The sequence below is a fragment of the Lentilactobacillus sp. Marseille-Q4993 genome (genome assembly GCF_951230165.1).
GTDB lineage: Bacteria > Bacillota > Bacilli > Lactobacillales > Lactobacillaceae > Lentilactobacillus.
Map to the genome: position 1 here is coordinate 1 of NZ_CATNVB010000016.1, position 52355 is coordinate 52355.

General features: G+C 40.3%; 43 protein-coding genes and 1 tRNA gene. 30 read left to right on the forward strand and 14 right to left on the reverse strand.

The annotated features are described in order from the left end of the window. Positions 1–286 precede the first annotated feature (286 nt). The 3 genes from QOW94_RS06535 to dnaB all read left to right on the forward strand — a co-directional run bounded on the left by QOW94_RS06535 (position 287) and on the right by dnaB (position 4370). Positions 287–2299 carry a DHH family phosphoesterase gene (locus QOW94_RS06535; RefSeq protein WP_283679488.1) on the forward strand — a complete coding sequence of 671 codons (2013 nt, stop codon included), beginning with the start codon at positions 287–289 and terminating at the stop codon, positions 2297–2299. A 39-nt stretch (positions 2300–2338) separates the two neighbouring features. Next, positions 2339–2794, forward strand: a complete 456-nt coding sequence (rplI, locus tag QOW94_RS06540; RefSeq protein ID WP_283679490.1) for a 50S ribosomal protein L9 — start codon at positions 2339–2341, stop codon at positions 2792–2794. A gap of 187 nt (positions 2795–2981) precedes the next feature. Continuing rightward, a complete protein-coding gene (gene dnaB / locus QOW94_RS06545) occupies positions 2982–4370 on the forward strand; it encodes a replicative DNA helicase (RefSeq protein WP_283679492.1) in 1389 nt (462 codons plus the stop codon). A 248-nt stretch (positions 4371–4618) separates the two neighbouring features. Here the strand turns inward: dnaB and QOW94_RS06550 are convergent. After that, a tRNA-Lys gene (locus tag QOW94_RS06550) sits at positions 4619–4691 on the reverse strand. Positions 4692–4885: 194 nt separating this feature from the next. Here QOW94_RS06550 and yycF point away from each other — a divergent pair. The 7 genes from yycF (at position 4886) to rlmH (ending at position 12762) form a co-directional block, all read left to right on the forward strand. After that, on the forward strand, positions 4886–5602 hold the full coding sequence (gene yycF, locus QOW94_RS06555) for a response regulator YycF (protein ID WP_283679494.1): 717 nt from the start codon (positions 4886–4888) through the stop codon (positions 5600–5602). Between the two features lie 30 nt (positions 5603–5632). After that, the gene (walK, locus tag QOW94_RS06560) at positions 5633–7483 is read left to right on the forward strand and encodes a cell wall metabolism sensor histidine kinase WalK (protein WP_283679496.1); all 1851 of its coding nucleotides are present in this window, start codon (positions 5633–5635) and stop codon (positions 7481–7483) included. Next, positions 7473–8777: a YycH family regulatory protein gene (locus tag QOW94_RS06565; RefSeq protein WP_283679498.1), complete on the forward strand. Its 1305-nt coding sequence runs from the start codon at positions 7473–7475 to the stop codon at positions 8775–8777. Before walK ends, QOW94_RS06565 begins: the two co-directional genes overlap by 11 nt. Before the next feature lie 18 nt (positions 8778–8795). Continuing rightward, positions 8796–9602 carry a two-component system regulatory protein YycI gene (locus QOW94_RS06570; protein WP_283679499.1) on the forward strand — a complete coding sequence of 269 codons (807 nt, stop codon included), beginning with the start codon at positions 8796–8798 and terminating at the stop codon, positions 9600–9602. A gap of 22 nt (positions 9603–9624) precedes the next feature. Next, positions 9625–10428 carry an MBL fold metallo-hydrolase gene (locus QOW94_RS06575; protein ID WP_283679501.1) on the forward strand — a complete coding sequence of 268 codons (804 nt, stop codon included), beginning with the start codon at positions 9625–9627 and terminating at the stop codon, positions 10426–10428. Positions 10429–10510: 82 nt separating this feature from the next. Continuing rightward, on the forward strand, positions 10511–11749 hold the full coding sequence (locus tag QOW94_RS06580; RefSeq protein WP_283679504.1) for a S1C family serine protease: 1239 nt from the start codon (positions 10511–10513) through the stop codon (positions 11747–11749). A gap of 533 nt (positions 11750–12282) precedes the next feature. Beyond that, entirely contained in the window at positions 12283–12762 is a 480-nt protein-coding gene (gene rlmH, locus QOW94_RS06585; RefSeq protein ID WP_283679505.1) for a 23S rRNA (pseudouridine(1915)-N(3))-methyltransferase RlmH, read from the forward strand. 292 nt (positions 12763–13054) lie between these two features. On the opposite strand, the gene QOW94_RS06590 is transcribed toward rlmH, so the two are convergent. Then, complete coding sequence (locus tag QOW94_RS06590; protein ID WP_283679552.1) at positions 13055–13411, reverse strand: DUF6176 family protein; 357 nt, start codon at positions 13409–13411, stop codon at positions 13055–13057. A gap of 155 nt (positions 13412–13566) precedes the next feature. Then, positions 13567–14736, reverse strand: a complete 1170-nt coding sequence (locus QOW94_RS06595; protein WP_283679507.1) for a DUF2075 domain-containing protein — start codon at positions 14734–14736, stop codon at positions 13567–13569. Positions 14737–14892: 156 nt separating this feature from the next. Here QOW94_RS06595 and hemH point away from each other — a divergent pair, with 156 nt between their 5' ends. Genes hemH through QOW94_RS06610 form a run of 3 tightly spaced genes read left to right on the forward strand, consistent with a single transcriptional unit; the run spans position 14893 to position 17770 of the window. Continuing rightward, positions 14893–15819 (forward strand): ferrochelatase, encoded by a 927-nt coding sequence (gene hemH, locus QOW94_RS06600; protein WP_283679509.1) that lies wholly within the window; start codon positions 14893–14895, stop codon positions 15817–15819. Between the two features lie 21 nt (positions 15820–15840). Further along, the gene (locus tag QOW94_RS06605; protein WP_283679511.1) at positions 15841–17175 is read left to right on the forward strand and encodes an Nramp family divalent metal transporter; all 1335 of its coding nucleotides are present in this window, start codon (positions 15841–15843) and stop codon (positions 17173–17175) included. A 10-nt stretch (positions 17176–17185) separates the two neighbouring features. After that, positions 17186–17770: a uracil-DNA glycosylase family protein gene (locus QOW94_RS06610; protein ID WP_283679512.1), complete on the forward strand. Its 585-nt coding sequence runs from the start codon at positions 17186–17188 to the stop codon at positions 17768–17770. A gap of 73 nt (positions 17771–17843) precedes the next feature. On the opposite strand, the gene QOW94_RS06615 is transcribed toward QOW94_RS06610, so the two are convergent. Both QOW94_RS06615 and QOW94_RS06620 read right to left on the reverse strand, forming a co-directional pair. Further along, positions 17844–18287, reverse strand: coding sequence for a GNAT family N-acetyltransferase (locus QOW94_RS06615; RefSeq protein ID WP_283679513.1), 444 nt, complete (start codon positions 18285–18287; stop codon positions 17844–17846). Positions 18288–18312: 25 nt separating this feature from the next. Beyond that, positions 18313–19278, reverse strand: a complete 966-nt coding sequence (locus QOW94_RS06620; protein ID WP_283679515.1) for an aldo/keto reductase — start codon at positions 19276–19278, stop codon at positions 18313–18315. A 167-nt stretch (positions 19279–19445) separates the two neighbouring features. On the opposite strand from QOW94_RS06620, the gene QOW94_RS06625 reads away from it, so the two are divergent. Next, a complete protein-coding gene (locus tag QOW94_RS06625) occupies positions 19446–21038 on the forward strand; it encodes a metallophosphoesterase family protein (protein ID WP_283679517.1) in 1593 nt (530 codons plus the stop codon). A 183-nt stretch (positions 21039–21221) separates the two neighbouring features. Here QOW94_RS06625 and QOW94_RS06630 read toward each other — a convergent pair whose 3' ends face one another. The 5 genes from QOW94_RS06630 to QOW94_RS06650 all read right to left on the reverse strand — a co-directional run bounded on the left by QOW94_RS06630 (position 21222) and on the right by QOW94_RS06650 (position 26404). Continuing rightward, the gene (locus QOW94_RS06630; protein WP_283679518.1) at positions 21222–21917 is read right to left on the reverse strand and encodes a uracil-DNA glycosylase family protein; all 696 of its coding nucleotides are present in this window, start codon (positions 21915–21917) and stop codon (positions 21222–21224) included. Between the two features lie 92 nt (positions 21918–22009). After that, positions 22010–22975 (reverse strand): S66 family peptidase, encoded by a 966-nt coding sequence (locus QOW94_RS06635; protein ID WP_283679520.1) that lies wholly within the window; start codon positions 22973–22975, stop codon positions 22010–22012. A gap of 448 nt (positions 22976–23423) precedes the next feature. Continuing rightward, positions 23424–24674 carry an ATP-binding cassette domain-containing protein gene (locus tag QOW94_RS06640; RefSeq protein ID WP_283679522.1) on the reverse strand — a complete coding sequence of 417 codons (1251 nt, stop codon included), beginning with the start codon at positions 24672–24674 and terminating at the stop codon, positions 23424–23426. 66 nt (positions 24675–24740) lie between these two features. Continuing rightward, positions 24741–25154 carry a hypothetical protein gene (locus QOW94_RS06645; protein WP_283679524.1) on the reverse strand — a complete coding sequence of 138 codons (414 nt, stop codon included), beginning with the start codon at positions 25152–25154 and terminating at the stop codon, positions 24741–24743. Positions 25155–25438: 284 nt separating this feature from the next. After that, complete coding sequence (locus QOW94_RS06650; RefSeq protein ID WP_283679525.1) at positions 25439–26404, reverse strand: TDT family transporter; 966 nt, start codon at positions 26402–26404, stop codon at positions 25439–25441. Positions 26405–26518: 114 nt separating this feature from the next. Between QOW94_RS06650 and QOW94_RS06655 the strand changes: the two genes are divergently transcribed. From QOW94_RS06655 to QOW94_RS06680, 6 genes are all read left to right on the forward strand, one after another. Next, positions 26519–27337 carry a LysR family transcriptional regulator gene (locus QOW94_RS06655; protein WP_283679527.1) on the forward strand — a complete coding sequence of 273 codons (819 nt, stop codon included), beginning with the start codon at positions 26519–26521 and terminating at the stop codon, positions 27335–27337. 153 nt (positions 27338–27490) lie between these two features. Further along, entirely contained in the window at positions 27491–28075 is a 585-nt protein-coding gene (locus QOW94_RS06660) for a TetR/AcrR family transcriptional regulator (protein WP_283679529.1), read from the forward strand. A gap of 4 nt (positions 28076–28079) precedes the next feature. Then, on the forward strand, positions 28080–30767 hold the full coding sequence (locus QOW94_RS06665; protein ID WP_283679532.1) for an MMPL family transporter: 2688 nt from the start codon (positions 28080–28082) through the stop codon (positions 30765–30767). Positions 30768–30909: 142 nt separating this feature from the next. Beyond that, entirely contained in the window at positions 30910–31671 is a 762-nt protein-coding gene (locus QOW94_RS06670; protein WP_283679533.1) for a flavodoxin family protein, read from the forward strand. A gap of 169 nt (positions 31672–31840) precedes the next feature. After that, a complete protein-coding gene (locus tag QOW94_RS06675; protein ID WP_283679534.1) occupies positions 31841–33754 on the forward strand; it encodes a sugar MFS transporter in 1914 nt (637 codons plus the stop codon). Positions 33755–33894: 140 nt separating this feature from the next. Further along, the gene (locus QOW94_RS06680) at positions 33895–35160 is read left to right on the forward strand and encodes a threonine/serine exporter family protein (RefSeq protein WP_283679535.1); all 1266 of its coding nucleotides are present in this window, start codon (positions 33895–33897) and stop codon (positions 35158–35160) included. A gap of 59 nt (positions 35161–35219) precedes the next feature. Here the strand turns inward: QOW94_RS06680 and QOW94_RS06685 are convergent, their stop codons facing one another. From QOW94_RS06685 to QOW94_RS06695, 3 genes are all read right to left on the reverse strand, one after another. Beyond that, complete coding sequence (locus QOW94_RS06685; RefSeq protein ID WP_283679553.1) at positions 35220–36350, reverse strand: NADH-dependent flavin oxidoreductase; 1131 nt, start codon at positions 36348–36350, stop codon at positions 35220–35222. Positions 36351–36520: 170 nt separating this feature from the next. After that, positions 36521–37483, reverse strand: a complete 963-nt coding sequence (locus tag QOW94_RS06690; protein WP_283679537.1) for a beta-galactosidase small subunit — start codon at positions 37481–37483, stop codon at positions 36521–36523. Then, positions 37464–39356 carry a glycoside hydrolase family 2 TIM barrel-domain containing protein gene (locus tag QOW94_RS06695; protein WP_283679540.1) on the reverse strand — a complete coding sequence of 631 codons (1893 nt, stop codon included), beginning with the start codon at positions 39354–39356 and terminating at the stop codon, positions 37464–37466. Before QOW94_RS06695 ends, QOW94_RS06690 begins: the two co-directional genes overlap by 20 nt. Before the next feature lie 145 nt (positions 39357–39501). Between QOW94_RS06695 and QOW94_RS06700 the strand changes: the two genes are divergently transcribed. The 8 genes from QOW94_RS06700 to QOW94_RS06735 all read left to right on the forward strand — a co-directional run bounded on the left by QOW94_RS06700 (position 39502) and on the right by QOW94_RS06735 (position 47897). Then, entirely contained in the window at positions 39502–39942 is a 441-nt protein-coding gene (locus tag QOW94_RS06700) for an Rrf2 family transcriptional regulator (protein ID WP_283679541.1), read from the forward strand. Positions 39943–40185: 243 nt separating this feature from the next. Next, positions 40186–41295: a lactate oxidase gene (locus tag QOW94_RS06705; RefSeq protein WP_283679542.1), complete on the forward strand. Its 1110-nt coding sequence runs from the start codon at positions 40186–40188 to the stop codon at positions 41293–41295. A gap of 536 nt (positions 41296–41831) precedes the next feature. Continuing rightward, on the forward strand, positions 41832–43205 hold the full coding sequence (locus QOW94_RS06710) for a sugar porter family MFS transporter (protein ID WP_283679543.1): 1374 nt from the start codon (positions 41832–41834) through the stop codon (positions 43203–43205). A 111-nt stretch (positions 43206–43316) separates the two neighbouring features. Beyond that, entirely contained in the window at positions 43317–44168 is an 852-nt protein-coding gene (locus QOW94_RS06715; RefSeq protein ID WP_283679554.1) for an aldo/keto reductase, read from the forward strand. A gap of 66 nt (positions 44169–44234) precedes the next feature. After that, positions 44235–44684, forward strand: a complete 450-nt coding sequence (locus QOW94_RS06720) for a DUF3290 domain-containing protein (protein ID WP_283679544.1) — start codon at positions 44235–44237, stop codon at positions 44682–44684. Further along, a complete protein-coding gene (locus tag QOW94_RS06725; RefSeq protein ID WP_283679545.1) occupies positions 44685–45332 on the forward strand; it encodes a DUF421 domain-containing protein in 648 nt (215 codons plus the stop codon). It begins immediately after the preceding gene. A 201-nt stretch (positions 45333–45533) separates the two neighbouring features. Then, on the forward strand, positions 45534–46910 hold the full coding sequence (locus QOW94_RS06730; RefSeq protein WP_283679546.1) for a DHA2 family efflux MFS transporter permease subunit: 1377 nt from the start codon (positions 45534–45536) through the stop codon (positions 46908–46910). A 15-nt stretch (positions 46911–46925) separates the two neighbouring features. Next, positions 46926–47897, forward strand: a complete 972-nt coding sequence (locus tag QOW94_RS06735) for an alpha/beta hydrolase (protein ID WP_283679547.1) — start codon at positions 46926–46928, stop codon at positions 47895–47897. A 93-nt stretch (positions 47898–47990) separates the two neighbouring features. Here QOW94_RS06735 and nrdJ read toward each other — a convergent pair whose 3' ends face one another. Next, entirely contained in the window at positions 47991–50240 is a 2250-nt protein-coding gene (nrdJ, locus tag QOW94_RS06740) for a ribonucleoside-triphosphate reductase, adenosylcobalamin-dependent (protein WP_283679548.1), read from the reverse strand. A gap of 230 nt (positions 50241–50470) precedes the next feature. Between nrdJ and QOW94_RS06745 the strand changes: the two genes are divergently transcribed. Further along, entirely contained in the window at positions 50471–51016 is a 546-nt protein-coding gene (locus QOW94_RS06745) for a LemA family protein (RefSeq protein WP_283679549.1), read from the forward strand. A gap of 27 nt (positions 51017–51043) precedes the next feature. After that, positions 51044–52075 carry a M48 family metallopeptidase gene (locus QOW94_RS06750; protein ID WP_283679550.1) on the forward strand — a complete coding sequence of 344 codons (1032 nt, stop codon included), beginning with the start codon at positions 51044–51046 and terminating at the stop codon, positions 52073–52075. The last annotated feature ends 280 nt before the right edge of the window (positions 52076–52355 follow it).

Genomic DNA, 52355 nt, shown 5'->3' on the forward strand with positions numbered 1-52355 from the left:
TCTTCCTTAACTTTAGTTATTTGTATATTTTTGTCTTTGATATCCAGTAAATCTAAGATAGAATTGTCTTGGGACATCACATACACCTCGCTTGTTTTTTGTTTAGACGCTTAAATCTTAGCATATGTGACAGTGATGTCCTATTTGTTTTGGATAAAAAAACTGGCATTGATGATGTTCATCAATACCAGAAAGTATAGTTCCCTTTTTGTTTAGAGCAAAAAATAACGCTCTGAGTTAGTTATGGTAAAATAGTGGTACTAAAGCTATCTAAAGAGGAACAAAAATGGATAAATCAAAACCACAGACAACTGGACAGTTGCCACCGTTTTTACACAACCGGCGGCTTAGGCGAATAATGACGTTTATTGCCATTATCGTCGTTTTTGGAGTGGTAGTGTCATTTTTATTGAACCCAATCGTTGCGGTCGTTATGGTCACAATCAGTGTGGTTGGTTTGATATACACTATTTTTATGATGAACGAAATCAGTTCTGATACGAACCGGTATATTGAGGATCTGTCATACCGAATCCATCGGGGGGAACAAGAAGCATTACTCGAAATGCCAATTGGAGTGATGGTTCTCAACGATAGTCGGATGATTGAGTGGGCCAACCCATTCTTATTGCAATACTTTGAAGGGGAAAATATCCTGGATAAGAAACTTGAGGATGTGGACGGCGATTTGAGTCAGCTGTTGATGAAATACCAGGATGATAAAGAGTTTCACACGATTACTTGGCGGAATCGTAAATTTACCATGTTGGTTCAATCAGAATACAACACCGTTTATCTACTGGATATCACCCGATATGCGCAGTTAGAGGAACGATATCTTGACGAACAAATCTCAGTTGGGCAGATTTTCTTGGATAACTATGATGAGGTTACCCAATCGATGACCGATCAGGAAATTTCAAACTTAAGTAATTACATTACCAACGAATTAGCATCTTGGTCACAACGTTACGGGATGTACCTTAAGCAAATTGATGATGACCACTTCTTCTTAATGGCATATGCCAAGTCACTTGCGGCGGTAGAAAACGACAAGTTTAATATTCTTGATACTGTGCGGGAAAGTACTTCGAAGCAAAACTTCCCACTGACCTTGAGTATTGGAATTTCCTATGGTGAAGAAGATTTGAACAGTCTTGCAGATCAGGCTCAAAGTAACTTGGACCTAGCCCTTGGTCGTGGTGGTGACCAAGTTGTTGTTAAGAGTTTGGAAGGGACTGCTCGGTTCTACGGTGGGAAGACCAACCCAATGGAGAAACGGACTAGGGTGCGGGCTAGAATGATTTCTCAGGCCCTTAATGAATTGATGAAGGAATCGGACCAAGTATTCGTTCAAGGTCACGAACGGCCTGATATGGACTCGTTAGGAGCCTGTTTAGGGATTCGCCGAATTGCCCAGATGAACAATAAGCAGTGTTGGATCGTCCTCGATAAGGGGAATGTCCATTCTGACATTCAACGACTACTTGAAGAAATCAAGAACTACCCAGAAATAAATGATGCAATCATTTCACCAGAGGAAGCTCTAAGCAAGGCAACCGATAGTAGTCTGATGATTATGGTCGATCATTCAAAACCATCGATTAGTATGGCTGAGAATGTGTATGATCGACTATCTAAACGGGTAGTGATTATTGATCACCATAGACGAGGCGAGGAGTTCCCAGAAAACCCAATGCTGGTTTACATCGAACCTTATGCATCATCAACCTGTGAGTTAATCACTGAAATGTTTGAGTACCAGTCACATGATGAGGAACCAATCAATAAGATTGAAGCGACGGCAATGCTGACGGGGATTTTTGTTGATACCCAAAGTTTCTCAATGAGAACTGGTACCAGAACATTTGATGCTGCTAGTTACCTCCGGTCGACCGGGGCAGACTCGAATGATATGCAGCAGTTGATGAAGGAGAACGTTGATAATTACCTTGAGCGAAATCACTTGATTTCAATGGTTGAATTCTTCAATAGTGATATGGCCATGATTGTTGGTGAAGAGGATCGTGTTTATGATTCGGTTACGGCAGCTCAGGCTTGCGATTCGTTGTTGACGATGAATGGCGTTGATGCCTCGTTTATTATTACCAAACGGACTGATGGTTTGGTCGGGGTTTCAGCTCGAAGTACCGGTAAAATTAACGTGCAAATCATCATGGAACGGATGGGTGGCGGTGGTCACCTTTCGAGTGGTGCTACTCAGATTGGCGATAAAACCGTTGCCGAAGTTCGCGAATTACTGCTTGAAACAATTAATAATATCGATGATAATGAATAACAGGGTTCAAAATTTTGAGGATAGTAGGAGTGATCATTTATGAAAATTATTTTTCTAGAGGATGTCCGTGGTAAGGGAAAACGTGGCGAAGTTAAGGAAGTACCCGACGGCTATGCTCAAAATTTCTTAATTAAGAATGGTAAGGCGAAGGCCGCAACAGCTTCCGCAATGAGCCAATTGAAAGGTCAACAAAAGGCCGAACAAAAAAAGGCTGAAGAAGAACTTGAGGAATCTAAGCAATTAAAGACTAAGTTGGAAAGTGACGATACTGTCGTTGAGATTTCTGCTAAGGCAGGAACTGACGGCCGGTTATTCGGGTCAGTTCCAAGTAAGCAAATTGCTCAAGCTCTCAATAAGCAATATGGCCTCAAAATCGATAAGCGGAAGATCGAGTTGCCTGAACCAATTAGAGTTGCAGGTTACACGAACGTGCCTGTTAAGCTCCATTCAGAAGTAACGGCTAAGATTAGGGTTCACGTAACGGAAACTAACTAAATAGTTTGCTGGTAGTTGGAGTGTCAGGGATGATTTTGAAAGTATCCTTGATGCTCTTTTGGTTTGGGTGAGATTTTATTAGTTACTACTAGCAGTAACTCACACGTTTTCACAATTAAAGTAGCATTTTTTTCTAATCTTTATGTGCTACTATATAGTTAACATTTTAGAATTTCGGGGAATTTAAATGAACAATGATGTAATGAATGAACTACCACCCCAGAACATCGATGCCGAAAAGGCGGTGCTTGGGGCAATATTTTTAAGTACAGATGCCCTCATTGAGGCAATGGAATTCTTAGAACCCCGCGATTTTTACAAACGGGCTCATCAAATCATCTTTGAAGCCATGGTTAATTTAAATGACCGGGATGAGGCGATTGACGTTGTTACGGTCGCGGATCTTCTTACTAGTCAAAATAACTTTGATGACGTTGGTGGAATGGAATACATTGCTGAATTAGCTGGATCCGTGCCAACAAGTGCTAACGTTGCGTACTACGCCAAAATCGTTAAGGACAAGGCTGTGTTACGGCGATTGATCCAAACGGCGACCAACATTGCTACTGAAAGTTATAGCACTGATGATGACGTTGAGACGGTTTTAGATAACGCTGAACGTGATATCATGAACGTTGCTGAAAATCGAAACCAGTCTGGATTTAAGGCAATTAAAGATGTTCTTAATTCAGCCTTCAGTGAAATTGACCGTTTGTCTCAAGAAGACAGCAACGTTACCGGTTTATCGACGGGGTACCCTGAGTTGGATAAAATTACGACGGGGCTTCATGACGATGAATTGATAATTTTGGCTGCCCGGCCAGCCGTTGGTAAAACCGCGTTTGCCTTGAATCTTGCTCAGAACGTAGGGACCAAGACGGACAAAGCCGTTGCCATTTTTAGTTTGGAAATGAGTGCTGAGTCATTGGTCAACCGGATGCTGTGTGCTGAAGGTAGTATCAACGCAAACCATTTGCGAACTGGAAACCTGACTGAGGATGAGTGGCAAAACCTCGTGGTGGCAATGGGAAGCCTTTCACGGGCTAACATTTATATTGATGATACGCCGGGAATCAAGATGTCTGAAATTCGGGCTAAATGTCGGCGGTTAGCTAAGGAAACTGATAATCTTGGGATGGTTGTTATCGATTATCTCCAACTGATTGAAGGTGGGAACCGAGAAAACCGGCAACAAGAAGTTTCCGATATTTCGCGGCAGTTAAAGAAACTGGCTAAGGAACTCCATATTCCAGTTATTTCGTTGTCACAGCTGTCTCGTGGCGTTGAACAGCGTCAGGACAAGCGACCTGTTTTGTCCGATATTCGGGAATCCGGATCAATCGAGCAGGATGCCGATATCGTTGCCTTCCTTTACCGTGATGACTATTATGAGCGGGAAGACGGCGATGATGACGATAGCGGTGGTAGTGGTGATGATGACCAAAATGATGTTGGTGAAGTTGAAGTAATCATTGAGAAGAACCGGTCGGGTCCTCGTGGAACTGTCAAACTGTTGTTTGTTAAGTCATACAATAAGTTCTCATCAATTTCGTATGCTCCAGACCAAGCAAGTTAATAAAAAGGTCGTCATTCTGGCTAATTAGAGCCAGAATTGGCGACCTTCTTTTTGGTTGGGCTGAAATTGGCCAAGAATTGAGGAATATGACCGTTAAAATCAAAATAGCACTAGTTAGCTACTTAATGGAGAAAAGCTAACTGGTGCTATTTTTTAAGGCCTCAAACATCATTATGAATTATATTGAAGCCAAAAAAATAACAGACACGGCTCAGGCCGGCGTGTCTGTTATTTAGTGATATGTATAATGGGCAGTCAGGGGCTCGAACCCTGGACCCACGGATTAAGAGTCCGTTGCTCTACCAACTGAGCTAACTGCCCATGTCATTTATCCGACTTAAATATAGTATCATGGAATTTTGACTTTGACAACATTATTTGTAAAAAAAGTTCAAAAAAGCGGAAAACCCATGTTTTTATTAACAATGAGGCGGCTGTGTTATAATTTGAATGTGTAACATTCTACATTAAAGTAAAAAATAAAGCATTAGAATTCAACGTTAGGAGAATTGTTAATGGCAAAGAAAATATTAGTAGTTGACGATGAGAAGCCCATCGTTGATATTGAAAAGTTTAACCTAGAAAAGGAAGGGTATGAAGTCTCCGTTGCGTATGACGGCGAAGAAGCCCTTGAACAAGTGAATGATGTTGATCCAGATCTCATCATCCTTGATTTGATGTTGCCAAAAATGGATGGATTGGAAGTAGCTCGTGAAGTTAGAAAGACCAAAGATACGCCAATCATCATGGTTACGGCTAAGGACTCTGAATTAGACAAGGTTCTTGGATTGGAATTAGGAGCGGACGATTACGTTACTAAGCCATTCTCAAACCGAGAGTTAGTTGCGAGAGTTAAGGCTAACTTACGACGCCAAACTGCCAGTGTTAACAACACTGACCAGACTGAGGAAAACCAGGATATTACTATCGGTGATCTGGTTATTCATCCAGATGCTTATTCCGTTTCTAAACGGGGAGAAAACATCGAGTTAACTCACCGAGAGTTTGAATTACTCCATTACTTGGCTCAACATATTGGTCAAGTTATGACGCGAGAGCATTTACTACAAACAGTTTGGGGCTACGATTACTTTGGTGACGTTAGAACTGTCGATGTTACCGTTCGGCGTTTGCGTGAAAAAGTCGAAGATAATCCAAGTCACCCAACCTGGCTTGTCACCCGTCGTGGGGTTGGTTATTACTTAAGAAACCCAGAAAACGACCAAGCATAACGATAATTATTGTAAGGGGTAAAACTGGTTGTGAACGAGCGAATCAAATTTTTTCAATCAATAAAATTTAAAATTGCCCTCGTCTTCGCCCTCGTATTGTTGATCACACTGGAAATCGTGGGGGCTGTTTTTGTGCGTCAATTAGAACGCCAGAATTTGCAGACTTTTAAGGACCAAGTGCAACTTCAAAGCTACGTTCAAAAGTCGTTAACGTCTGAATTAGCTAAATCAAACATAACTTTGGCTAACAGAAGAATCAAAACAATTCTTAACGATTCCGACAACACCAATCCTGCTCAGATTCAAGTAATCGACAAAAAGGGAACGATTCGGGGAACTAACCAGGTTAATAATCAAGCGGTAGTCGGTCAAAAAACAACCGACAACGGTGTTAAAAATGCGCTGTATAACGGAAAATCGATTGAAAAAAACACTTACGATGCGGCAAGCAACAACCGTTACTATGTTTCAATCACCACTCTGATTAGGAGTACAGGTAATAGTAATCAAGTGGTTGGAGTTGTGTATACTAAGGCCAATCTTGATCAGGTTTATCGGCAAACAAACGGGGTTACTGGAATCTACTTATTTGCCTCAACGGTTGCCATTGTATTGGGGTTAATTATCTCAATCGTGATTTCGAGAGCGTTCACCCGCCCGATTGAAGAAATGAAGCAACAGACTATGAGAATTGCTCGTGGTGATTACTCAGGTCAAGTTCACGTTTATGGAAACGATGAGCTTGGTCAACTTGCTAGTGCAGTTAATAACCTGTCAGTTAGGGTTGAGGAATCCCATGAATCGACGGAGTCTGAGCGAAGGCGACTAGATTCAGTGTTAGCGAACATGACCGATGGAGTGCTTGCTACGGATCGCCGGGGGAATGTTATTATCATCAATGATACCGCCGCTAGTTTTCTTGATACAAAGGACGATGTAATGGGAAAATCGATTTTAACCGTTCTTGGGATTCAAGATGATTACACATTGCGTGATTTGTTAGAGCAACCTGATGAGATTATTCTTGATTTTTCAAATGATGAACAAGACTTGATTTTGCACGCCCATTTCTCATTAATTCAGCGAGAATCAGGGTTTATTAGCGGACTTGTCTGTGTGCTTCGAGATATTACTGAACAACAACGAATCGATCAGGATCGGAAACAATTTGTTTCTAATGTTTCCCACGAACTGCGAACCCCACTTACTAGTGTGCGTTCTTACATTGAAGCGTTGTCGGATGGGGCTTGGCAGGATCCTAAGTTAGCTCCTAAGTTTTTGAAGGTAACTCAGGACGAAACTGACCGAATGATCAGAATGATTAATGATTTGCTGACACTATCAAGAATGGAATCGGGAACTCAGAAGATGGAAAGCGAGCTCGTTAATATCAACGAGTTGTTTAACTATATTCTGAATCGGTTCGATATGATCATTAAAAAGGATGACCATCCAGAAAAAACATACTCAATCAAACGCTACTTTACTAAACGAGATTTATGGGTCGAACTTGATACTGATCGGTTTACCCAGGTTCTCGATAATATTATGAATAATGCGATTAAATACTCACCAGATGGTGGGGTTATTACCTGTCGACTTTATGAAACTAGAAATAAGGTTATTTTGAGCATCAGCGATCAAGGATTAGGAATTCCAAGAAAGGACCTACCTCATATATTTGACCGTTTTTATCGGGTCGATAAGGCTCGTTCCCGAAAACAGGGTGGTACTGGTCTGGGTCTTGCCATTTCTAAGGAAGTGGTTGAGGCGCTTGGTGGCCAATTATGGGCCGAAAGTATTGAGGGACGTGGTTCAACATTCTACATCGCCCTTCCATACGAGCCACTAGCAGAGGAGGATCTTTGGGATGAGGTTTAGTAAATTTATTTTGCCTGTTGTATTGAGCCTTGCGGTGGTTGCTAGTTTGGTGCTATCGGTTATCCTCTGGATCAACCCAGCTAATTATCGAAATGACCAGAATTCAACCAGAAACACTCAGAATTCTGAAATGATTAAACCACGGTCAGCGATTTACTCTCCTACCCAGGCGGTTGAAAATAATCGTGATGGCAGCCAAGATTTATTGGTAAACCGGTCAGTCAACATGATTGGTGAAATCAAGGATAGTATTGAAAATTACAAACCAACGGGTTATAAAACGATTAGTAAAAATTCACAAGACGAGTACTTTAAGATTGCTAAGCGACCAAATTCAGTTATGCTTAATTATTCGAGTTCCGTAAATCTTAAGACGGTTGGCAGACTTTTTAAGCATAAGTTGAATAATTCGGCCAACCCAATCGTTAACCGGGTGATTTTACCCCTAAATGACACATCAAGACTTTACCTTCTTGGTGATAGGGGATTCAAGGTCTATGAGGTCAAACTCGAGAAGCATAATCTTGAAAAGTTAAACAATGTTCTAAATTTGAAACTAAGACGGTTTCCGGTTGCTATCCGGTTAAATAACGATGTTCCAATGATGTACCTTGAGAGTTCAGTAGATATGCAACCGTATAAGTATCTCGTCAATCGTCAAACTGAAGACTACTACGTCAGCCGGTTACTGAATGATCAAGATTCAACTAACGTTTCCGTTAAGAAGAGACGAGGCACCACAACCTATAGTGATCAGAACTCACAGCAGTTGGACTTTAATAGTCGAACGAGGGCTGGCGAATTTATTGATTATCAAATAAAGAACCAACCGCGAACCCTATACTCATCACTGACAAAGTCTTACAAGACAATTAGGGATCTTGGGGTTTCCATGGATAACGTTAAGTTTTACGGATACGATGTAAAAAATCGGGAAATTTCGTTTAGAACCTTTGTTGAAGGATTTCCTATTTTTAAGAATAATGGTTTTGGGGCAGTTTCAATTAGAAACCGTAACGCTGGGGTTCAACGAACTAAGTTCCTGTTGGATACTCCCCAAGTGCCACTGCCAAGTAAGAGTGGTATGACCACTTTACCAAGTACGGATACAGTTATCTCTAGGCTAACCGGGCACGGTTATAATCGCCAAAAGATTGGTAAAATCAGATTAGGTTATACTTGGAATCAAAAGAAACCAAGCTCAATGCTGATAACTTTAACGCCTGACTGGTACGTTTTATATAACGGTAAGTGGTCAAGCTATACGGAGTTAATGCAGCAAAATAATCAATAACAGAAAGGAGGGGTCTAAGTGAACTTCAAACGGATTCAAATTATTTTCTTAGTGACGTTTATTGCGATTGATGTGTTTTTGTTAGGAATGCTCCAACAAAATATGTATATGCAATCTGAGAATGTTGCTCAAGGAGATTCGGATACCACCATTACCAAGGAAATGAAGAATGACGAGATCAAGTTTGATACATTCTCGAACAAAACTGACGATGGTTATTACATTTCTGGAACGCAAACCGATGATTTGCGGCAACGGATGGGCCAACTGTTCAATCAGACCCCTCACTATGAAAACCATTCAATTGAGAGTGAATTTAAGCAACCGATTAGTGTCGAAAAGAAAAACCCTGAAAAGACGATCAATAATTTGATTCAGGACCCAACCTTTGTTGCTTTTGGTAACCAATATACGTATAGCAAGGATCTTTCGACGGATCAGACGATTGTATACGTCCAAAAGGGGCCTGAACGGGGAATTTATTCTGATGAGGCCCAGATTCGGTTTAATTTAAACGCGAACCACCAAATTGTTGGTTATACCCAGACTTACCTCAATGACATTAGAACTTTGAGAGAAAAATCGAGTACGATTTCTGAACGCCGGGCCTTGATTTGGCTTTATCAGTATAATGAAATTCCAAATAATACCACTGTCGCCTGGACTAGATTAGTGTATACTAAGCTAATCACAGCTGACGAGGATCGGGTGTTTATTCCGACTTGGGTAATTGCGATTAGACCGCAAAACTCACCTCAAGTGCAGTTAAAGCGAATCAATGCCTTTACAGGTGGAATTATTAAGGAAACAAATCAGCAGGTTTAAATTACAAATTGGGAGCGTAAGTATGGATAATGACGATATGAAAATTAGTGTTCTTGCCAGTGGTAGCACTGGTAACGTTACATACATTGAGACACCTCAGCACAAAGTTCTTTTGGATGCTGGTCTAAGTGGGAAAAAAATCGCAAACTTGATGGCTTCGATTGGTCGCGACATCAATGATGTTGATTCCCTATTAGTGACCCATGAGCATTCAGATCACAGACAAAGTGTTGGAGTCTTAGCTCGTAAGTACAACATGAATGTGTATGCTAACGAAGGAACTTGGAACGCAATGGATGGGAAGATTGGCAAGGTTCCTGAGGACCAAATCAATATTTTTCCACCCGATACGGTTAAGGATTTTGGTGACCTAGATATCGAAAGTTTTTCAGTTTCCCATGACGCTGCTGAGCCCCAATTTTATGTTTTTCACCATAACAATAAATCGTTTGTCGTATTAACTGATACAGGTTACGTTTCTGATAGGATGGAAGGCGTAATTAAGGACTCCGAAGGCTACTTACTTGAGTGTAATCACGATGTAGAAATGCTTAGAAACGGTGACTACGCTTGGTCATTGAAACAACGAATCATGTCTGACCGAGGCCATTTATCCAATGAGGATGGTGCTAACACCATGCTTGATATCATTGGGCACCGAACAAAGAAGGTATTCTTAGGTCACCGAAGTCAACACAATAATATGAAAACTCTTGCTCATCTAACCGTGTCATCAATTTTAACTGATCATGATTTTGGAGTTGGTTCTGATTTCCAACTTTTTGATACCGATGCCGAGCAAGCTTCACCATTAACAATTATTTAAGGTAATTATAAGCTTTGAATTCTACAATATAATAAAGAAATGTGTAAAATAGAATACAAAAGAGAATGAGGAGGAACCTTCAATGGCAGGGAATGGTGGAATTAAACTAGTGGTGACGGCATTAGTTGCCGGTGCTTTAGGTGGAGCAGCAACCTATGGTGGAGTTTCATTGATGCATAATAATGATTCTGGCACGCCCACGGAAATTTCAAACTCACAGGGAAGTGCCAAGGTCAGCAACGTTAAGGTCAACTTAAGTACCCAATCAGAAAAGGCGTTTAACTCAACTAAGAACGCTGTGGTTTCCGTTATTAATTTGCAGAAAGAAAGTAGTTCGAGTGATAGCCTTTCAGGTTTGCTTGGTGGCTTGTACGGCGGTAATTCTGATTCTAGCAGTTCTAAGAAAAGCAGTGGTGAGCTAGAAGCTGCTAGTGAAGGATCAGGAGTTATTTACAAGAAGAGCGGTGATACCGCCTATATCGTAACTAATAATCACGTGGTTGAGGGTTCTAATTCATTAGAGATTATCCTCAATGATGGTACCAAAGTTGGTGCTGAGATTGTTGGTAAGGACTCAATTACCGATTTAGCTGTATTGAAGGTTAAGTCTGATAAGATTACGCGGGTTGCCACGTTTGGTAACTCAGACAACATCAAAGTCGCCGAGCCGGTATTAGCCATCGGGTCACCACTTGGATCACAGTACGCTACGTCCGTTACCCAGGGAATTATTTCTGCTAAGAAACGGGAAGTACCGCAAACTGATACTAACGGTCAGGAAATTGGTAACGCAACGGTTATTCAAACTGATGCGGCAATCAACCCAGGTAACTCTGGTGGTCCTTTGATCAACATGAACGGTCAGGTTGTCGGGATCAACTCAATGAAGTTAGCCCAGGACCAATCCGGAACAAGTGTTGAAGGAATGGGCTTTGCAATTCCAAGTAACGAAGTGGTTAAAATCATTAACCAGTTGATCAAGAGTGGTAAGGTCGTGCGACCAGCGCTGGGAATTAGCTACGTTGATTTATCTAACGTTTCTGAAAAACAACAGAAGTCAGTATTGAAATTACCTTCCAGTGTATCGACAGGAGTTGTTGTTCTTAAGGTAAGTGCCAATTCGCCAGCAAAACGAGCTGGACTTGCTAAGTATGACGTTATCACCAAGCTTGATGGCAAGAAGATTACTGAACAGACTGCAATTAGAGATATTCTATACAAACACAACATTGGTGATAAGATCTCAGTCACTTACTATCACAACGGTAGTGAGAAAACATCATCGGTAACGTTGAATAAGAAAGCTGCAAACGTAAAATAAAAGTTAAAAGCTGAAGGTTTCCAGACAAATTGTCTGGGAACTTTTTGTTTGCCGAAGGTTTTTATTGATAATTGGAAAATTGTAGTAGCTAAGCAATTAAAATCCGAACGGGAAACGGAAGTTGAATTAGGATGATTCAGTACAAAATAAAACAATGAGGAATTGTGGACAATGTATGTGGATAAGTCTGTGAATAAGATTAAGTTTGTTGTGATTTGCTGATATATCAGCCTTAAAAAAGGAAACGCAAACGGGGATAGTTATCCACAGGAGATTGTGGATAATTATTTTGGGGGATATTTTGCCAATTGTTCGGGCGTATAAATACTGATATAATAGGGTTTGCGATGATAGATTGCGAACGCACGTTTTCCACAAAACTGTGGATAAAAAACTATATATTGACAATTTTAAAAAAAATGCATGAAATCAAAATTAGAGCTATTTAACCTTGCCTGTGGATAACTATGTGCATAAGTTGTTCATATGTCGATAGTTTTACACACTGATTAACAAACTAGGAGGAAAAATCGTTGAATATTAAGTTGGTTGTTGTTGGGAAGCTAAAGGAAAAGTATTTTAAACAGGGGATTGCGGAATACGCAAAGCGGTTATCGCGCTTCTGTAAGTTTTCGATTGTCGAGGTTCCCGATGAAAAGGCTCCAGAATCATTGAGCCAGGCCCAAATGGATGACGTGATGGAAAAGGAGGGAGAACGGATTCTCGAGAAGATCAAGGATAAGGAGTATGTTTTCGCACTGGCAATTTTGGGCAAGGAACGTTCCTCAGAGGAGTTTGCTAAGGAGATTCAGGATCTCACCACCTATGGCCACTCAGATATTACCTTTGTTATTGGCGGCTCATTGGGAATGTCCCAAGATGTTTTGAAGCGGGCTAATACCCAAATTTCGTTTGGGCGGTTCACGTTACCACACCAGTTGATGAGACTGGTGTTGACGGAACAGATATACAGGGCGTTTATGATAAATGAGGGGAGTCCGTATCATAAATAATGAGGTTTATTAAGACATACAACTCGATGGCCACTCAGTGTACATCTAGGTTTTGTTTTTAAAAGTTTACAATTATTGGAGGTGTAATTATCTTTCGGCTAAGAAGTATGGATACAATTTTTCAATATATAGAGATGATGAGATTGGTAAAATGAAACGAGAACTTGTATTAAATATCAATAAGCAATAGGTGTGAATAAAATCGGTTATATTGATTAGCGCAAGTATTAAAATAATAGGTAAAGCTAATTTCCATTTAAAAATAAAACTACATCTCAAACGATGTAGTTTTTTAGTTCATATTATTCATTATTTTATCTGGGATCATAACTACTTTTGGGTCCAAATCAATAGGTTTTGTTGACTCATCAATACATTCATTCCAGTATTCAATGTGCTTTTTATCAATCCTACTGTCTGATGATTCTACGGATTGTCCCCCAGTTCCTTGAACTGAGAACCAGTACAAAAATTCGCCTTCGGCTTTCTGTTCTTTAAATATAACTTCTACATACATTTTTTCATTTTCAAGTGTTAACAGGGTTTCGTGCATATTGTCGTTCAAAAATCTAAGCCATTCCTCAACCTTTGCTTCTTTACCCGCTTTTACTTTGAATCTTGTTAACTCAGTTTTAATCGTAATTAACATCTCCTTAATTCGAAAATTCAATAGTCTTTTACATAAACAAGTATAAATTAAGTTTTTCAGGTTGAAAATACCAGCAGTATAAAATGATACGCAAGTCCGTATCATAGATAATCCCACCAAAAAAGACATCCTCCTTGGATGTCTTTTCGCTTACCTTATTTACCTGTCTTATACAGTTCCATCAATCTCTTTCTCAACGCACCGTCATACGCAGTTAAGTACATTCCGTACTTTCCCCGTTTCATCAGCACGTTCAAGACGTTAGCAATAAATGTCTTATATTCTTCCTTGCTAAACTTGATATCCTTACGTTTCTTGAAGATTTCCTTATGAGAGTACTTTTCTGGAATAATGGTCATTGTATCGGTGATTGGATCGTAACCAAATGATGGTCCGATAATCATCCCCACGTAGTTGAGATCAAACCCTTGTAATGTGTAGATAGTTCCAACCTGGGTGATTGAACCTTCCCATTTTGCCCAGTGGGTTCTTTGAGGATCCCACTCATCCCAAGGCAGACTAAACGTATCCATTTCCACGTTGTGGCGGCCATCAATTCGAGGAAATCCAGATGTAGCAACGACCCGGCTCATGCCGACTTCCTTGTTCCGTTTCTTGATGTCTTCGAATAGCGCTCCGGCGGTATCGTAAACCTTAAATTCAAAGTCACTGTTGTCTGGAAATGGCTTCATTGGTTTTTCAGCGGTCAAATCATCCATCCAAGCAACTTGTTCGTCACTGGCAACCATTCGATACTGGAAGTTCATATCGAATAGCTTGTGGGGGTGGGAACCAATCGTTTTGTAAAGAAGGTCCTTATCCCAGTACATCTTGGATTGGAAAACTTGGTCGAAATCGTAAACCACAACGACTACCTTAGCCAAATTCATTAAGTCGGTTAATTGGTTCTCACCGCGGTAATGGGCGTATGGTTCCGGTTTGGAATAAAGCAAGTGTGCTTCATCCACAAAGATAATATCGTACTTTTTATGGTTCTTTTGAGCGTAGTTGATCAATGAAGTTGGTCTGCGAATCGAACTAACTTTCATGCCTGGAATCGACTCACCAAGGTCACGGTATGCCTTGTATAGCTCAGGGTGGTTGACTACGAGGTATGTTTTGTAGTTTTTGTCAGTCATGTACTGGCGAACTAATTCCATTAACACTACTGATTTACCAGTTCCGGCGGCTCCTTCGATAATTGCAACCGAGTGCTGGTTACCGTTGAGTCCCTGTTGGATATAATCGTTAATGTTGGTAATGGTGGCCTTCTGGTCATCAGACAGGTCATCCACAAAAAATTGTTCCTTTAATATTTCGTTCATCATGTACTCCTATTTTGGTAGTGATTTTTGCAAACTAGTTTTTATGTCAGCTCACAAAAAAGCTATTGTTATTATAGCAGGTTCAAAGTCACTGACTGAAAATAATTTGAAAGTTGGTGTATGATTATTGTATCGACAACGTTTGGGGGAGAGCTGATGAAGAAGGGACTACTACTGGTTAATACAGGATCACCGAAAACGCCCACGACTGCTGATGTGAAAGCCTATTTAAAGGTGTTTTTAAGCGATCAAAACGTAATTGAAATGCCCCGTTGGGTTTGGCAGCCGATTTTAAGAGGTTTTGTGTTGCCACTGAGGTCGTGGCGTTCCGCTACGTACTACCAACGAATCTGGACTAGGGCGGGCTCTCCTTTGGTTGCTTATACCCAAATAATGACCGCAAACGTCCAAGCTGAATTACCAGACTGGGATGTGCGGTTTGCGATGTCCTATAGTGAACCACGAATTGCTGATCAAATGCAGGATATGAAAGATAAAGGCTGCGATGAGATCAATGTTCTACCAATGTACCCTCAGTACACCCAAAGCACGCATAAAGCAATTTACGATCAAGCTGATGCTAGTGGAATTGAGTATCAAAAAATCGATAACTTTTACCGCGAACCTGAATATCAGCGAATTATGGCGGATAAAATAAGCCAATACATAGATAAGCAAGAATATGACGAAGTGCTGTTCAGTTACCACGGGATTCCAACGGCTATGGTCAAACATGGTGATCCGTACCAAAAAGAATGCGAAGAGACTACTGAGGGGATTCTTAGTCAAATTCCAGCAATCAAAGCCATCAGCAAGACCGTCTACCAGTCAAAGTTTGGTCCTGCCCCGTGGTTAAAACCATATCTAAAAAATTATCTGACAGAGATGATTCAGATGGGAAAACGGCGAGTTCTAATCGTTGCCCCGTCATTCATTGTGGATGGTCTAGAAACACTTGAAGAAAATGGGGTTCAGAACTATCAGACGTTCAAAGAAAACGGTGGTGACGTGTTCCACCTTGTTGAACCGTTAAATGGTGACAAACGGTTTGCTAAGTTTCTGGCTGATTTAGTAATGAAGTAATTGCCTTTTGGGGGAAAGAGCATGGGAAATTCTGAAAACAACAAAAGTTTAGATGAAATCAATCAGAGTGTGACTGTACCCACAGGTTATGACGTTTCATTCGTTCAAAAGTTTTTGGCATACAGTGGCCCGGGTGCCTTGGTTGCAGTTGGTTACATGGATCCAGGAAATTGGTTGACCTCTTTGTCTGGTGGCAGCCAGTACCGGTATGATTTGATATCAGTGCTATTGATGTCAATCCTAGTGGCGATGTTCATGCAGACCCTGGCTATTAACTTAGGAGTTGTCACCCAACTTGATTTAGCTCAGGCGATTGCTAGAGTTGTTCCCAAACCCGTTCGTTATGGGTTATGGTTGTTAAACGAAGTTGCGATGATGGCGACTGACTTAACGGGAGTGGTTGGAACATCAATTGCGCTGAAGTTGTTATTTGGGTTACCGATTCTATATGGAATCTTACTAACGATTTTCGATGTGCTGATTGTGTTGCTCTTTCTGCGATTCGGAATTCGCCGAATCGAGTTTGTGGTTTTCACCTCGATAATGGTGGTGGGAGTTATTTTTGGAATTGAGGTCATTAGAGCTGATCCTAACGTGGCATCAATTCTTTCAGGTGCGATTCCAACCGCTGATTTGCTTCAAAACCATCAGAAGCTGATTATTAGTCTAGGTATAATGGGGGCCACCATTATGCCCCATAACATCTATCTTCACTCCTCTTTGGCTCAGAGTCGCCGGTATGACTATCATGATCCGGTGCAAGTTAAAGAAGCGTTGCGCTTTGGTAAGTGGGATTCTAACGTCCATTTGTTTGCGGCTTTTATTATCAATGCTTTGTTGCTGGTGCTGGGTGGGACCTTGTTTTTCAACTCAAGTAATGATTTTTCCACCTTTCAGGATGTTTTTGATGGGTTGAAGAACGCCAATCTTGTTGGTAGTTTAGCAAGTCCCGTAATGAGTTTCCTGTTTGCGTTTGCGCTGCTATTAACGGGATTGATTTCATCGATCACTAGTACGTTATCGGGGCAAATCGTAATGGAAGGGTACCTTCATATTCGGTTGCCATTGTGGCAACGGCGGCTCTTGACCCGATTTGTAACTCTGATTCCAATTTTGATAGTCGGTTACATGGTTGGGTTTGATGAAAAAGTGTTTGAAAATATGATCGTTTATGCTCAAATCTCATTGAGTATTGCCCTACCACTAACGTTATTTCCAATGGTGGCAATTACTAGTAACAAACGAATCATGGGGGACCACGTTAATTCAAAACTGACGATGGTGGTTGGCTACCTGCTAACAACAATAATTACCGTGTTGAATTTACAATTAATTTTATCGGCACTATCAATCTAAGGTGAGTGGAATGGATAAACTAACAGAAATCATCAATCAAATTGAAATGGATGATCAGAACCAAGAGTATACTGAGGCTGGAATCAAGCCCTTGTTTCACGTGGAACAGTCAGCAAAGATTTTGATTATTAGTCAGGCACCTAGTAAAAAAGCCCAGGCATCGATGACGTTCTGGGATGATCCAAGTGGCGATAAGCTTCGCGATTGGATGGGAGTGTCGAGGGATGAATTTTATCATTCAGGCAAACTGGGTGTGGTGCCGTTGGACTTTTATTTCCCTGGTAAGGGTAAACATGGCGACCTGCCACCACGGAAGGGGTTTGCGGAAAAATGGCACAAACAGGTATTGGAACTAATGCCAAACGTTGAGTTGACCCTGCTGATTGGCCAATATGCTCAGAAATACTATCTTGGTAGACAAAGAGAAGAGAATTTAACGGCAACCGTTAGGAATTACCAAAACTACTTACCTGATTTTTTTCCACTAGTTCATCCGTCACCGTTAAACTACGGGTGGCAGAAACGAAATCCGTGGTTTATGGATGAAGTTGTGCCAGAGTTGCGGGAAAGAATTAGAAAAATATACGATAAATAAAAAACCACTTTAAGTGGGACAGAAAGATAATTTATATTCTTTCATTGTCCTACCTAATAGTGGTTTTTCTTATCTAATGAATGTCTTTTTTCAATAATCTCATCGTCCGACCAAATTGATCTGGTTGTTCGTCAAACTGTTGGTAGCCGATTTTTTCGTATAAACCAGTATGGCCAGTAGCGATGTATATCGTGTGAAAACCAGCTTGACTAGCTTGCTTTTCAGCCAATACCACCAGCCTCTGACTAATGTGTCGGCCACGATAGTCTTCGCTCACAAAGACAGTGCTGATGAATGGTTCCACCCCAGTTCCCTTAACAATGTCTTCTTTCAGAAGGGCTGAAAATCCAACCAACTGATTATTATCTAAGATGACAAAGGCTTTCTGGTAACCGGTAAGTTCTCCCGTCATTAGCAGCTTGGCCAGGTATTTGCCCGCTTTCCACGACACTGAACTAATTAGTTCGGTGTATTTTGACAGGTTTGCGGTATTTGAATCAATCGTAATTGTTTCCATGACAGATGCTCCTAATCTGGGTCAGTTAAAGCGACTTACCGCTAGGATCCTTAAATCCCTTAAACGCGTTCTCGATGGTATTGTACTCGTCGGTTGAGAGGGTAATATTAAGAGCTTTTGCGTTGGCCTCGACCTGTTCAGGTTTTTTAGCCCCTGGGATTACCACACTGATAAGTGGGTTTTCAATGTACCAAGCTAAAATTACCTGGGCAACAGTGGCGCTGTGAGCGTCAGCAATTGGTCGAACTTGGTCGATTGCTGAAAGGGCATTGCTGTAACGGGGTTCTTTGAAGTCAGCTATTTGGCTGCGGATGTCATCGTCAGGGAAGGTCTGGTTATTGCTGTATTTACCAGTCAGAAGTCCAGATGCTAGTGGGAAGTAAGGGACAAACGAAATGTTGTTTTCTTTCAAGTATGGCATCATGTCTGAACCGTGATCCTGATGGAGCAAACTGAACTCGTCCTCAACGACGTCAACGTAGCCATCAGCATTCGCTTCCTTGATTTGGTCTAGGCTGAAGTTGGAAATTCCAATTGCTTTGATTTTTCCTTGTTCGCGCAGTCTTTGGAGAGCCCCAACTGCTTCTGCCTTAGGAGTGTCCTTATCTGGGAAGTGAATGTAGTAAATGTCGACATAGTCGGTACCTAAGCGTTTCAAACTATTATCGACCTGTTCAGTTAGGAACTTAGGATCATTTGAGATTACTTCACTGCCAGTTGAAAAGTCGTGAGCACCCTTAGTGGCAATCACAATATCTTCGCGTTTGAAATCCTTGATAGCTTGGCCGACCAATTCTTCTGAATGCCCAAGCCCATAAACGTAGGCAGTATCTAATAGGGTGATACCGCTATTGAGGGCAGTTTGAACGCTCTTCACCCCGGTCGCATCATCTAGGTTAGGAAACAAATTATACCCGCCAACGGCGTTAGTTCCCATTCCAAGGGGGGTTGCGACAACATCAGACTTACCAATCGTTACTTGTTTACTCATTTCATTCATCCTTTCTATTCTTAGCTATCATTAGTATAACGTATCTAGGTGGGGATTGAAGAAAGGTGAACTGGGGCTTTCAAATGTCAAAATTATGTAAATTTAATCCGGAGAGTTTGCAGAAGGCTAGCATTATCGCTAAACTAATATTGAAATGAGGTGGCAGAATGGTTGATGAAAAACGGGAGTTGAGAAGTTCACTCGATCAGTATATGTTTCCCATGAAACAATCGAGCTGGTTGCTGTTAAAACGGGAAGTATCCGTGTATACTCATCCTGATTTTCAGGAACGTTTTTTAACTGGGACTAAAATCAAAAAGTTAGAGAAGACGTATTACGTTGCTAAGGTGAAGGGCACGAACAATGAATACTTTTGGGCCAAACTAACCGATGGGAACTTTATCCCACTTTACCGGCCAAAAGACTTAAAAAAGGTTCGTAAACTTCCCCGACCAGGAAGGTACGAACGAGTTGGTAACGTAATCGATCAAAATACTGAACAACCGTTTGAAAACATCTGGCCGTATTCCGCAATTACCCGCGGGCTTAAGTTTAACGAAAATGGCAAAAAAACCGGCTTTTTCTTGGCTAATGTCACAACTTGGGAACGGCAAGACCCGCTAAAAGTTGAAGATATGAGTAAGCCATTTGTGCCAACTGATGAGCAAAAATTGGCGTTGGATATTCTGGATAAGCAGGTTCGGGATGGAATGGTCGATGGTGACATTGTTATCACCTATCTGACTGATTCCCACATTGATAGCTATCAAACTCCGGGAACGGCTGCGGTTGTCAACAGCATGCGGCTAATGAGCTACTATGCCAAGAATTACGGGGCTGATTTAGTGGTTCATGGCGGTGACCTTAATGATGGGGTCAAACCTAAGGAAATCTCCGAGCAGGATGTTGAAGTGGGGGTCCAAGCTATCAAGGAAAGTGGCAAACCGTTTATCATTCTGCAGGGAAACCACGATGATAACTCTGGCTATACTCGGGATAATGCTGGCTACCTTCTCGATCAGCTGATAACTAATGAAGAAGCCTGGCAGTTACGCCAAAGTGAATATCTCAATCTTCACGAAAACGCAAACCACGCGGTGTATGGAACATACGAAGTTCCCGATTCCGATATTATGGTGGTTGTACTTGATGGGTTTGATCAACCCGATGTGGTTAAGGATGAGGATGGTCAGGTTCACTTTGGTAGTTTCCGTCACGGGTACACTCACTATAGTGAGGAACAGATCAACTGGTTGAGGGATGAGGTGTTAGGCAAACGAGCGGCTGGCAAACAGCTACTATTTATCAATCATATTGCTCCAAACGGGGTCGATAATTGGGTCAACACAATTGATATGGCCGGCAAGCATCGCTCACAGCGAAGCTACTTAAAGACTCTATTTGAAAACAATACTTCTACCAATAAAGCGGGAATCAATGAGAGTAACCAGATTTTTAAATTAATAAGTGAGTTTGAGCGGGAAACTGGCAATGTCATAGGTTACATTGCGGGGCATACCCATACCGATAACTTTGCGTATAAAAACGGAATCTGGTTTGTGACCCAGACGTCGGCAATTGCTGATCGTGGGGATGGTGCTGAGCGGTTCAGAAACCAGCAACACACCCGACGGAGTTTGGCAGGAATCAACAGTAATGCCTGGACGGTACTTAGAATCAGTCCTAAGAACCGAACGGTTAATCAGTATCGACTAGGATGGAAGAATGATGCGGCCTTTTTGAATGATTGGCGGTATTGATTAATGATGATTGCTTTTAACTAGGTAGAAAAAAGAAAACTGTCATGTTGGTTTTTGATTTTAAATATTAAGGCAGGCTTTCTAATTTTAGGAAGTCTGCTTTTTTGAGTACCTTTACTAATAAAGATTGTTCATATAGAGATTTTAAGTGAAGTATAGATATTCTAAAATGAAAAATCCATTTTATTTTGTCAGTGCTGAAATATACTTTTGCTTATACATCTCCACGTTTTTAGAATTGTACTGAGTAATAAATCTTGGATGTTCTAGTGGAATTATTTCTTTGAAAAAGCCACATGAATCGTTGATTTTAGATAAGAATTTATAATTATCACCGCTACCGATACAGTAACAAACTGATGTGTCGATTCCGAGGTTTAGTTGAGCCTCTAAAAAGGTTTTAATATAAGGTGTCAATAGTTCTCTTAGTTGTGAACTTTCATAAAAGTTGCAGTTTACTTCATGATTGTTTGAATTAGTTCTGCTTATCCCTAATGGAAATACAAAGCTTAGATAAAAGTTTTGATAAAATTTTGGCTTTCCGCCATATTCGGTCATTATTGATTTTAGGAAGGATGATGAAGCTTTACTAATGTGAAAGCCAGCTGGTGAAAGTCCAGTTTCCTTTGCGATATCTTCAGCATCTTCAAATGGAATTTCTGTAATTGCAGTTCCTCTCCTAGCGGGTGAGGAACCAATAATTAATCGGCGTTTCCTGTTATCGTCGTAGTATTTCTTATAAAATATGGAGGATACTTGTTTAACTAGTATTTTATTAACCCCTGAATATGGATTAATCAATGTATAGCCTTTGGGGAGGCCAATTTTGAAGTTAGATAATTTTTCTTGAAAAGATAATACTTCATCTGCAAAGGTCATGATGCCCTCCTAACTAAACTTTCACACTAATTGTTTTAAACTAAATTTTTGCATATTAAAAAATACGTTGTTTTTTATTCACTTGTCGTTACCTAATAAGAAATGGTTTTTTTCGTAGAATCAATTGTAACTTTTTTTCCAATTGGAATTGTAAAGATTGGTTGGGTATGACCAAAATTTACATTATAGATCACAGGAATTTTTTTGAGTATTGGAAATAACTCTAAAACATATAAAAGCTTTTCCTCTGTCATTCCTGTGTCTGGTGGGAATCTTCCAATTAATAATCCTTTAGGGTTATTAGCTATCTGGAGTAATGATGCTAGATTTCTTGAGTATTCATACCAGTCGGATCCATCTGAGAACTCAGTTAGTAATATATTGCCATCTAAATTTGGCTGAAAAGGAGTTCCTTGAAGAAGATAAAACGTGTTTAAATTACCGCCAACGGTTACTCCTTCGGCAATCCCAGGGGTGTATACTTTCCAAGCATTACTTTTTAGATTTGGGGATGCATCAGGATCAAACCAATTATAACTTTCCCAGTATTGAGATGAAGTTAAGGTCACGTGCTCATTTTTCAGAACTTTTTGCCAATAGGTGTCTTGATATTTACCAAGTTCGCCATTCATCTTTAAAGTTGCATATGCCGGCCCATAATATGTAATCAAACCAGTTTTTGAGGTGATGGCGTTGGCTAGGGCTGTAAAGTCTGAAAAGCCAACGATTATTTTTGGGTTTTCTTTTATCAAGTTAAAATCCAAGTAAGGTAGTAATTCGTTAGATGTTGCTCCTCCAATTACTGAAACAATAGCCTTTACATTTTTATCAGCGAAGGCGGCGTGAATATCTTCAACTCTAGATTTAATTGAAGATGAATCGCGAATGTCATTTTCAAGCACATGATCTCCAAAACTCACCTTATAGCCCCAAGACTCTAACTTTTTCTTAGATGATATGTTTGCCATCATACCGCCAACTCTTACTAGAGAGTCACTAGGTGCTATTATTCTAATCTCATCCCCAATAGATAATCTTGGTGGGGTAATAAATTTCATTTAGTTCACCTCTTATGTAATAACTATAATAGTAATACGCCCGATACAAATTTGTTGTTTAATTTTAGGTATAGTGAATGTTTCAAAAAAAGGTAGCGTCAATAACCGGAGTGGTCAAAACAATTAGCTATTTGCGTACTTATCCAGTCTCAAACCCCCTGTCCAAAATTTAACCGAACATAGGCGGTTTGTTTCTGTATGACGCTAAACTATCCAGGTAAATAAAGCTATTTAACTAATCTACAGGTTTGCTTAGCTTAAGAAATTGATTACATGTCTCATTTATAAAATGCTCATCATGATCAATAAGAATTAATGATGTTTGCGATTCTTTGATAAGACTAATTAGCTGTTCACGGGCGCTAATATCTAGATAGTTTGTGGGCTCATCCCAGATTAATAAATCATATCTCTTCATTAACGTGTAAGCTAAGGCGGCTTTTTTAGCTTATCCCATACTCCATTCTGCTGGAGGTGAAAGCAGCCGGCTTCTGGAAACACCTAGTTGGTGCATAATATTCCAGACGATGGTGCGCTCGCTTGAAGGACCGTTTGTAAAGAATGGGTCGTTACGAACAAATAATTCAAAATTTTGAGACATGTAGCCAATGTTGTTTGGTAACGTAACTAATTGGTAACCCTCATAGTCGAGTTTGACTTTATGGAGTAAGAAATTAATAAGAGTAGTTTTCCCAATCCCATTTGGTCCATAAATCGCAAGATGATTATTCTCGTGAAAATCAACATTGATTGGTATGAAGAGGGGGGTGTGGTCTCGCTGAATACAGAAGGATCGTAGACTGAAAAATAGGTTGCTCCCTGTGCTAGTTTTGATGTTGGTACTTAAATGGCTAATTTCCTCAACATCATTTACCAAGCCTTCGCGATCTTGCTGGTCCTTTTCAGCTCGTCTCTTGAATGCTTTGACCCTCTTCATTAACTTCTTGGCAGTTTTCCGACTAGAAGCATCGTTACTTTCTCGTTCTTTCTTCTCAGCCCACCTCTGTTGTTGGTTTGCCCTGCTACTAAGCTTTTTAATTGATTTTCTAAGCTGAGCGTTTTTTTCTATAGCTGTGTGGTCACGGATTTCCTTGCTTGTTTTCCAGTCTTCTATTGATCCACTAATAAGATCAACGCTAGTCTGATTTAAAGACATGACGTGATCCACAAATGAATTGAGAAAGGATTCATCATGACTAACACAGATAAATCCAGATTTGCTACGTAAGTACTGACCGACAATTTTACGACCGCTTATATCAAGATGATTCGTGGGTTCGTCAATTAATGGAAACGCGCCACGAGTAATAAACCCCCGTGCAAGTAACACTCTAGTTTGTTCTCCACCACTAAGTGAGTTAAAGGAGCGCTGGTCAAAAGAGCTATCGATTCCTATCCGATCTAATTCGATTCTTGCTTGCCACGCTTCCCCCCCAGTACTTGTCATCAAATCTATTACGGTTTGAGTGGGGTCTGAGGGGAATTTAGGGAAATAGGTAAATTGGACATTTGTTGTAACAGAATTCTGATTATCTAGCTCTCCAAGTAGAAGCTTAAGAAAGGTTGTTTTCCCACGACCATTTCTGCCAATCAACCCTAGTTTCCAGTTATCATTGATGTCTACAGAAAGGTTTTTGAATATTGCCTTATCCGAGTCTAAGTATTGATACGTTAAATTTTTTACTTGTATAGTTCCCATGAATCCTAGGTCACCTTAATTCTAATTTGCTGTTGTGAAGTGTAAAACGGGTGTTGAATTTTGCTTTTACTCGGTCCTATTTGATTTAATAATCCTAACCAATAAAACAAATGGGCCACATACAATTAAAAATATTCGCAATCCAAGATTAGCCATAAAAATCATTCGATCATTAAATAATTGATAGTCAAAGATGACCAAATCGTATTGTGATCGGCTGTGAGTTCTCCATTTTAGTTTCTTAGCCGATGACTGTTTTGTCCGCATCTTTACCCCTTTTTGAATCAGTGTAGTATCTTGAAATAAGTGTTGGTGTTTAATTATGATTGGTTGAATTACCAGAGAAACTAGTAACCATAAATTAAAACCGTTCAATTGAATGACAATATGATTTTGGGAATTGACGTTAACAAAAATAATGATTAAACCACCAATAATTATTTGGATAATCAATCGGATAATATACTTAGTAGTCGTCATTGGCGAGACCCCTTAATTTTTAAACAATGCATCTGTGATTCAACGTCTGGACTGGTTTGTTATAAATCTAATCATATGAGAACAATTTTAATCTTCGACCATAAAAAGTCAATGCTGTGATTAAGTTTCATAGTTCATTATTTGATGTGGTGGGACATGCTTTTCTCTGCAATTTAAGTCAAAAAAAAGCCCCATAAAAGTTAGATTGATGGCTAACTTTTATGGGGTCTTTTCATGAGGCCGGAACCATGAAAAGCATCTTCGTATGCTTTCTGGTCCACTCCCTAGTGACTTGTCTTCATTGTTTCCTTTTTCATTGAACCCGCAAATTTTTCCGTAAGAAAGATGGTGTACTTTACGAGAACGAAGGCAACCATTGCAGATGCCAGTACCGTTTCCAGGATGACTGCACCGTGAAGGAAACTAGTTAGGCTGGCACTGAAGCTGAATTTTGAAACGAATAAGTTGAGAGCAGTTGCTGAAATTACTAGTGGGAAAGTGAAGGCTGCAAAACTTGGGTAGAATGATAGGCGCACGTACCGAACGATTTTGGCAAGGGTCCCCCAGTAGAGAATCTGAGCCAAGACTACCATTACTAGTGCAAACCAGAAAGTTGGGTGAGTTACCATTGAAAGGTATCCGGTCAAGCAGAGGGATGCTGGGGCAGCCATAATTGTTAGTAAGGGTAATGTTGCTTCAAATGGTAGTTCTCTTCTGAGAAGTCTAACAATTACGATTGGTAATAGGATTGCGTAAAGAACCAGGGCAAGAATTAGTACTGGCATCCCGATAACTGGGATGAATTTAGTAGCAGTAACGGGAATTACGCCAATCCCAATGAAGGTTACGAACCAGCTTGGGTAAACGTGATCTAGTTGAACAGAAGGTTTTAACATATGAATATAGACAAACAAACCAATGATTACAAATTGGAGAATTACCGCTGCGGTCCACCTGGTGGTCGCAATGATTGAACCAAACCATGTCTTAATAAATGTACTAAGAATCATGATTGCCATTGTGTAAGTTGGGGCAACTGACGCGATGATTGGATCGTTGAGGTCGTTCAAGACGTGTTTGAAAGTAAATACAACTTTGCCAGTAACACCCGCAACGATTATCAAACCAATGATGCCACAAATAGTACCAATGGTTGTTAGGTTAAACGCGTTGAGTAAATTACCTAACGATAAGATTCCTAGAGCTAAACCACAGATTGGTAATGGAATTTGTTTGAGTAAAGTTTTCATGATGTTCCTCCCTTATATTCTTTCTTTACTTAGAATTATAAAACAGATATCATAATAAGAAAAATTGATTATTTTTATTTTTAATATAGAGTAAATTTATAACGGAGGAATTTCATGTTTAAATTTTTAGAAACGTTTGTGGTGGTCTATGAGACCCGTAGTTTTTCGTTGGCTGCCCAACAGTTATTTATTACTCAACCGACGGTGTCTAATCAGATCAATCAACTAGAACGCCAATTTCAAATCGTATTATTCGAACGGGAAAACAAACGATTAGTGGTTCCCACCAAAGCAGCTGATATTTTATACAAACGGGCCAATAAAATGCTCAGTGAGTGGCGAGATATTTCAGAAGTGGTTCAGCAAGCTAATGAAGAAAAGCACCACCTTAATTTTGGAGTTTCCCAAACGATTGCCGAAATCTTTTTCGCCAAGATAGGTCAGAAATTCATTGAATCCATGCCTGAAGTTGAATTTAACGTAGCAGTGTCTAATTCGGAAACCGTAATGCGGCAACTGCAAACTAGAAAGATTGATGTTGGTTTAATTGAAAAGCCAATTGTCTTTGAAAATATTGAACGAATTTCGGTTGCCAGTGATCAACTTGATTTAGTTGGCCAAGAAACTGGTATCTGGATTACTAGGGAAGCTGGTTCCGGAATTGAATATTATACCAATGAATACTGGCGCCAGGAAGGCATTACTCCTAAAAAAACAATTCGGGTTAGTAGTATTGGGCTGATTAAACAAATGGTTGCTGCTGGGATGGGGCAAGCGATCTTATCTGAAAAAAGTATTGATGAATCTATTAAACACAAGCGGCTTGATAATCGATTTATTCGTGATTTTTATTTAGTGGTTCAAAAGAGTGACATTAGTAGTAAACTGTATAAGGAAGTAATTGAATTAATAAAAGAGGTAATGGGTGGCTAAAAAGCTGCTCAATAGCCATTAGGGGGCTGCTAGATAATGACAGCCGCCCTATTTTTTTGCTATTGTTTATTTTTAGACGGTTGTAAAAAATTGGACGACGTGGTAGAATTTTGGCTGATAGAAATTTGAAATGGTTTTTGGGGTGGTGAGAAAATGAAGTACGACTTGTCTAAGAAGCCAACTCGGGGAGCAACTAGAACGTTGAAGGCATTTGCTGAAACGATGTTTGTACTGCTAACGGAAAAGGCATTTGAAGATATAAGTGTTAACGAAATATCACAAAGAAGTGAGTTTCCACGGGCAACTTTCTATAATTATTTTGATGATAAGGAAGACCTTTTGAACTACTGTTGGTATGTGTTAAGTAAGGAAATCAAGCTAGAGGACTACGAGTCAATGCCACCAACGGAAATCGTTGATGTCTACTTTGATCGAATTTATAACTTGTTGACCGAGCACCACAAACTTCTCCAGCAAATAATGGAGAATAATAAGCTTGAAGGTATGGCCATTGTTAGTTTTTTAAATTATTTCAAGGTTCAAGCTAGGAAAATCGTAATTCAGTTTTGTGATGAGATGCCACTTGATGTTCCCCCTGAGTTAGTTGCAGATCATTACTGCAACACAATTATGTTGGTTCTCGAGTGGGCGTTTCTACGAGGAAATGAAATTGACTTAAATACTGCCCACCAGTATCTGGATCGATTGATTCACGATGAAAGGAAGAGTGAGGGTTAAAAGAATGAATAAGTTATCAAAGAGATACGGCGCTATTTTGGTTGGATGGATAATTGCAATCGTATTGGCAGTTGTATTTATGCCAAACATTTCGAGTCTGCTAGCCGACAAGGGACAAACCAAGATTCCAGCAACCGCCAAAAGTGAAGTTGCTAAGACGATGGACAAAGATTGGGGTCACGGTATCAGTGATACCCGCCAAGTAGTCGTGGTGTTTAACAACGGAAACCACAAACTTTCCGAATACCAAAAGGAAAACATCGAGGCAACCATTCGGGACCTTAAGCAGAACAAAGCTAAGTATGATATTAAAAAAATCACTGCTCCCGAAGATAGTGCTATGACCGAAAAGCAACTGATTTCTAAGGACAAATCAACTCAGTTGGTTCAACTGAACGTTTCCAAGAAGAAATCAGTACAGGCGATGAATAACCAGCTAAAAGGGTTGGTTAAAACTGCTGGGGTAAAAACTTATGTTACCGGTAGTGATATCCTCAATGATGATTTCCGAGTAGCGACTGAGGAAGGGGTCAAGAAGACAGAAGCAATTGCGATCATCTTTATTCTGATTGTGTTGATTATCGTGTTTGCCTCACCAATTGTTCCGTTGATTTCCCTATTAACGGTGGGAACATCATTTCTGATTTCGCTAAGTATCACGATGAACTTAGCTGATAAGTTTGGACTAACTATTTCTAATTTTACGCAGGTATTTATGGTCGTGGTTCTGTTTGGAATCGGAACGGACTATAACATTCTGCTCTATAACCAGTTTAAAGGCGATTTAAAGGAAGGGATGAGTAGCGAGGAAGCTACTGCCCATTCAATGAAGGTTGCCGGAAAGACAATTCGTCACAGTGGCATTTCTGTTTTGATTGGGTTTGCAGCTTTAGGGCTTGCTAAGTTTTCGATTTACCAGTCAGCATTTGGAGTGGCTATTGGAGTGCTAGTCCTATTGCTAGTGTTGTTGACAATGAATCCGTTTTTTATGGCTACTTTTGGCAAGATGCTGTTTTGGCCAAGTCAAAACAGAGTTAAGACTAGGGAAAGTATAATTTGGCGATTCCTATCCAAACACTCAGCCGCCCACCCAATTATTGCCATTATTATTGCTTTGATTCTGACCGTACCGTTCTTAGCAACTTATAATGGTAATAAGCTGAACTACGATGACACAACGGAGCTTGCTAACAGTTTGCCATCAAAACAAGGGTATCAGGTTATTCAAAACCATTTCTCAAAGGGAATGGCGGAGCCAACTACGGTCTACATTAGAGCTAACCATAAGCTTGATAATGAGGCTGATTTAAAAACAATCGATAACGTTACGAAGCAACTCCAAAAGGAGCCTGGGGTTAAGACGGTCGCTTCTGTTACCCAACCAGGTGGTGAGCAAATCAGTCAGCTTTACGTTAACGATCAATTGAAGATCCTTAATTCAAAGATGAAAACGGTCCAAAAGGGACTGAAAACCATTCGCAAACAAAGTTCGCAAACAAAGTTTGATAAGTCGAGCTTGAAAGCAATTGGAACCAGTGCCAAAACGATTGGTAGCGACTTGCAACAGCTTCAAGCTAAACAAGCATCATCATCTGCTCAGAGCGAGGTTGCCTCAATTCAGTCAGCAATGTCTCAAGCAGGCCATCCGCTGAATGCTACCCAACAGCAAATTATGAGTAGTGCAATGGCTAAGCAGCAGTCACAAATGAGCGAGGTTAGCTCAACTCTACAGACCGTTGCCAGCGAAACGCAAACTATTGGTACCAACACTCAAGTTGTTGGTAATCAACTAAAGACAGTTCAGGCTTCATTAAAGCAAGCCAGTGCTGGACTACTTCAGATTGAGAAGGGAATTAAGGGAGCCTCAGAGTACCTTGCTGGTTTGCAAAAGTCCGCTGCCGCTAATACCTTCTATATTCAGGATAGTGTTTTGAAAAGTGGGACCTTCTCAGGTGCAACTAACGCTTATCTATCTTCAGACAAGAAGATTGCTAAGTTAACTGTAGTTCTAAATACTGATCCAAATTCTAAGCAATCAATGAAACGAGTTGATGAGCTTAATGATCAAGTTAAGGCAGTTATCAAAGGGACATCTCTTAATAAGGCTGAGGTTGCCGTTGGTGGCCAAACCGCTACTATTTCCGACATAAAGGAAACCGCAAACCAAGACTTCCTGAGAACGGCAGTCATTATGTTGATTGGTATCACGGCTGCGTTGATGTTGATGACGATGTCAGTTCTTCAACCGCTTTATATTATTGGCACGTTGGTGGTTTCTTACTTTAGTGCCCTAGCCATCACTAAGTTTATTAGCGCCCAGTTCTTAGGTCATGATTTATTAACGTGGAACACACCGTTCTTCACGTTTGTCATGCTGATTGCATTGGGAGTCGATTATAGTATCTTCTTGATGACTAAGTATCGTGAACTTGGAGTTGCATATGATATTCCAAGTAGGCGATTGACAAAGGCAGCCGCCATCATTGGTACAGTGGTGATTTCTGCCGCCATTATCCTTGGAGGGACATTTGCCGCCTTGATTCCATCCGGTGTTCTAACCTTAATTCAGGTAGCAATTGGCGTTATCGTTGGGTTAGTGTTCTTGGTAATCTTAATTCCAATCGTGGTAAGTAGTTTTATTAGATTGACCTACCCAATTGACGATAAGTTGAAAGATAAAGATTCAGAATAATTAGTTTTATTTGAACCAGGTTTTGTTTTCATGATTTTATGAAAATGAGGCCTGGTTTTTTTAGTGTCGTTTATCAGTTTGTTTTTAGCAATTATTTGGTTACAATTAAAGGTAACACTTGGTTTACTAGGGGGGGAACAGAATGAAGATACTAGGAATTTTAGGTTCGCATCTTGATACTGGGGTGACAGCGATGACGATGAATGAACTAATGAGTCATGTGCAGCAACCCAATACATATGAAGTAGTCTACCTTGAAAACTATGATTTTAAACCAGATATATTCGGCAAGCAGGATCCAGTTTTAGATAAGTTAGAACAGAAGATGCTCGAAAGCGATGTTTGGGTAATCGGTGCCCCAACATACTGGGGAAATCTTGCCGGCCAAATGAAGGACTTTTTTGACTGTATGAGACAACGGCTGGTGCGGTTTGACCATACGGGAGGAACTCATCCTGATCGGTTCAAAGACAAGCACTATCTTAGTTTTACGAATTGTTACACTGGTGAATTTGAAAATTTTGTCACTGGAGTAACGGATCAAACGTTTAGAACCATCGATAAGGTAATGACTGCAGCGGGGGTTATCAAAATAGGCGAGTTTGTGGTTCCAGGAACTTATGGAATGAAGGAGCTCCCTGCTAAGAAGAAACGAATTTGTGAGAAGTACGGGAACAAACTAAATAACGTTAAGAAGAGAGATGACAGTACGATGAAGAGATACATTGAGCTATTTGTAATGATTTGTGTGATGGCGTTGATAACGATGCTGATTCAACTGGGGTTAGGATTATTACCAAAGACTGACTTTTTTACGGTCTACATTTCGTTTGCCCTAATTTTCTTTATTTTGTTAGCATGTATCCTTCACTTTATGACTTTTGTCAAACACAGAAGGCGGTAGTAGCTGGTGTTTGGCATCTAAATGAAAATACGTTACTATAATATAAGTGTTGTTTACAAAATCTTCAGTAAACTTTTAGTAATAAGAAGGCTTTTTGATTGCCTTTTTATATGAAAGCGGTTACTGTAATTGTGTGCAATTATTTATATTATTTTAGGGAGATGTCAGTATGGGGACAAAAACGCATAAGCTGACCTCAAGGCTATCATATACATTTGGTGCCTTTGGTCACGATATGTTTTACGCAACGTTGTCGACGTATTTTATCGTGTTTATCACTTCTCATTTGTTCGACAAAAGTAGTGGTGGAACAAATGCCAAGATGATTGGTTACATAACACTGATTATGACGGCGTTACGAATTGTTGAATTAGTTATCGATCCATTTATTGGTAATACAATCGATAATACGGATACAAAGTGGGGGCACTTTAAACCATGGATCGTCTTTGGTGGGACCCTAGGTTCAATTATCCTAGCGATTCTGTTTACCGATCTTGGTGGTTTGAATACCTCTAATCCTTGGCTTTATTTAATCTTATTTGCCATTTTATATATCACAATGGATATTTTTTATTCGTTCAAGGATATTGGATTTTGGTCAATGATTCCTGCTTTGTCATTTGATTCGACTGAACGGGAAAAGATTGCGACGTTTGCGCGGGTTGGTTCTAATATCGGGCAGAACATTGTCGGGGTTATTGTTATGCCACTGGTTCTGTTCTTCTCGGTTAACTCTAACCATAACCAAGGTGACAAACATGGTTGGTTGATGTTTGCAATTATTATCGCCTTGATTGCTTGGATCTCAGCAATGGTTGTTGCTTTTGGGACGAAGGAAATTGATTCTGAATTACGTCAGAACAAGGAAAAGACGACCTTTAGGGGCGTTATCGGAGTTCTAATCCACAATGATCAGTTGATGTGGTTATCACTAACATACGGAATCTACACCACTGGAATGGCTATTACTAACTCACTTGAGTTGTACTACTTTACGTATATATTAGGAAAACCAACTGAGTTCAGTATTCTTGCCTCTTTGAACGCCGTTATTGGTGTTATTTCAGTTCTGTTGTTCCCTTCTTTGGCAAAGAAGTTCAAGCGGAAAAACGTGTTCTTCTTGGCAATTTCAGTCATGTTTGTGGCATTGCTACTATTCGCATTTTCTGGCAAGTCACTGTTCATGGTTCTCTTCTCAGCCGTATTATTCTACATCCCACAACCACTGATTTTCTTGGTTGTTCTTATGATTCTTACCGACTCAGTTGAGTATGGGCAGTTAAAATTGGGACACCGGGACGAATCATTGACTCTATCAGTTCGACCATTGCTAGATAAGCTTGGTGGAGCCGTATCAAACGGGGTTGTTGGAATCACTGCCGTTATTGCCGGAATGACTGCTGGCGCATCAGCAAGTGACATTACCACCGGTGGTCAAGTATCATTCAAACTAATGATGTTTGGAATTCCAGCCGTTATGTTCTTGATTGCATCACTGATTTTTGCGAAGAAAGTCACTTTGGATGAAAAGGAACATGCTGAAATTGTTGATGAACTTGAAAAGACTTGGGGTCAACATATCGATAGCGATGATTCAGAAACTCCAGCTGCTGTTAATGATGGTAAGGAGATCAGTTATGCTGCGCCAATCGATGGTACCTTGGTTGATTTATCGTCAGTTTCAGACGAGCGGTTTGCATCTGGCCAAATGGGTAAGGGATTTGCAATCAAGCCAACTGATGGTAAAGTATACGCACCATTTGATGCTACGGTTGCTGCTATGTTCCCAACACGGCATGCAATCGGGTTAAAATCTGATGATGGTGTTCAGACCCTTATTCACATTGGTATTAATACCGTTACCATGCATGGAACTGGGTTTACCTCACGGGTTGCTCAGGGTCAGAAAGTTAAGAAGGGCGATGAGCTCCTTGAGTTCTGGGCTCCAGCTATTGAAAAGGCCGGGCTTGATGACACTGTGTTAGTTGTTATTAATAATGCTGATGAATTTAGTAGCATTGATGTTAAGGATAAGACAGAGGTTGTTCACGGTGATGAAGTGATGACCTTGAAGAAGTAATAATGTTGTTAGTTTAAAAAACGGAAACCAGTTGATGAAATTGGTTTCCGCTTTTTGTATTCAGAAATAACTTTAATAATCTAACTGACTGCCGTAAAATTGGATGAAGAATATTCAAATTACGGGGAGGAACAACCGTCATGGAAATTAGCCATTCAAGCGGTATGCCAATTGAAAAACAAGTCTTAGTTGCTGCTGTCTTGGCAATGGGTAAAGGCCTAATCGAATTCGGCTCCGAAGTCAAGCGAGCTGAGGACACGATGAACCGAATTATCAATAATTCTAATTTTCTAACGGCAGATGAAAAGGATGCCACTTATGTGTATGTAACGATTAATTCTATCTTTTTTAGGAATGGTGGCCGTGACGTTGATTTTACCCAGATTATTGATCGGGATTTTAATCTAGACAAGGTAGCAAAACTCAATCAATTATCCCGAGATTATGCGGATCAAAAAGTCACTATCCAAGAGCTACTTACTGAAATCAACCACGTATTGATCGAGAAAACTCCAAAGCAATTTTCTTGGTTAGCCTATAGTCTGCTTAGCGCTAGTATTACTTTGATTCTAAATGGGGACGCCGTTGAATGTGGGTTAGCTGCAATTATTGGTTTGGTGACAAGTCAGTCATATCCGTTTTTTAAGCGGTACTTAAATAATAAATTTTTACCGGAATTTCTGGCTGCTTTTATTGGTGGTTTAATGGCCACGGTTTTCTGCACGGTATTTAAGTATGATCCAACTTTACTATATACTGCAGCAATTATTCCAATGGTTCCAGGAATTGGGCTAACCAACGGAGTCCACGATACATTTGATGATTACTTTATTTCTGGGCCGGTAATGATCCTTGAGAGTCTCACGACTTTAATTTCAATCTCCCTTGGAATCACCTTAGTTCAGGTGTTACCGTTTGGATTACATGCATCCGGAGAAATTAATGTGGTTTCCGTTTCATTTATTGCTCAGATTATCGGTAGTGCAATTTGTTCAGTTTCGTTTGCTTATATTATCAACGTTTCGCGAAGACTATTTGTGCCAGTTAGCATTGCGGGCGCAATTACCTGGTTAGTTTACGTCTGGGTAACCTATTTAGCTCATAGTAGTCTCCTCAATACTTTAATCAGTGTCGGCATGTTGACTTTGATCTCACAGTATTTTGCCAAACGGTATAAAGCCCCGATGACGATTTTCTTTATTCCATCGCTGGTAGCGTTGGTCCCCGGCATCACCATGTTTGTTGGGTTGAGCCAACTTGGAATTGGCCAGTCGACTCTGGCTGTAACCACGTTTGTTGGAGTAATCGCAAACCTATTAGGTTTGACGATTGGTAGTATTGCTGGAGACGAAGTGTATCGCATCTTTTTGCGACTGACTGGAAGATTAAAAGGTAGCAGTAATTAAAAACCGAAACGGGTTCTCCAAATGGATTGCCCGTCTCGGTTTATTTATTGTTATGATAATCATTTGCCAGTTAGTGGAACTCCCTTAGGACCGCCTGATACCATTTCAATCATTTCTAGGAAGCTAGGTTGAATGTTTAGCTCATCTAGCTCGTTGACATTGATTGAATACCGAATTGAGCCTTCGTTACCAGATGCGACTTTTGACACCCATTTTGGTTCGCGAATCATTTCGTGGCCAATTGCTAGTAAGTCGTAATCATCAGCGGCTTTTTTGACTTGATCTGGGGTGGAAAGTGAACCAACGACAATAATTGGAAACGCACCGTCAACCCGGTCCTTGATGAGCTCGTTAACAATCCGGTCATCCTGTTTGTCACGAATTGAAGTCCGCCAAACGTTGCTTTGAGAAACGTGCAGATAATCTAAAGGTTTCTGTTTGAGGGCATCAACTAACTGCATCGTATCGTCGAGGGTGATTCCTGGTTCCTCTAATTCTTCTGGTGACAAACGATAGCCGACAATAAATGGTTCACTGGCGTATTTATCAACGGCAGCTTGGACCTTATCGATAACCGCCATTGGAAACCGCAATCGGTTTTCGATTGAACCACCCCAGTCATCAGTTCTTCTGTTTGAGTGAGGTGAGAAGAATTGTTGGATGAGATAGGTATTGGCACCGTGGATTTCAACTCCGTCAAAGCCAGCTTCAATTGCTCTTCTGGTTGCTTCACCAAAATCATTGATGGTTTGAATGATTTCCATTTCGGTTAAAGCTCTTGGGGTTTCAGCTCCCATTCTAAGCGGAGCAACCGCACTAGCACTGACAGGTTCCTTACCACGTAAAATTGAACTTGCGGACATTCTTCCCGCGCTAAATATTTGGATGATGGCCTTTGAACCACCAGTTTTCATTGTTGCAGCTAATTCTGATAATCTTGGGATGAACTTATCGTCATCAATGCTAAGTTCTCCTTCGAATCCCTTACCAAGGGGGTTAACGTTAGCGACTGCACTGATAAACATACCAGCCTGACCAGCGCATTGTTGGTAGTATGCCAGTTCGTCACGAGAAACGGTACCGTCTTCCATTGCCATTCTTTCGGTCATTGGGGGAATAACGATACGGTTTTTAAGGGTAATTCCCTTTCTTTCAAGTGTAAATGGATTTAAAAAGTTATATCTTGCTATGTTGATTGTCCTTTCGGTACCAAATTTATGCTTACTAATTGTGCATCCATTTGGAATGTTAGTCAAACTGAATAAAAAAAGAGCGTGGTTGGGAAGATGAAAGTATATCCTGATACTCCCATTCCCAGACACGCTACATTTTTCAGTTTTTTGTGAATAGTTTCCGGAAATTATTCAATTGGTACTACTTTAAAGTCAAAATGGATATTCTTCTCAGCAGAGATATGGTACTTATCCTCCACATCAGCTCCCCAACTATCAATTCCGCCAACACCACGAACAGCTCCAAACACACTTAATACCGTTCTTCTTGCTGGTGGCAATTCTTCAATGTGAGTAGCGTTTTCGAGCTCCTCCGCTGTGTATGGCAAGCAACTAAAGGCGAATGGTTTGTCGTTAGCTTTGAAGGTTAATTTGAACTCATTATCATCAGGATCAGCGTTATTCTGCGTTGAGTTTCTGGTAATTGTTACCTCGTTAGTATTCATGTGCATACCACAGTCCTGGGGCACCATATAAGGAGTAACTGGCAATCCAGTCACGTGATAAACGCCTGGGATACCGCCATCTATCCGATCAGGGTAGGTTTCGCCAGATAGCCCATCATAGTCAAATGATTTTGCGGCTGTTGGCATGATGAAACGCAAGCCAAATACTGGTAGTTCTGGCAGGCCATTTTGGCCATTGTAATCAACGGCTATGGTTATCTCGCCCTTTGAATTAACGGTATAGCTAACACTAGTGGTTGTTGTGGGGATGGTGTTAGTTTCAAACTGGTAACTGATGGTAACCTGGTTTGCGGTTTCTGAATCTGAGTACTTATTATTTTCTGGGGCAATTGGTTTGGTGATTTGTTGGCCATCGACTGAAACTGAAAAATCAGTTAGTTTGATGAACATATCGGTTCCTAGCCACATTGCCGATTTTTCGCTAAAGTGGTTACCACGATCATTATCTGTAGTGGCTCGCCAGAAGGTTGGTTTAGGTGCTCGGTATATCCATTCTTTGCCATCGATAAGCAATGATTCGATACCGCCCTTTTCGTAGCTGAAAATGTATGAGAAGTGGTCACCCTTGGCGCCAAGACTACCGTCGCCAAAAACGAGGTTCAACTTAGTCTGAGTATTTTCCATAGTAGTATTTAACCTCCTGCATTGCTGGTTTTTCAGTTCGGTCGGCAAACATGATTCCATCACCTGAGAACTCGTAGTCTGAATGCCGTTCATCAAAGTCACCACCGTAACGGATAACTTGGTTTCCGGTTACCGGGTCAGTTACTTGAATGGCTTGGTCGATGTAGTCCCAAATGAACCCACCGCTGTAACCCTGATACTTATCGTATAGCTGCATGTAGCTGTTTAAACCGCCCATTGAATTGCCCATGTCATGCATAAACTCACAGCTGAGAAATGGTTTCTTAGGATTGTTCTCCAGGTAATTAGCTACGTCCTTTGGTGGGAAGTACATCATACTTTCAACGTCGGAGATAGTGTCCTCGTACTTTCTATTGCGACAAACTCCTTCGTAATGGGTCAGTCGGTATGGATCCTGCTCTTTATAATAGTCATTCATGGCCTTGATATCGTCACCTGCGTATGACTCGTTTCCAAGTGACCAGAAGAGGATACTGGTGTGGTTTTTAAATGTTTCATAGTTATTCTTAGCTCGGTCAAGAACGGCTCCTAACCAGTGTTTAGACGATCCGGGAACGTTGTACGATGGTTCGACAGCTCCCATTTTTTGCCAAGAACCGTGAGATTCAAGGTTGTTTTCTGCCATCATGTAGATTCCGTTTTGGTCACATAGATAATACCAAGAAATCTGGTCTGGGTAGTGACATGTTCTGACGGCGTTAATATTATTCTTTTTGAACGTTTTAATGTCAGCAAGCATGTCCGCCATTGTAATTGCTCGGCCATTAGTTGCACTCCACTCGTGACGGTTAACTCCATTTAAGCGGAGCCGTTCGTTATTAAGAAGGATAACTTTATCTTTAACTTCAATCTTTCTGAATCCAAACTGGTACGGAACCATCTCAATTAGATTATCATCATTAGTTAAAACTGTAATCATTAAATTATATAGGTAATGGCCCTTGTGGTTCCAAGGATGGATATTTTTAAGGTTATTAAATTCGAATTCATTGGTTGTGGCTAAAGTAGCTGAATCTTCTGCAATTCGCCGACCATTAGATGAAATCACGGATAATTCGATCGTTGCCGCATTTTCTGGCAAATCGGAAACTTTAGTTATCACTTTTAGGTTTCCAGTTGTCAAATCATCACTAAGGGTTGGAATAATATGAAGGTCTTCAATGTGGCCCTTTGGTTTGGCAACGAGAGAGACATTTCGGAAGATACCGGAGAACCTAAACATATCTTGGTCTTCGAGAAAGGACGCGGTACTGTGTTTGAAAACCTCTACGGCCAATTTGTTTGTTCCGTCAACTAAGTATGGAGTAAGGTCATATTCAGAAGGAGTGAAGCTATCTTCACAGTAACCAAGAAAGTGGCCGTTTAGCCAGAGGAACATCGCCCGTTCAACGCCTTCAAACCGAACGACAATCTGATTTCCCTTTAGTTCAGGATCGACTTCGAATTCCCTGATATATGCACCAACTGTATTATCGGGAGCAGTACTAAACATACCGTGTTGGGGATTAGATTCGTCAGGAACATAGGCGGGTCGGCGATACTGGCGACCTTCCCACGGATATAGGGTGTTAATATATTGAATCTGGCCGTAATTATTCAATTCAATATGTGAAGGTACTTTGATGGTATCAAAATCAGAATAGTCATAGTCAGACTTGAAAAAGCCTACCGGTCGTTTGCTTGGGTCTTTCGCAAACTTAAATCTCCAGTTGCCGTTTAAACTTTGAACAAATTTTGATCTGCCATTCTGAAAATCTGTGTAATTACGATAGAAATGATGATCACTATGGGCCGGAATTACCCCGACTCTAAAGGTTTCTGGATCATCAAGCCACTCAATTGATGGTTTCATATTTCTAGCCTCCTAAGCTTTGCTATCTTCAATGTTACTATACCTGTAACCGCTGTCAATTAAACGATATACTGGTTTACAACCTTAGATTGCATTTTTTAGGACTTGTATTATAATAAGTAACAGATTAAACGGAGGCGTTTTTATGGCAAATACAAAACTAAGCGATGCAACGCATATCTTGGCGTACATTGCGATAAATGAAAATAAGACTGAAATAAAGAGTACGACAATTGCCGAAAGCATTAACACATCGCCAAGCCTCGTTCGGAGAATGATGAGTAGTTTAAAAAAGGCGGGATTACTTAATGCCATTCCGGGAGCAGCAACGCCATCACTTGCAAAGGATCCAAAGGATATTAGTTTGTTAGATGTTTACTTTGCGGTCTCGGGTGACCAAGAATTACTTAACGTCGATGAACACACTAACGCTAACTGTCCGGTTGGTTCAATAATTCCAGAAGTGTTAGTTCATTACTATGAGGAGATTCAGAATACTGCAGAAGCCAAAATGGCGAAAATCAACCTGCAGGAAATAATTGACGATGTTTCGGTTCAGCAGGCAAAACAAGCAATTATAAAATAGTTAAGCGGATTAGCTCAGCCTTGTGGTTGGGCTTTTTTTGTTGAAATTAAAAAAATAATTCCACTTATTTTTAATAAGTGTTGACAACTTTGGAAAGTTGAACTATCTTATACATGTGCTTAAAAAAGTAACAGGAGATGGCGAGCATGGAATTACATATGGAAATCCGGGTCTGTTGATTCATTTTAGCAATGATGTTGCCCGATAAAAACTTATAAAACAATATTAGAGGAGATAATAACTATGACTGTAGTAAATGGATACGAACAAAGTGATCGCGAAGAAAAATTAAACATCTTGAACTTGCCTTCATTGGAAGCAGAAGCAAAGAAGATCATCCCAACTGGTGGTTTTGGTTACATCGTTGGTGGTTCTGAAGATGAGTGGACGTTGCAGGAAAACACTAAGGCATTTAACCATGCTCAAATCGTTCCTCGAGCTCTAACAGATATGGAAAATCCTTCAACGGAAACTGATGTTTTTGGTTTGCATTTGAAGACACCAATCATGATGGCCCCAACTGCAGCTCAAGGTTTGGCTCATTCGCGTGGTGAAGCTGCAACTGCTGAGGGTGTTGCCAAAGTTGGTGGTTTGATGGCTCAAAGTACCTACTCATCAACATCAATTACTGAAACAGCAGCTGCTGGAAACGGTGCACCTCAATTCTTCCAACTTTACATGAGTAAGGATTGGGACTTTAACGAAAGCCTTCTTGATGAAGCCGTTAAAGCTGGAGTAAAGGCAATTATTTTAACTGTTGATGCAACTGTTGATGGTTACCGTGAAGAGGATATTATCAATAACTTCCAGTTCCCAATTCCAATGGCTAACTTAACTAAGTTCTCAGAAGGCGATGGTAAGGGCAAAGGAATTGAAGAAATTTATGCTTCAGCTGCCCAAAAGATCAGCCCAGATGATGTTCGTAGAATTGCTGATTACACAAAGTTACCAGTTATCGTTAAGGGAATTCAAACCCCTGAGGATGCATTGTTAGCTATCGGAGCTGGTGCAAGCGGAATCTACGTTTCAAATCATGGTGGTCGTCAATTGAATGGTGGCCCCGCAGCATTTGATACTTTGGCTGATATTGCTAAGGCTGTTGATCACCGCGTTCCAGTTATCTTTGATAGTGGTGTTCGTCGTGGTTCACATGTATTTAAGGCTCTAGCTAGTGGAGCTGACCTTGTTGCTATGGGTCGTCCAGTAATTTATGGCTTGGCTCTTGGTGGTGCTCAAGGAGTTCAATCAGTATTTGAGGCTCTTAACCACGAATTGTTGATCGATATGCAACTTGCTGGTACTAAAGATATTGAAGCTGTAAAGAAGGCAAAGTTGACTCACATTAATTACTAATAGGAACCTGTAATAACCTATCTAATCTGAATTTTATAATCTACTACAATTGAAAACGGGTGAGACGTAAGTCTTGCCCGTTTTTCATATTTATATGGAAAGTAAGCTGATGTTGAGACATTTGTTTGTGATAAATTTTTTGTTTAGTTACTGATAGAATCAAGATTCGAGTATAAACCTAGGTACCTATTTTTACTTTTTAACAATCACTTTTACTTTTGAATTATTTTGAATTTTGGAGGTTATTAATGGAAAGAATTTAGCTTTTAGCTCCAAAATATTGGGTAAAAGAGGACCAAAAAGCTTTAAAATGGGCAATTTATCAGATAATAATATTTGTTGTTGATTTATACGTACAAATAGGGTAATATAATTAACATAAAGTGTAAGCGTTACCTATATTTTTTTGGAGAAAAATAAAATCGCTTACATTTATGTTAATTGTTTGGTATAAAAATATTATGGCCGTAATATTTTAAAGTTAAGTTGGAGAACTTAGTTTTTTAGATTAATTAGTTGATTAGGAGAAATTATTTATGGAAAAAGAAAAAAAGATTCCTAGTGGATTCATATACTTCTTTGGATCATTCGGTGGAATTCTCTTTGGTTACGATATTGGTGTTATGACCGGTGCCTTGCCATTCCTTCAGATTGATTGGAGTTTGCAAAACAGTGCTGGAGTAGTTGGTTGGATCACATCAGCCGTTATGTTCGGTGCTATCTTTGGTGGAGCCCTAGCTGGTCAGCTTTCTGATAAGTTAGGTCGTCGTAAGATGATTTTGATTTCTGCTATTATTTTCATGATTGGATCAGTTCTTTCAGGGGTTTCACCTCATAATGGTTCAATCTACTTGATTATCGTCCGGATTTTCTTAGGAACTGCCGTTGGTGCTGCATCAGCATTGGTTCCTGCATACATGTCAGAAATGGCTCCTGCAAAACTACGTGGGCAGTTATCTGGTCTTAACCAAACGATGATCGTTTCTGGAATGTTGCTTTCATACATCGTTGACTTCTTATTGAAGGACTTGCCAGAACACTGGGCATGGAGATTGATGCTTGGTTTAGCTGCTATTCCTGCTTTGATTCTCTACGTTGGAGTTGCTAAACTTCCAGAATCACCTCGTTTCTTAGTTAAGAGCGGTAAGGAAGACGAAGCTCGTAAAGTTCTTACTTACATCCGTAAAGATGATAACGAAATTGATCAAGAAATGGCTGATATTAAGGCCACTGCTCAAGACGAAACTAAGGCTGCTACTTCAACCTCATGGGGAACCCTCTTCAGTGGAAAGTATCGTTACTTAGTTATTGCTGGTATCGGAGTTGCTGCCTTCCAGCAATTCCAAGGTGCTAACGCCATCTTCTACTACATCCCATTGATCGTTGAAAAAGCTACTGGTAATGCTGCAAGTTCAGCACTTATGTGGCCAATCATTCAAGGGGTTATCCTAGTTATCGGTTCACTTGTTTATATTGCAATTGCTGATAAGTTTAACCGACGGACACTTATTATGCTTGGTGGTACTGTCATGGGTCTTTCATTTATCCTCCCAGCTATCATCAACATGTTAATTCCAAACACGAACCCAATGATGATCGTTGTATTCCTTTGTATCTACGTTGCCTTTTACTCATTCACATGGGCACCACTTACTTGGGTTATCGTTGGTGAAGTCTTCCCATTGGCCATCCGTGGTCGCGCATCAGGTTTAGCTTCATCATTCAACTGGATCGGTTCATTCTTGGTTGGTTTACTATTCCCAATCATGACTGCATCAATGTCACAAGAAGCAGTGTTCGCTATCTTCGGTATTATCTGTGTCCTCGGTGTTGTATTCACGAAATTCTGTGTTCCAGAAACTCGTGGTCGCTCACTTGAAGAGATTGAAGAAGAAGGAACAAACAAGTAATATAATCACTATTTAAAATTAAAGTTCCCAATCAACTATTTAGTTGGTTGGGGATTTTTGTTTGCTTCAAAATCGCGTTACAATTATGGCAAGAACTTTGTAGGGAGGATAATCATGCAAGAAAAGAATATTCCTAACGTGACGTTAAATGATGGTATTTTAATGCCTGCTATTGGCCTTGGAACCTATCAAATGCGTGGGGGTGAAGGCCTGAACCAGATTGTTGCGGCCATTAAAGATGGTTACACAGCAATTGATACCGCTACGAACTATGATAATGAGGGAGTTGTCGGTCGGGCAATTAAACGGTCAGGGGTCAACCGAGCTGATTTGTTTATTACTTCTAAACTACCAGGTAAGTATCATCGATATGATGATGCTACTCGGGCAATTCAGGAGTCAATTTACCGCTTGGGGCTAGATTATTTAGATTTGTTCTTGATTCATTGGCCTTTACCAAAGCGTGACCACTATGTGGAAGCATTCCAAGCAATGATCGATGCTCAAAAACGGGGTTTGATTCGGTCAATTGGGGTTTCGAATTTTGAACCAGAACACCTGGACCGGTTGATCAAAGAAACTGGGGTTGCTCCATCAGTTAACCAGGTTGAGATACACCCGTACTGGAATAACCAACGGATTGTTGAAGAAGATGCCAACCGGGGTGTGGTGACTGAGGCTTGGAGTCCACTAGGTCGAGGAAGTGCGGCCCTAAAAGAACCTGTTATTAAGGAGCTGGCCGATAAGTATGGCAAGAATGTTGGTCAAATTATCTTACGCTGGCATGAGCAGCGGGGAATTATTCCAATTCCAAAGTCATCTAGTCTTGAACATCAACGGCTGAATTTGGACACATTTGATTTTAGTTTGACAGCAGATGAAATGGATAAAATTAATAGCCTTACTAAACCTAATGGTCGGGTCGATGGCCAAGATCCAAATGAGTACGAAGAATTTGAATAAAGCTAGCAAAGACACCTAATTAGTTTTATACTAATCTGGTGTTTTTTATTAAATGGGGGATGAACTATGACTTTTTATACATATGATTACTTGAGTAACTCTCAGGATATGTGGCAGTACGTTCGACTGATTGTAATTAGTGGGTTGATTCTAGCCACGATTATTTTCTTCGGTTTGTACTTTCGAAATCGGTTTGAAATCAAGTACAAGGACCTTGGGGTTATCTTTGTAACGTTACTGCTACTAGTACTGGCAATTCAGTACAACGACTATTTGAACATTAAAAGTAGTGAGCAACAGACTGGTCAGATAACGCAAACCATTAAGCAAGTTGCTCGGAAACTGGAAACTACGCCAAAAGAAATTAGCGTTAATTCTACGACAACTGGCAACAATTTAATTGCTAAGACACCAAGTGGTTACTATCGGATCGACTACAATAATGACGGGACGGAATTTGTACTCGAAAAACTTAAACTCTATAAGGTAAACGTCAAGATTCAGGGGGTAGATTAGATGTTTAGTTATTATGATATTGCAATTAAGCTGGTTATTGGTTTCCTGTTTATTACGGTTCTGATCAACCTTTCTGGGAAGGGTAATCTTGCGCCAACTTCAGCTTTGGACCAGCTTCAAAACTATGTTTTAGGTGGCATTATTGGCGGTGTTTTGTACAATCCGGCGATTACAATAGCTCAGTTTATTGTGGTAATGCTGATATGGTCGTTACTGATTTTGGTTACTAGGTACGCAAAAATCCACCTTCACTGGTTTGGTAAGTTTGTCGATGGAGAACCGATAACGATTGTTAAAAACGGTCGGATTTTGGTTGAAAACTGTCTGCGGGCCAATTTGTCTGCTAAGGAAGTTGACTTCAAGTTGAGAACCGCGGGGGTGTATGAGCTGACCGATGTTAAGCGGGCAATTGTTGAACAGAACGGAAGCCTAACGGTATTAAAACGGGGTGATGGCAGTATTCGTTATCCGGTAATTGTTGATGGCCAGATTGACTACGACGTCCTTGAAATAATGGATGAGGATGAAGAGTGGTTAATGAATGAGTTAAACGATGCTGGGGTCTCAACGATTAGGGATGTATATATGGCAACATATCGTCATGGCAATATGGAAGTTGTGAGGTATAGTGAGGCTAAAGGGAGATAACTGTGCAAACCGTATCACTTTTCACATGTCACTATTACTAAAATTGAGTTACAATTGGTTCCGATAATTGAAGTAGTTTGTATTTATAATCCATCCTTTGTTAAAACTAGGATGGTTTTATTATTAATAAAGCTAATTACTTTATTTGATCGATTAATTATGTTGTTAATAAAACGAAAAATTACATTAAGGTGGTTAGGAATGAAATCTTTAACAAAAAGAAACAAGGGAATCTTTTTAACCGTTATGTTCATGTCGATTGTATCGACCGTAATGGTAACGGCGCTGAGTACCGGGATTCCTGCGATTATGCGCGACTTCCACATTTCAGCCGGAATGGCTCAGTGGGTAACCAGTCTATATGCGTTGGTCAGTGGAATTATGATTTTGGTAACGGCATATATAATAAAGCGGTTTCCAACCAAACCTGTTTTCTTGATTGGAACTGGAATTTTTACTGTTGGGACATTGATTGGGGCCCTTGCGCCATCTTACGTTCTACTTTTACTTGGTAGAATATTACAAGGTGCTGGTAACGGACTTGTACTCGCCCTTACTCAAGTTATTATTTTGAAAATTTTCCCTGAAAATAAAAAGGGATATGGAATGGGATTATACGGATTAGCTGTCGGGTTAACTCCAGTTATTGCGCCATTTTTAGCAGGAGTTTTGATTGACTTCGGTGGTTGGCGACTAATTTTTTACGTTGTCTTAGCTTTCTGTGCTATTGATTTGATTGCTGGATTTATTTTCTTAGCTAATATTATTGATAGAGAAGAAAGCTCGTTTGATTTGGCCTCTGTTATTTTTGCGGCGATTGCTTTTTCAGGTATTCTTTACGGTCTCGGTAATATTGGAACATTCCCGGTACTTAGCATTCAAACCGGCGGTAGTATTATAGTAGGGTTGGTTTTTCTTGTGATTTTCTATCGGAAACAATTACATCTAAAAGCACCAATTTTGGATGTATCGGCATTTAAGAACAAAGAATTTTCAATGTCAGTTTTGATTAGTTTTCTGTTGTATGCAATATTAAACGGAACAACTACTGTTTTGCCGATTTTTATTCAAACAATTCAGGGTAGATCAGCAACGAGTTATGGATTAGTAATGATGCCTGCTGCTTTGCTTATTGGATTTTTAAGTCCAATTGCCGGTAATATTTATGATCGCTATGGGATTAGAGTTCTTGGGTTAGTCGGCTGTGCCGCAATCGTTGCGTTCACAGTGATGATTAGTTTTGTATCAGTCAAATCATCGATTCTTTACGTAATCGTTGCAACTGTGCTCCAAGGTATTGGAGTTGCAGCTTTGCTAACTCCATCTATGACTTGGGGTCTAAAGGGCATCCCCGAAAAGTTAATAACTGATGGGACCGCACTTATAAACTGTTTGCGGACGATTGGTGGAGCGTTAGGAACGGCTGCTTTTGCCGCTGTTATTACTGTTGTTTCTCCAACTGCAAACATTCAGGGAATTAAGTTTTCGTTTATGGCTATGGGAGCCGTTGCTGTCGTAATGTTCATTTTGTCGGTACTTTATGTTAAAAATAGTGAATCAAAAGATACTACTAAATAGGTGAGGTGGACAGCAATGAAGAGTTTTCTGATTATTGTTTTGGTTATAGCAGTAGCTTTAGTGCTGTTTTTATTACTAAAGGCGCATAAAGAAAAGCGAAGTGCTTCTAGTATAATTTTGGAAAATATTTTTAAGTTAATTCCATTAACTGACCGACGAGTTGATGCTAACTTTCAAAAGGCTTTGGAAGCAAATAAAAAGCCATACGTCCTTCCTGACAAGGTGCGCAGTAAGTACAATATAAAAGAATATGATGGGTACTCAGATACTTTCATCATGGAGCCTGAAACAAAGTCTAGTGATGAAGTTATTTTCTACTTACATGGTGGTGGGTACTGGTCACAACCGCTTTCGTTGCACTTTGTTTTTTTCAATAAGCTGATTAACAGATTAGGAATATCGTTGGTTCTTCCTGTTTACCCAAAAGCACCAGCTTATACTGCCACTGATGCCCATAAAATGGTTATGGACCGTTATCTTCATCTGATCAACGATAAGAAGATTCCCGCTGACAAAATTATTTTGATGGGTGAGTCTGCCGGAGCTGGGTTGGGGCTAGCTCTTTTGGAACGATTGAGGGATGAAAAAATCCCAATGCCTAAGCAAGCTATTTTTATCTCCCCTTGGTTCGATGTAACAACGGAAAACGCATTAAAAAAGGAAATTCAACCACACGACCCATTGCTTGATAATGACATTTTAAGTTTTAGTGGGATTACCTACGGTGGTGATTTGGGGCCTAAAAACCCATTAGTTAGCCCATTATTTGGCGATTTGGATAATCTACCTCCTATGACTGTCTTTACTGGTACTCACGATATCTTATACGCGGATGCTAAGAAAATTGAGGACATTGCTAAGGAGAAGAACTTAAATATCACAGTTCACACGTACCTTAATATGAATCATGGATTTGTTGGCTTCCCTGTTATTCCGGAAGCAAAGCAATCTTTTGAGGTAGTTATAAAGACGATTGAAAATTCTTAATATATAAATTGAACAGGTTTAACAAAAAAACCTCCTGGTTCGCGTTTGGTTTGCGAACTAGGAGGCTTTTAATTTAGTTTAAAAATATGATAATTATCTAATTGGGCAAGCGCCACCAGCACAGTCTGATTGATCAACTAACTCAAGGTTCTTAGCATCTTGGTTGTTGTTCATCTCAGCAAACTTCTCCTGAACGTTACCAGTCACGGCGTTATTGATTTGAACGTATCGTTCACTAGAAATTGGTTCCTTAGGAGCTTGTTTGAAGTCGCTACCACTATATGGAAGTAATGAAGTTGACTTAGTAATGTGACGGTATTGTCTCATCAATGGGGCGATTTGGTCGCCTTCTTCTGGTTGGAAGGTAACGGTACAACTAACAGCGTTATCTGACCAGTAAGTTTGTAAAAATGCTTGGGTTGCGAATTGTTCTGCAATCGAAACGCTACCGGCTGAGGCAAAGTTATCGTCAGTTGCGTGAGCTGACTTGATTGGGAATTCAACAACCATTGTGTTCTTAGTGTAAACATCTGGTTCAACGTGGTAACCACATGCTTGAAGGGCTGGCAACAAAGGATCGTTATCTTGGAAACGAATTCTTTGAATTAAGTACTTAGCATAGTGGAAGTGCATTCCTTCTGAAACCCCAGCTAATTTAGCAACGGTTCCTGATGGCTTAACAGTTGTGTGCTTGATTGATGGGTTGCAGTGAAGTTGGTTTGAGTATTCAACATCTGATGCTACAACTGAGTCGTAAAGGTCGCTAACAGCCTTAACTGCTCGTTGATCGTAGATTGGCTTGTTGACTTCGGTACCATCTTCTTCGGTAACCTTTTGGAAACCAGTAACTACTCGGTTTCCGAATTCATCAAGGATCCAGTCTTGAACTCCTGACATTGAGATTCCAATCCGACGGTTCTTTTGGATGGCGTTTCTTGAAACTTCCCAGTCATAATCACTGAAAGTAACCCGTTTTGTATAACGAGTTCCCAAACGGAAGGCTTCATTCAAGTCAAATCCTTCTTGGTTTGCAACGAATGGGAAAACCTCAAATAAGTTACATGGTTCACCATTACTTAATGAAATTTCACCACAAGGGTTAGTTCCTTCAACGGCTTCATCGACACCTGGTTGTTCGCCATCAACGATTCGACCAAAGTTCTTTGAAAGGCCCAAGTTAACGATTCCTGGTTCACCATTGTGGCGAATTGAGTCGGCAACGGGTTCGTAATCCTTAAAGTCTGAGTCTACTGCAACACTGTTGTTTGATGCCCAACGGTGGTGGTAGAGTTTGTCTTTATCTTGCTTCATAGTGATGAAGTCTTTGTCGTCAGAACTACCAAGAGCCAACTCGGCAGAACGACGAACGTTTCCGGCAACAACGGCCTTGCCGACCATGTTACCCATGTCAGTACAATCAACTGAAGTTAGCTTGCGACCAACAGCGTTGTTTAATACGTCGTTGATATCGAATAACATTTCAATCAATGGAGCTGGACCAGATGCGGTACCACCAAACCCATGAATTCTAGCACCCTTTTCACGGATATCAGAAACATCAAGGACAACTTCGTCAATGTCTTCTGGGTTAGTTGATGAGAAGTGGGCATCAATCATGTGGGCGTTACCGAGAACCCAGCCTTCACGAGTATCGGGAAGGTGATAGTAACGAACGTCATCAACGTTATGGTTTTCTAACCATTCGTCACGATCAATGGCACCAGCAGCAATGGCTTCGTCATATGACTTGCTGTCTTTAGCTGATAATACTGTAAGCTTAATCATGTCAGAAACTTCTGGAAGTTGAGCAACATTTTCCTTAGTTACTGAAAAACCAACACCGCCGCCCTTCATCAATTGATCAAACATAAATGAGTAAGGCATTGACACGGCCTTATCTTCTGGGTGAAGATAAGATGGTAAGATATGACTGTTACCATAAGGTTGTGGGCGAACTGCGATGAACCAACAGTTGTTTAGGGCGTCACCGTTTCTGTGTTGGTATTCAGTTCCTGAAATCCAAAGGTTTCTTCCTGATGGAGTTGCTGCTAAGCCGTAAATCAACTTAAAAAGTTCTTGGGCTTCGTTTTGCAATTCTTCGTAAACGTCATCTGATACGTTGTCGCTATGTAATCTTGGATCAAGGTTAATGTTCCCCTCAACTACTCGCTTAACCGTTTCGTCCCATTCCTCAGTTCTGTTTTGGTCTTCAAGGAAACGGGCATAGGTTCTCTTGTAAGTGACCCAACCAAGTTCCCCCCAGTGTGGTTGAACAGTTTGTTTTACTTCATTTATAAAGTCGTTAGATAGAGTTATTTGTTGTTTTTTTGTAATTACATCCATATTTTTTACTCCCTTCTCGTTTTGAGTACACAATATATAGTATCACACAGTGACCGAAACACAACATATAGGTTTAAATCAATTAGGACGTATACAATCTATATCTGAACAGAATGCCGTTGTGTAAACGTTTAGTAAGGGTATTTTTTTAAAAAACTTTAGGTAAAATTCTTTTTTTAAACACAACACTATGTTAGATTTGAACTAACAATGAATGGAGGACAAATACTATGATTATTGCACTAATAGTGATTGCGATTATCGTGATCTTGGTAATTGTGATGTATAACGGCTTGGTCCGCCAACGAAACTTAGTTGACGAGGCTGAAAGCCAAATTGATGTTCAACTTCAACGACGGGCAGACTTGTTACCAAACTTGTTGGAAACGGTTAAGGGATATGCTACTCACGAAAAGGAAACCCTTGCTAAGGTAACTGAGATGAGAACCCAGATTTCAGACCCTAATGCAAGTATTGCTGATAAGGTTAAGGCTGATAATCAATTGACAGATACCTTGAACCACTTGTTTGCGGTTTCCGAAAATTATCCTGATTTAAAGGCAAACCAAAACTTTCTTAGTTTGCAAGAGGAATTAACAAACACTGAGAATAAGATTTCATTCTCCCGCCAAAACTACAATGCTAATGTGATGGAACTAAACAACAAGCTCCAATCATTTCCAAGTAATTTAGTTGCTAAGTTAGGTAACTTTAAGCAACGTGAGTTCTTACAAATTCCTGACAAGGCTCGAGAAGTTCCCCAAATGAAGTTCTAATAATATAGAAGGAGATAGCGACGAACAATGGAAACCATTAATAAACAAGTTTCTCAAAATAGAAGAAGAACCTGGTTTGTAATGGCAGCTTTCGTGGTGGTCGTAGCTATCATTGGTTTTCTGATCGGGTGTATTTTTGCTTCGCGCGAAGAAACGTTTGATATGCAAGTGGCACTATATACCATGGCTGGATTTTTGACGGCAGCGGCAATCTATGCGGTCATTACCTATATGGGGGTAACTAATATTTTGATGCGAGGAAGTGGGGCGACTAAACTCCAGGAGTCTGATGATCCTCAACTGTTTAACATTATTAGTGACCTAGCAATGGCGGCTAATGTCCCAATGCCTGATGTTTACATGATCAATGAAGAGGCACCTAATGCGTTCGCAACTGGGCGCGACCCTAAACACGCAGCGGTTGCGGTTACCGTAGGTTTGCGAAAGATGATGAATCGTGAGGAGTTGGAGGGAGTAATTGCCCATGAAATTTCTCACATTAAAAACTATGATATTAGAGTTTCCTCGATTACCGTTGCACTGACGTCGTTCATTGCTGGAGCCGGAACATTCCTTATTATCGCGGGAATCGGTTTAATGAGAAATGCTAGTTGGATGAGCTTTGCGGATGACCGAGACAGTGATTCTAAAGGCTCATGGGCGTTTGTCATGGGAATGGTTGCTTTTGGAGCAATTATTTGGCTTGGTGGTTGGCTAGTAAGAATCATCGGGGTCCCGGTTGCCCAAGTCCTTCAGTTTGCGGTTTCCAGGGAACGTGAATCTCTCGCGGATGTTTCTGGGGTCAACCTGACTCGTGATCCTCAAGGGCTGATTGATGCCTTGACTGTATTGAAGAATGATTCTCAACCAATGAAGCACGCTAATGCTTCGAGTGCTGCCCTTTATATTAATGAACCAAAAAACAAATCTGGGAAAACGCCGTTTGTTTTAAAGATGTTTGATACTCATCCACCTCTAGATGAACGAATTGATCGGCTTAAAAAACTAATGGGTGATTATAGTGGGTCTGACGACCAGAATAATGATTTGAATCAATAATAATTTAGTAGAGTTCCTTTCTAAGGTTGAATCTGGAAAGGACTCTTTTTTCTACCAAAAATCAAGTTTCATGCCTAATTTAATACATGTAATTTGTGATTATTTCTGATGGCTGGACACACTCAAATAAGCCTTACGGCTTGTCCGTTTTTCAAGAAAATGATACCCTGTTTTTGATTAATGCCGAGCTAAACAGGCAATGCCATAATCATATTTCTGGTTGTGGAGAACCAGATGAAAAATGGTAGATATTAACCGATCCATCGCACCGATAGCGATC

Bases quoted from the DNA above. Each gene is read 5' to 3' on its own strand.
- QOW94_RS06535 (WP_283679488.1), top strand. From the start codon at position 287: ATGGATAAATCAAAACCACAGACAACTGGACAGTTGCCACCGTTTTTA.
- rplI (WP_283679490.1), top strand. From the start codon at position 2,339: ATGAAAATTATTTTTCTAGAGGATGTCCGTGGTAAGGGAAAACGTGGC.
- dnaB (WP_283679492.1), top strand. From the start codon at position 2,982: ATGAACAATGATGTAATGAATGAACTACCACCCCAGAACATCGATGCC.
- yycF (WP_283679494.1), top strand. From the start codon at position 4,886: ATGGCAAAGAAAATATTAGTAGTTGACGATGAGAAGCCCATCGTTGAT.
- QOW94_RS06565 (WP_283679498.1), top strand. From the start codon at position 7,473: ATGAGGTTTAGTAAATTTATTTTGCCTGTTGTATTGAGCCTTGCGGTG.
- QOW94_RS06575 (WP_283679501.1), top strand. From the start codon at position 9,625: ATGGATAATGACGATATGAAAATTAGTGTTCTTGCCAGTGGTAGCACT.
- QOW94_RS06580 (WP_283679504.1), top strand. From the start codon at position 10,511: ATGGCAGGGAATGGTGGAATTAAACTAGTGGTGACGGCATTAGTTGCC.
- QOW94_RS06590 (WP_283679552.1), bottom strand. From the start codon at position 13,411: ATGTTAATTACGATTAAAACTGAGTTAACAAGATTCAAAGTAAAAGCG.
- QOW94_RS06595 (WP_283679507.1), bottom strand. From the start codon at position 14,736: ATGAACGAAATATTAAAGGAACAATTTTTTGTGGATGACCTGTCTGAT.
- hemH (WP_283679509.1), top strand. From the start codon at position 14,893: ATGAAGAAGGGACTACTACTGGTTAATACAGGATCACCGAAAACGCCC.
- QOW94_RS06605 (WP_283679511.1), top strand. From the start codon at position 15,841: ATGGGAAATTCTGAAAACAACAAAAGTTTAGATGAAATCAATCAGAGT.
- QOW94_RS06610 (WP_283679512.1), top strand. From the start codon at position 17,186: ATGGATAAACTAACAGAAATCATCAATCAAATTGAAATGGATGATCAG.
- QOW94_RS06615 (WP_283679513.1), bottom strand. From the start codon at position 18,287: ATGGAAACAATTACGATTGATTCAAATACCGCAAACCTGTCAAAATAC.
- QOW94_RS06620 (WP_283679515.1), bottom strand. From the start codon at position 19,278: ATGAGTAAACAAGTAACGATTGGTAAGTCTGATGTTGTCGCAACCCCC.
- QOW94_RS06625 (WP_283679517.1), top strand. From the start codon at position 19,446: ATGGTTGATGAAAAACGGGAGTTGAGAAGTTCACTCGATCAGTATATG.
- QOW94_RS06630 (WP_283679518.1), bottom strand. From the start codon at position 21,917: ATGACCTTTGCAGATGAAGTATTATCTTTTCAAGAAAAATTATCTAAC.
- QOW94_RS06635 (WP_283679520.1), bottom strand. From the start codon at position 22,975: ATGAAATTTATTACCCCACCAAGATTATCTATTGGGGATGAGATTAGA.
- QOW94_RS06640 (WP_283679522.1), bottom strand. From the start codon at position 24,674: ATGGGAACTATACAAGTAAAAAATTTAACGTATCAATACTTAGACTCG.
- QOW94_RS06645 (WP_283679524.1), bottom strand. From the start codon at position 25,154: ATGACGACTACTAAGTATATTATCCGATTGATTATCCAAATAATTATT.
- QOW94_RS06650 (WP_283679525.1), bottom strand. From the start codon at position 26,404: ATGAAAACTTTACTCAAACAAATTCCATTACCAATCTGTGGTTTAGCT.
- QOW94_RS06655 (WP_283679527.1), top strand. From the start codon at position 26,519: ATGTTTAAATTTTTAGAAACGTTTGTGGTGGTCTATGAGACCCGTAGT.
- QOW94_RS06660 (WP_283679529.1), top strand. From the start codon at position 27,491: ATGAAGTACGACTTGTCTAAGAAGCCAACTCGGGGAGCAACTAGAACG.
- QOW94_RS06665 (WP_283679532.1), top strand. From the start codon at position 28,080: ATGAATAAGTTATCAAAGAGATACGGCGCTATTTTGGTTGGATGGATA.
- QOW94_RS06670 (WP_283679533.1), top strand. From the start codon at position 30,910: ATGAAGATACTAGGAATTTTAGGTTCGCATCTTGATACTGGGGTGACA.
- QOW94_RS06675 (WP_283679534.1), top strand. From the start codon at position 31,841: ATGGGGACAAAAACGCATAAGCTGACCTCAAGGCTATCATATACATTT.
- QOW94_RS06680 (WP_283679535.1), top strand. From the start codon at position 33,895: ATGGAAATTAGCCATTCAAGCGGTATGCCAATTGAAAAACAAGTCTTA.
- QOW94_RS06690 (WP_283679537.1), bottom strand. From the start codon at position 37,483: ATGGAAAATACTCAGACTAAGTTGAACCTCGTTTTTGGCGACGGTAGT.
- QOW94_RS06695 (WP_283679540.1), bottom strand. From the start codon at position 39,356: ATGAAACCATCAATTGAGTGGCTTGATGATCCAGAAACCTTTAGAGTC.
- QOW94_RS06700 (WP_283679541.1), top strand. From the start codon at position 39,502: ATGGCAAATACAAAACTAAGCGATGCAACGCATATCTTGGCGTACATT.
- QOW94_RS06705 (WP_283679542.1), top strand. From the start codon at position 40,186: ATGACTGTAGTAAATGGATACGAACAAAGTGATCGCGAAGAAAAATTA.
- QOW94_RS06710 (WP_283679543.1), top strand. From the start codon at position 41,832: ATGGAAAAAGAAAAAAAGATTCCTAGTGGATTCATATACTTCTTTGGA.
- QOW94_RS06720 (WP_283679544.1), top strand. From the start codon at position 44,235: ATGACTTTTTATACATATGATTACTTGAGTAACTCTCAGGATATGTGG.
- QOW94_RS06725 (WP_283679545.1), top strand. From the start codon at position 44,685: ATGTTTAGTTATTATGATATTGCAATTAAGCTGGTTATTGGTTTCCTG.
- QOW94_RS06730 (WP_283679546.1), top strand. From the start codon at position 45,534: ATGAAATCTTTAACAAAAAGAAACAAGGGAATCTTTTTAACCGTTATG.
- QOW94_RS06735 (WP_283679547.1), top strand. From the start codon at position 46,926: ATGAAGAGTTTTCTGATTATTGTTTTGGTTATAGCAGTAGCTTTAGTG.
- nrdJ (WP_283679548.1), bottom strand. From the start codon at position 50,240: ATGGATGTAATTACAAAAAAACAACAAATAACTCTATCTAACGACTTT.
- QOW94_RS06745 (WP_283679549.1), top strand. From the start codon at position 50,471: ATGATTATTGCACTAATAGTGATTGCGATTATCGTGATCTTGGTAATT.
- QOW94_RS06750 (WP_283679550.1), top strand. From the start codon at position 51,044: ATGGAAACCATTAATAAACAAGTTTCTCAAAATAGAAGAAGAACCTGG.